This is a genomic window from Nocardia sp. NPDC003999 (genome assembly GCF_053604885.1).
Genome location: NZ_JBSGIB010000005.1, coordinates 1 through 55894 on the forward strand (window position 1 = coordinate 1; position 55894 = coordinate 55894).

Consider the following 55894-nt stretch of genomic DNA (forward strand, 5'->3'; position numbering starts at 1 on the left):
GATCTGACCTCGGCGTTGCTGGATGCGGAGATCGGCGGTGACCGGCTCACCGATGCGGAGATCATCGGTTTCCTGTTCTTGATGGTGGTGGCGGGTAACGAGACGACCACCAAGTTGCTGGGTAATGCGTTGTATTGGGGTGCGCGTTATCCGGGGCAGTACGCGAAGGTCGTCGCGGATTCGGGTTTGGTGTCGGACTGGGTGGAGGAGACCCTGCGTTATGACACCTCGAGTCAGATGATCGCTCGTACCGCGACCGAGGACCTCGCGTATCACGGTGGGGTGGTTCCGGCGGGGGCGAAGGTGTTGTTGCTGATCGGTTCGGCCAACCGGGATCCGGCGGTGTTCGAGGACGGTGACAGTTTCCGGATCGAGCGTGCCGACCGGTCCGGGCTGGTGAGTTTCGGTGCGGGTGTGCATTTCTGTTTGGGGGCGCACCTGGCCCGTGTGGAAGCGACGGTGGCGCTGACGGAGTTCGCGTCGCGTGTGCGGTCCTATGACGTCCTCGAATCCGGGATCGCGCGGGTTCATTCGTCCAATGTGCGTGGCTTCGCGCACCTACCCATCACCGTGGAGACCCGATGAGCCGTCCATCCGACCGGATCCGTATGCCGGGATCGCCGCGCAGGCCCGTGTGGAGCCGGTCATGAGAATCCGCGCCGATCTCGATCTGTGCCAAGGGCACGCGGTCTGCCAAGCCGAGGCTCCCGAGGTGTTCACGGTGCCCAGACGCGGGCAGGTCGAGATCCTGCACGACGTACCGGACGCCGAACTCCGGCCCGCCGTGGCGGACGCGATCCGTTATTGCCCCACTCGAGCCCTGTCGATCGCCGACGAAGGCGCGACCGACTCCTCTCCGAAAGGTACCGACTGATGCCAGCTTTCGACCGCGCCGAGCTCGACGAGATGATTCAGCGCTGGATCGTGGAGAACCAGCGCTGCGAGGAGAAGGGGGACTGGAAGCCCCTCGCGCAGATGTACACCGAGGACGCCACCTACGGCTGGAACTACGGACCCACCCAGGAATTCATGGCCGTCGGACGCGACGAGATCCGCGAGCTGGCCCTCGGCCAGGAGATGGCCGGCCTGGAGGGCTGGACCTACCCCTACCAGGAATTCGTGGTCGACGACCGCACCGGCACCGTCATCGGGTTCTGGAAGCAGATCAGCGAGGCGACACGTCCGGATGGGTGCAACTACTCGCCCGAGGGCATCGGCGGTAGCTGGTTCCGCTACGGCGGCGACTTCCAATGGTCCTGGCAGCGCGACTTCTTCGACTTCGGCAATGTCTCGGCGCTGTTCGTCGAGATGATCAACGACAAGGCGCTCACCCCGGGGATGCAGAAGCGCATCGAGCGCTCGGTTTCCGGCGCGCCGCTGCCCGGCTGGTATCGCGTCGGCGAATCGCCCGCCTCGCTGTGGTGACCGACATGGCCGGACCTCAGAGCCGATTCGCCGACCTGGACCGTGACACCCTGGCCGCTCTGCTGCCTGAACTGCTGCTGTGCGGGCACCTCATCGACCGCTCCGGCATGGCGCACTCGATCGCCGCGTTCGGCCGCGAGGGCATGACCGAGGTCGCCATCGAGGAGTGGCAGGTGGCCAGCCCGGTCTACACCCGGCGCATGCAGCGGGCGCTCGGCTTCGCGGGTGACGGCGTGGAGACCATCTTCAAGGGACTGCAACTGGACATCGGCGCTCCACCGCAGTTCATGGACTTCCGTTTCCGAGTCGACGACCACCACCACGGCGAGTTCTGGCTCGACCACTGCGGTGCGCTCGCCGACGTGGAACCGATGGGCGAGGACTTCGTCGTGTCGATGTGCCACGACATCGAGGACCCGACCTTCGACGCGACCGCGCTGGCCACCAATCCGCACGCCCAGGTCCGGCCGATCCACCGCCCGCCCCGCCGTCCGGCCGATCGCAAGCCGGTGTGCGCGTGGACGGTCGTGATCGACCCCGCGCACGTACCGCCGCCGGTGCCTGCCAACGCCGACCTGGTCGCCGGGTCGGTGGCGGCCGGACTGGATCTGGCCGCGATCGACCCCGCCGACGAAGGGCGGCCGGACTACTCCGGCCCCTTGCTCAGCGATGTGCGTTTCGCGGATTTCTCCCGCTCCGCGCTGGTTCGGCTCGCCGACGAGGTATGTCTGCAACATCACCTGCTCACCCTGGGTTTCCTGATCGCGGTGCGCGCTCGGGTGGACGCCGACGCGGCGCTGGAGATCGGACGTAAACAGTTCGCGGGCATCGCCGGGCTCACCAGTGAACGCCTGCGCGATTGTCTCGGTCTCGGTGACGACGCCGCCGCGCTGGCGACGGTGCTGCGGTTGCACCCCGCTCTGAATCCTCTGCCGTACACCGGAATCGAGATCGTGCCCGCCGGCGACACGGTCACGGTGACGTTCCCGGCCGCCAGTGGCGCGCACACCGACGGCACGTGGCCTTCGATGCTCGACCCCGAGCACCTGCAGCCGCTGAACGCCCTGGTCCGCGGCGTGAACCCGCGTTTCTCCGCCGAGGTCCTCACCGCGGGCGAGGACGGCTGGCATGCCGCGATCACGCTCGGCGACACACCGTTCCGGGAGGCGACGGAGGTGGCGCTGACCCGGTTCAGCACCGGCGCGGCCTTCACCTTCACCGACCGGGGGATACCCCTTCCGCTCACCGTCGTCTGACCGCACCACGCAGAGATGGAACGACATGGCCAACAACTTCGCCGACCTCTTCGAGCACTCCGTGGACGCCATGCCCGAGCGGGTGGCTCTCATCCAGTCCGGCCGTCGCGTGACCTACCGCGAACTCGACATCCGCGCCAATCGGCTCGCGCACCATCTGGCGAGCATCGGCGTGGGCGCGGGAACGCACGTGGGTTTCCAGATGCACAACAGCATCGAGACGATGGAGACGCTGATCGCGTGCTTCAAGCTCGCCGCCGTCCCGATCAACATCAATTACCGGTACGGCGTCGCCGAACTGGCCTACGTCTACGAGAACGCGGATCTCGAAGTGCTCGTGTACCACTCCTGTTACGGCGCCGCCGTCCGGGAGGCCGGGGAGCGAACGCCCGGTTTGCGGCACATGATTCGCGTCGCCGACGAATTCTCGCCGGACATCGACGATGTAGCGACGTCGTACGAGTCGGCCGTCGCCGCCGGAGCGACGGACCGTCCGGTGGTCGAACGCAGCGCCGACGACCTGTTCATGATGTACACCGGCGGGACGACCGGCATGCCGAAAGGCGTCATGTGGCGGCAGGAGGACATGTGGCGCGTCCTCGGCGGAGGCATCGACTTCTACACCGGTGAACCGGTCGCCGACGAGTTCCAGCAGTCCCGCACCGGCGCCCGGATCGATCCGAGTGCCTGGCTGGTGCTGCCGCCGCTGATCCACGCCGCCGCCATGATGCCCACCTTCACCGCGCTGTGGTCGGGCAACACCGTGATCTTCGAGTCCCGCTTCGACGCCGGACGCGTCTGGCGGACCGTCGCCGAGCAACGCCCGCAGGTCATGGTGATCACCGGCGACGCCATGGCCAGGCCGCTGATCGAGGCGTATCGGAGCGAACCGGTGGACGCCTCGTCGCTGCTGGCCATCGCCTCCGGCGCCGCGCTGCTGTCGCAACCGGTGAAGAACACGCTGCTGGAGATGTTCTCGTGGGCGGTGGTCTCGGACTCCATCGGATCATCGGAGACCGGATTCGGCGGTATCGGGTTCGCCCAGAAGGACGACGATCCGGCGCGCGGCCCCCGCGTGCGGACCGGCCGCGGTGCGGTGGTCGTGGACGACGACGGCCGCCCCGTCGCGCCCGGTTCGGAAGGCTGGCTGGCCAAGACCGGCAACGTGCCGATCGGTTACTACAAGGACCCGGACAAGACCGAGAAGCTGTTCAAGTCCGTCGACGGCGTGCGCATGGTCGTCACCGACGACCGGGCCCGCGCCGAGACCGACGGGTCGATCACGCTGATCGGCCGCGGCAACATGGTGATCAACACCGGCGGCGAGAAGGTGTTCGTCGAAGAGGTCGAAAGCGTGGTGAAGACCCACGCCGCGATCTTCGACGCGGTGGTGATCGGCGTGCCGCACGAGCGCTGGGGGCATCAGGTCGCCGCGGTGGTGTCGCTGTCCGGGCCGGTCGAATTCACCGAGCTGCACGCGCACGTGCGCAAATTCCTGGCCGGATACAAAGTGCCCAAACAGGTCTGGGTCGCCGACACCATCGTGCGCGCTCCGAGCGGCAAACCCGATTACCGGTGGGCCAAACAGTACGTGGCCGGGCGAGGGCCCGACCACAAGGCGGACTGACATGATCCGGGTGATCCAATGGGCGACCGGTGGGGTCGGGCGGGCCGCCATCGAGGGCATTCTCGACCATCCCGAGCTGGAACTGGCCGGAGCCTGGGTGCACAGCGCGGACAAGGACGGCATGGACCTGGGCGAGCTGGTCGGCCGCCCGCCGGTCGGGGTGCGCGCGACCACCGATGCCGACCGCTTGCTCGCCACGCAGGCCGACTGCGTGCTCTACAGCCCGTTCATGGCCGACGCCGCGACGGTGCGCGCGATCCTGCGGTCCGGCAAGAACGTCGTCACACCGCTGGGCTGGTTCCATCCGCGCCGCGCGGAGCGGGAACGGTACGACGAGCTGTGCCGAGCCGCCGGAGTCACGCTGCACGGGACCGGAATACATCCCGGCGGCATCACCGAGAAGATCCCGCTGGTGGTGTCGGCGCTCTCGGGGGCGATCACCGCGGTGCGCGCCGAAGAGTTCTCCGATATCCGCACCTATGGCGCGCCCGAAGTGGTCCGGGACTGGATGCTGTTCGGCGCCACGCCGGAGCAGGCCGCGACCAGCGTCATGGCGAACGTGCTCGCGGGCGGCTACAGCCAGTCGGTGTGGATGATCGCCGAAGCGCTGGGCATCGCGCTCGACGAGCGGTTGCGGGTGACGCACGACATGGCGGTGGCCACCGCGCCGATCGATTCGCCCATCGGCCCGATCGCGCCCGGGCGCGTCGCCGCGCAGCGCTTCCGCTGGGAAGGGACCGTTCGCGGTACTCCGGTGATCACGGCCGCGGTGAACTGGTTCATGGGCACCGAGAACCTCGACCCGCCTTGGACCTTCGGACCCATGGGAGAGCGATACGAGGTCGAGATCGTCGGCGATCCCGGCGCGACGGTGACCTTCACCGGTATGCACGCGCACAGCGCCGCCGCGGGTCTGGTGCGCAACCCCGGCATCGTCGCCACGGCCATGCACTGCGTGAACTCGATCCCCTACGTCGTCGTCGCCGAGCCGGGTGTGCGCACGTATCTCGAATTGCCGCTGGTCGCTGGTCGCGCCGCCGCATGGCTGCGCGATGGTGACGCGGCCCGCGCGTCGGCCGCCGAGGCCGATCCCGACGCCGCGCGGCGCACTTCGCCGCGCTGACCGGCTCGCACGTTTCATCTAGGAGGTAGCAATGGCAGCTCCGGCATTTCCGGTCGGATTCGATTTCACCGACCCGGCGCTGTGGGAGAACCGAAGTCCGGTAGAGGAATTCGCTCAGCTACGCCGGACCGCCCCGGTGTGGTGGAACGCGCAATCCGACGAGACGTCCGGTGGTTTCCACGACGGCGGCTACTGGGTGGTCAGCAAGCTCGCCGACATCAAGGAGATCTCCAAGCATCCGGAGCTGTTCTCCTCGGAGCGGAAAGGGGCCATCATCCGCCTGCCCGGCGACATCACGCCGGAACAGATGGCGCTCACCGGCGCTCTGCTGGTGAACATGGACCCGCCCAAGCACTCCAAGATCCGGCGGATCATATCCAAGGGCTTCACGCCGCGGGCGGTGGAGAACCTGCGCGCCGCGCTCACCGAGCGCGCCGAGCGGATCGTGCACGAGGCCAGGAAGTCCGGCGGCGGCGACTTCGTCGAGCAGGTCGCCTGTGAACTGCCGTTGCAGGCCATCGCCGAGCTGATCGGCGTGCCGCAGGAGGATCGGAAGAAGATCTTCGACTGGTCGAACCAGATGCTCAACTACGACGACCCCGAGTACGGCGATCCCGCGATGGCCTCGGCCGAAATCCTCGGTTACGCCTGGAATATGGCCGAGCAGCGCCGTGCCTGCCCGGTGGGCGACATCGTGAGCGAGCTGGTGCACGCCGACGTCGACGGCGAGGCGCTCGGCTCCGACGAGTTCGGTTTCTTCGTCATCCTGCTCGCCGTGGCAGGCAACGAGACCACCCGAAATGCCATCACGCACGGGATGAAGGCGTTCGTCGATCACCCGGAACAGTGGGAGACCTACCGGCAGCAGCGTCCACGTACCGCGCCCGACGAGATCGTGCGATGGGCCACTCCGGTGACCGCCTTCCAGCGCACCGCGACGGAGGACCTGGAACTCGGCGGGCAGCGGATCCGGCAGGGTCAACGGCTCGGATTGTTCTACAGCTCGGCGAATTTCGACGAGGAGGGCTTCGAGAATCCGTTCACGTTCGATGTCCTGCGCAATCCGAATCCGCACGTGGGTTTCGGCGGCACCGGCACGCACTACTGCGTCGGCGCGAACCTGGCCCGGCTGGAGATCGATCTGATGTTCAACGCCATCGCCGACGCGATGCCCGGCCTGCGGCAGGTGTCCGATCCGGTGCGGCTGCGGTCCGGGTGGATCAACGGCATCAAGAGCTGGCGGGTGCGCTACGAGTAGCTGCCGGACGCGGGCTCCCCGTCACGCGACGGGGAGCTCTCGCGTGCCCGGCCACGTCGTCAGCTGTCGTGGTCCTCGCGGCGCCTGCGGTAACGGACGGTGCAGGGCTGCGCGAGCTGCACGACCATCTTGGAGTGGTCGTTGCGGTAGCTGTCCGACGGCTGGACCATCTCGAACTCCCAGTCCCGCAACAGCAGCGAGAAGATCGCCTTCAGCTGCATCAACGCGAACGCCGCGCCGACGCAGCGGTGGCGGCCCGCGCCGAACGGAATCCAGGTCCAGCGATTGACGAGGTCGGCTTGGTTGGGATCGATATAACGGCCGGGATCGAAAGCGTCCGGGTCCGGGAAGTCCTCCGGGATCCGGTTCGAGATCGCGGGAGTGGCGGCGACGTGATCGCCGGGCTCGATCCGATGACCGCAGACGTCGAATTCGCCGCGCGCCACCCGCATCAGGATGATCAGCGGTGGATGCAGGCGCAGCGTCTCCTTGAGCACGGATTCCAGCATCGGGATCTGGCGCAGCGCGCCGAAACTGATGTCCGAGCCGTCGGCGTAGAGCTCGTCGAGTTCGGTGACGACCCGGTCGAGCATTTCGGGGTGGCGCAGCAGTTCGATGATCGTCCAGGCCGCCGTGCCGGAGGTGGTGTGATGGCCCGCGAACATCATGGAGATGAAGATGCCGGTGATCTCGCTGGCGCTGAAGCGCGGTTCGCCGTTGTCGCCCGGGATCGAGATGAGCACGTCGAGCATGTCCCGGTCGTCCTTGCCGGTCGGCGGGTCGGCGGCCCTGCGGTCCATGATCCCCTGGACCAGTTCGACCAGCTCGGCCCGCGCCTGATCGCGACGGCGGAAACTTTCGATCGGGGCGTAGGGGTCGACGTAGGCCAGTGCGTCGGTGCCGCGTTCCAGGTCGTGGTAGAGGTGCGCGAAGCGGTCGTCGAGGTCGTTGCGGAACTTCAGGCCGATCAGGCAGGCCGAGGAGGTGTAGATGGTCAGCTCGGCGAAGAAGTCGAGCAGGTCGATCTCGCCCTCGTCACCCCAGCGCGCCAGCATCCGCTGCACCTCACGGGCGATGGTGGCGGCGTGCCCGCGCATGTGTTCGGCGCGCAGCGCCTGGTTGTGCAGCATCTCCTTGCGGCGTTCCGGGCTGGCGTCGAAGACGACGCCCTCGCCGAAGATCGGCTTCATGAAGGGGTAGGCGGCGGCCTGGTCGAGGTCGTCGTCGCCGGAGCGGAAGAAGAACTCGTTGGCCTCCGCGCCCGACAGCAGGATGACCTGGCGCCCGGCCAGGTCGAACGAGCCGATGTCGCCGCACTCCGCGCGGACCCGGCGCATCAGCCCGATCGGGTCGACGCGGAACTCCTCCAGATGACCGTGCTCGTGGTCGCCTCCGGATACCCGACGTGGTTTCACCAGAGCCATTGGAAATCCTTCCCCAGATAAGTGTCCAAGTTTTATGATGGACACGTGTCTGGACAGTACTACGGTTAGCGAGCGTCCGGCAAGCCGCGGACCGCGACCGTAGTCGGATGCCAGGGCCGCGGGTGTGCCGCCGTCGCGCACAGCCCGTGACGAGAAGTGATCGGTGGTTTCGAATGAGTTTCGGCAGCCAAACCGTGCTGGTGACGTGGCGGTTACTGCGGTTGAAAGTCGCCGGAGCGGCGTTGCTCCTGCTCATCGTCGCGGTAGTCGCGGTCGCCGCGTCGATGTACGCCGGACGTTTCCGCTCGACGGTGGCCGTCACCGTCGAGACGCCCCGCTCCGGTCTGGTGCTCGACAGCGATGCCAAGGTGCGGATGCGTGGGGTGGAACTCGGCAAGGTGAGCGCCGTCGAGTTCCGCGGCGACCGGGCGCGTCTGCGCCTCGAGCTGGATCCCGAACTGCTGCGGCTGGTGCCCGCCAACGCGACGGTGGACATCCGCTCGACCACCGTATTCGGGGCCAAGTACGTGAATTTCGTGGTGCCGAGCGCTCCTTCGCCGACACCGCTGCGCCCCGGCTCGACGATCCGCGCCGAATCCGTCACCGTCGAATACAACACGCTGTTCCAGCGTCTGAGTGATGTGCTGGCGAAAGTCGAACCGGGCGAACTGAACGCCACCCTCGCCGCCTTGGACACGGCGTTGCAGGGGCGTGGCGACCGGCTGGGCGATCTGCTCGCTCGTTCGGACGACTACCTGCGGCAGATCAACCCGAGCCTGCCCGCGCTGCGGCGGGACCTGTCCGCTGCGGGCCAGGTCACCGGGCTCTACGCCGATACCGCCCCCGACCTGTTGCGCACGGCCGCCGACGCCACCACGATCAGCGGGACGCTCGCCCAGGGTGCGGAAGACCTGGACGCCGTGCTGCTCAACCTCGTCGGGTTGGCCGACACCACCCGGACGGCGCTGACCGAGAACGAGCAAGGACTCACCGCTGTGCTCGCGACCCTGCGGCCGACCAGCTCACTGCTCGATACCTACTCGCCCGTGGTGTATTGCGTAGTCGTCGGCATCGCGAAAGCCCTTCCCGCGGCCGAGGCCATCATCGGCGGATACAAACCCGGAGCCATCTTCAACGCCAGCTTCATGTACGGCGCTCAGCCCTACAAATATCCCGGCGACCTGCCGAAGGTGAACGCGACCGGCGGGCCGCGCTGTGCCGGGATCCTCGACCGGGTTCCCGACAGCCGCGCCGACTATGTGGTCACGGATACCAACGAAGGCGCGCCGTTCACTCCTTCCATGGCGGTCATACCGAACGCGCCCAAGGTCTTCCAGATCCTCTTCGCCGGTATGCCCGGAGTGCCACGCTAGTCGGCGGCGGCCGCTTCCGGTTCGGTGGTGGGTCCGCGCAGGACGGTGCGCGGGTCGCCGTGGTCGGTCACCCGGCCGTCCCGCAGCAGCAGGCAATAGTCGGCGCGCAGGGCGTCCTCGCGCCGGTGTGTGACGTGCACGACCGTCACGCCGTGGGCTCCGACGTGGCGGACGGCGTCGGAGATCTCCTGCTGCGCGGCCGAGTCCAGACCGGTGGTCGGTTCGTCGAGCAGCAGCAGGTCCGACTCCTGGGCGAGTGCCTGTGCGAGCATCGCCCGTTGGCGCTGGCCTCCGGAGAGGCTGTCGAGCCTGCGCTCGGCCAGGTCGGTGATCGCCATCCCGTCGAGGCACGCGCCGACGATGGCGCGATCTTCCCGGGTGAGACGCCGCCATGCGCCGCGCTGCGCCCAGCGTCCCATGGCGACCGTTTCGCGGACGGTGATCGGCAGATTGGGGGGAACGCCGCTGTGCTGCACGACGATTGCCGGTCGCCGGAGATGGTGGCGGCGCACGGTTCCGGCGGTGGGCGTGATGACGCCGGCCAGGACGCCGAGCAGGGTGGATTTGCCCGACCCGTTGGGTCCGACGAGTGCGGTCACCTGGCCGCCCGGGATGGTGGCGGTGAACTCGCGCAGGACCGGATGTCCCCGGTACCCGGCCGTCACCTCGGCGATATCGACAGCTGGCGGCATGTAACTCCCGTCCACTCATTGAAATGAAAACCGTTATCATTGTAGAGTGCTGCGTCATGGAGTGGTTGGCCCCGTTCGAGGTTTCATTTGTGCAGCGGGCGTTGTGGGGCGGACTGCTCGTGTCGTGTCTGTGCGCTCTGGCGGGGACGTGGGTGGTGTTGCGCGGCATGGCTTTTCTCAGCGACGCGATGGCGCACGGCATGCTGCCAGGCGTCGCGATCGCGGCATTGGTCGGCGGAAACCTGTTGCTGGGCGCGGCATTCAGCGCCGCGGCGATGGCCGTCGGCGTCTCGGTGCTCGGCCGTGGGACGCGATTCGCCGCGGACACCGGCATCGGACTGCTGTTCGTCGGGATGCTGTCGGCGGGCGTGATCATCGTGTCGCGTTCGCCCTCGTTCGCGGTCGACCTGACCGGCTTCCTCTTCGGTGACATACTCGCCGTCGGAGAACGTGACCTGTGGTACCTGGTGGCGGCCACGGTTCTCGCGGCGGTGATCTCGGTGCTGGGTTACCGGGCATTCGTCGCGCTGACCTTCGACCCGCGCAAGGCGCACACCCTCGGATTACGGCCTCGCCTGGCGAACGTGGCGTTGATCGCTCTGCTGACCCTGGCGATAGTCGCGTCGTTCCACATCGTCGGCACATTGCTGGTCTTCGGTCTGCTCATCGCGCCGCCCGCGGCGGCCGTCTACTGGGTGCATCGCATCCCGGCGATCATGCTCGCCGCCGCCGCGCTCGGGGCGGTGGCCACCTTCGCCGGGCTGCTGATCTCGTGGCACGCGCACACCGCCGCCGGGGCGACCATCGCGGCGACGGCCGTCGCGCTGTTCTTCGTCTCGGCGCTGTCGTCCTGGGTGCGTGATCGGATCCGGTCCTCGCGCGGGACGCCGAAACCACTGGCCGTGCTCCTGGTACTCGCCATGATGACGCCCTTGATCGGTTGCGGGACAGGCGATTCTACTGGCCCTCCGGAGACGCCGCCGCACGGTTATGTGGCGGGCGCGCAGGAGGCCGACGAGGCGCAGCCGCGTCTGGTCGTGGTCGACAGCGGGACCGGCGCGGTGCGGGTGGTCGATCTCGTCACCGCGGACGTCATCGATCTCGGCCGAGCGGAAGGCGTCGGCCGCGTGACCGCCGACGGGCGCTACGCCTTCTTGTCCGCCCGCGACGGGGTGCGGATCGTGGACGCGGGCGCATGGACGGTCGATCACGGCGATCACGTGCACTACTACCGGGCACCCGTCCGCGATCTGGGCGCCCTCGCCGGTGGCCCGGTGTCGGCCGCGTATGCCGACAGTGCGGTGACCGCACTGGTTTCCGACGCGGGTGGCACAGCGCTGCTGGATCGGTCCGCGCTGGGCGCGGGGTCGCGACAAGAGCGCGGCGTGATCGCCGACGGAGCCGCCGTGCCATACGCTGAGCACCTGCTGGTGGCCGTGCCCGCCCGGGACCGGATCGAGGTTCGTGCCCGAGACGGAGCGCCCGCCTCGGTCCTCGCCCAAGAGTGTCCGCGTCCGCATGGCTCGGCGGTGACCAGGCGTGGTGTCGTCTTCGGTTGCGCCGACGGCGCGTTGGTGGTGACGGCCCGGAACGCGGTGTTCAGCGGCGAGAAGATTCCCTATCCGCACGGCATCTCCGACGGCGACCGCGCGACCGCGTTCTTCCACCGCGCGGGCAGCGCGACGCTGGTGGCGAAGGCGGGCCTGCGCGGGGTGTGGGTGCTCGACGTCCGGCGCAAGTCCTGGACCGCGGTGGACACCGGTCCGGTGGTCGCGGCGAATACCGCGGGCGAGGGCGCGCCACTGCTGGTCCTCACCGCGGACGGCCTGCTGCACAGTTACGACGCCGTGTCCGGACGGGAGACCGCCGCGGCGCGACCGTTCACCGCGCCGGTACTCGACGGAGAACCCGCGCCGCTGATCCTCGTCGACGAGCACCGCGCCTACCTCAACGATCCCGCGGCGCGAGCGATCCACGAGATCGACTACGCCGACAACCTGCGTGCCGCACGAACCTTCGGCCTCGACATCGTGCCCACGGCGATGGTGGAGACCGGCCGATGAGACGTGCCGCTCACTGGTGCGCGCTGTTCGCCGTCGCCCTGCTCGCGCTCACCGCATGCTCGAATGCCGACGCCGATCGCGGCGGAGTCGTCGTCACCACCAACATCCTCGGCGATCTCACCCGCGCCATCGCGGGGGACGCGGTCGAGGTCACCGTGCTCATGCCGGCGAACGCGGACCCGCACTTCTTCGCCCTCTCCGCCCAGCAGGCGGCCCGGCTCGAACGCGCGAGCCTGATCGTCTACAACGGTCTCGGCCTCGAGGAGAGTGTGCTGCGCAACGTCGAGGCGGCCGAGAGATCCGGGGTGGCAGGGGTATCCGTCGGCGCGGCGATCGATCCGATCGACTACTCCACGGACGACGCGGACGGCAGGCCGGATCCCCACTTCTGGACCGATCCGCGCCGGGTGCGCAAGGCGGTGGAAGTCATCCGGGACCGGATCATCGAGCAGGTCGACGGCGACGACGCCGCGACCGTGCGCGCCGGAGCCGACCGCTATCTCGCCGAACTCGACCGGCTCGACCGCTGGATGACCGAGCAGTTCGCGACCATCCCCGCCGAGCGGCGGAAGCTGGTCACCAACCACCACGTCTTCGGTTACCTGGCACAGCGATTCGGCTTCGAGGTGGTCGGCGCCGTGATACCGGGCGGGACCACGCTCGCCGCACCGAGCCCGTCGGATCTCTCCGCCCTCGCCGGAGCGATCCGGGCCGCCGGGGTGGGCGCGATCTTCGCCGACCCCTCGCAGCCGGACCGTCTGGCCCGTGTGCTCGCCGAGCAAGCCGGTGTGCACGTGCAGGTGATCTCGCTGTATTCGGAGTCGCTCACCGAACCCGGCGGCGGCGCCGGCACCTACCTGGAAATGATGCGGGCCAACACCGAATCGATCGTCCGCGGGCTCGCCACCGCTTAGTACCCGAACACCAGAACGAAAGACGGAGTAGCTCATGCCCGTTCGGTCTCGAACCACCACATCGTCCGCCCTGATCGGTCTGCTGGCCTCGGTGCTCGCCGGCTGCGGGGCCGACACTTCCGCCGAACGCGACACCCCGCGGATCACCGATCCCGTCGCGATCACCTACGACGGCGGAATCCACGTGCTGGACGGAACCACTCTCGAAATCACGGGCACGGTTGAGCTCGACGGCTTCAACCGGCTCAACCCCGCGGGCGACGACCGTCATTTGATCGTCTCGACGAAAGACGGCTTCCGCGTCTTCGATGCCGCCACAGCCGGATTCACCGGCATCGAGTTCCCCGGCACGCATCCCGGCCACGTGGTCCGGCATGCCGGACGGACGGTGCTGTTCAGCGACGGCACCGGTGAAGTCGTCGCGTTCGACTCGGCCGATCTCGCAGACGGCGCGCCGCAGACCGCCACTTACCGCGCGGCCGCCCCGCACCACGGCGTCGCGATCGAACTCGCCAACGGCGAACTCGTCGTCACGCTCGGCACGGAGGAGAAGCGAACCGGGATCGTGGTGCTCGACAAGAACCGCACCGAGAAGGCGCGCAGCGAAGACTGCCTCGGCGTGCACGGTGAGGCGACCGCCGCGGGCGAGGCCGTGGTCCTCGGCTGTGAGAACGGCGTGCTCGTCTACCGCAACGGGGCGATCACCAAGGTCGCAGGCCCGACCGAGTACGGCCGGATCGGCAACCAGGCGGGCAGCGAGACCTCGCCCGTCGTCCTCGGCGACTACAAGCAGGACAAGGATGCCGAACTCGAACGCCCGCAGCGTGTCTCGTTGATCGACACGGTCACCGGCACGCTGCGGCTGGTCGATCTGGGCACCAGCTACACCTTCCGCTCGCTGGCCCGTGGCCCGCACGGCGAAGCCCTGGTCCTCGGCACCGACGGCCGCATCCACGTGATCGATCCCGTCGCGGGCGCTGTCGTGCGCACGATCCCCGTGACAGGTTCCTGGCAGGAACCGCTGGAATGGCAGAAGCCGCGACCCGCGCTGTTCGTCCGCGGCGACGTCGCCTACGTCTCGGACCCCGCCGCGAAGCAGGTCCACCGCGTCGACCTCGCCACCGGAGCGAAGACCGCGAGCGTCACGCTGCCGAGCACACCGAATGAAGTGAGCGGTGTGGTCGGGCACTGACGCCGGATTCTCCTCGATGGGGACGGAGGAAGATGGCCGCGCCGGACCACGCCCATCCGACGCCGCACTCTGCTGACCGCGGCGGCGCTCCGCGGATCTCGTGTCAGCGCCCACCGTCGCACCGGCCTTCCCGCCGGAGGTGATCGATGGGCCGCGTCTGCGCATACCCGCGCGGGACTATCTGCTGTTGCGGGGCCCGCTCGGCCAGGTAGGGCAGGGGGAGCCGCGGACCTGCTCCCGGGCTGGTCGCGGACGATCAACAGCCCGAATCTTATCTGGCCCGCGGACGGGGCGTGGTTCGTTGCGACCGAGATCGACCTGCCCTGGACCGGCATCGCGGGCAGCGCCGCGCTGATCGAGGCCCTGCGGGACGACGCGGAACTGGACGTCGAGGAGACCGTGCGTCGGGCGATCGGCCCTGCTGGCGGGAGGGCACCATGAACGCTCCGTAGCCGTCGAGGCGCGATCCCCGGCGCGACCGCCGCTACGGTGGGTTGGCATGGACACTGCTGCGCTCGCCGTGCCCGAGTCGGCGCGCGTTCCTCCGGTGTCGGCGCTGGGCCGCGTCCGGAGGATCGCGAAGGCACAACCGGTGGTCGTCGTGGCCGGATGCCTGGTCGTGGTGCAGCTGGCCGTCCGCTGGTGGGTGGCCGACAGCGGCTTCTTCTATTGGGACGATTTCATCCTGGTCGGCCGGGCGGCCCGCTACGGGCTGTGGTCCACCGATCTGCTGCTGTACGACCACGACGGGCACTTCATGCCGTTGGCCTTCGTCACGGCCTGGGCGGTGAACGCGGTCGCGCCGCTGGTCTGGGCGGGACCGGTGACGGTGCTGCTGCTCATGCAAGTGGGTGCGTCGGTAGCCGTGGTGCGCATGCTGCTGCTCATCGTGGGCCCCCGGTGGCCGCTCCTGATTCCGCTGGTCTTCTATCTGTTCTGCCCCCTGACGATCCCGGCTTTCGCTTGGTGGGCCGCCGCACTCAACGCACTGCCGCTGCAATTCGCCCTCGCCTGGGTGATCGGGGACGCGGTGTCGCTGGTGCGGAGCGGTCGCCGCCGATACGCGCTGTCCGGCGTCGCGGTGCTGGTGGTGGCGTTGCTGTTCTTCGAGAAGTCGGCGGTCGTGCCGTTCGTGGCGTTCGCCGTGACGGCGCTGGTCCGCCATGTCGACGGCGGCGAGTCCCCGATTCGTGTGGTGGCGCGACGGGGCGCGGCGCTGTGGATCGGATCGTCCGCGGTCCTGGGCTTCTGGACCATCGCCTATCTCGCGGTGGTCGCAGGGCCGGGACTGCCCGACGACTGGGACGAGTTGCGCGACCTGCTGCCCGGCGCGGCCTCCCTGGGGATCGTGCCCGCGCTGTCCGGCGGTCCGTGGGTGTGGGAGCGGTGGCTGCCGTCGACGCCGTGGGCGGATCCCCCCGGCTGGGCGGTGGTAGCGGCCTGGCTGACGCTGGGCGCGGTGGTGGCGCTGTCGATGCGCACCCGGCAGCGGATCGGGGCGGTGTGGCTGACGGCCGCCGTCTACGTCGTGATCGCTCAGCTGGCCGTCGCGTTGGCTCGTGGCGGACCGAACACCGCGGGGGAGTTGATGCAGTCGCTGCGCTACTTCGCCGACTCGGCGGTGATCGCGGCGGCCGCGGGCGCGCTCATGGTGCGGGCTCGCCCCCGGCCGTCCCGGAATCCGCGGCGCATCGAGCTTCCGGTCCGGCAGCTGACGGTCGCGGTGACAGCGGTGTTCGTCGCGAGCAGTCTCTGCTCCACCTGGACATTCGTGCGATCGTGGCGGGTCGGTCCGTCCGAAACGTATGTCACCAACGTGAAATCGGCACTGCGCGCATGGGACGGCGCGCCCCTGCTCGAGCAGGAGGTGCCGTGGAACGTGTTGAATCCGATGGCCTATCCGCAGAATCTGACCAGCAGCGTGCTGGCGTCCGTGGCCGCCCCCGGCACGTTCGCGGTCGCGACACCGCACTTGCGGATGATCACCGACGACGGTGCGATCGTCGACGCGGCGGTCTGGTGGAACCGGGCCATCCTCCCCGGACCGGAGCCCGGCTGTGGCTACCGCGTCGACGGAACAAGGCCGGTGTTCCCGCGTCTCGACGGCCCCCTGCTCGCGAACAAGTGGACCGCGCAAATCAATTACGTGGCCAGTCGTGATGGCCGGATCAGCGTCGCCCTGGAACACGGTGAAGCGGTGTCGGCGCCGGTCCGGAAGGGACTGAACACCGTGTTCGTCCGCCTCGTCGGCAGCGGCTCGGCACTGCGAATCTCCGCCGAGACACCGGGGCTGGACCTGTGCCTCGGCGTCGGCCCGGTCGGCGTCGCGTCGTACGACAACTGAACCTTTGACCTGACCGGATCGCGGACACCTCCGCCTTTCGATCCACTTCAGCGGCTCCGAAGCCGATCGTCTCCGCTGTCGGCGATGACTCGGCCGCCTTCCAAGCGGTTCGTCTCTGCGTAGGTACGCCTCGACAGTTGAATCTCTCCACGGTCCTGACCATTTCATCATTTACTCTTGACGAATATTTCGTCGTAGTTGATGATTTCATCGCATGCCGTCCGGCGGTGCGGAAAGCATCGGCGGACCGGTCCGTTTTCCCCGTCCGGACGAGTGAGGACTGCTATGACCGATTCCCGATTCCGCAGGAAGACGAGCAGGCGTCGCGCCTTTGGCGGCGTTGTCGCCGGAACGCTGGGCATCGCCGCTACGTCGGCTATCGCTCGAGCGACCCCGGCTCGTACCGGGCAACCTGCGCCGTCGGGTACCTACCGGATCGACCTGCACGCCCACTTCCTGCCACCGGACTACCGTGCGGCGCTGCTCGACCACGGTCACGTCACCATCGGCGGATACCCGACGCCGGATTGGTCCCCGGAACAGGCGCTGGCGTTCATGGACTACTACGGGATCCAGGCGCAGGCGCTGTCGGTGTCCGACCCCGGCGTGTCGTTCCTGCGTGGCAAGGAGGCGAACGACCTGGCCCGCTACTGCAACACGTATGCCGCAAGGCTGCTGCAAACGCATCCGAAGCGATTCGGCGCCTTCGCGGTGCTGCCGATGCCCGACGTCGCCGCCTCCGTCGCGGAAGCCGTCTACGCGCTGGATGAACTGCACCTCGACGGTGTGGTGTTGCTGTCCGCCTACGACGGCGTCTACCTCGGTGATCCGCGTTTCGAGCCATTGCTGATCGCGCTGAACCAACGCCGCGCCTATGTCTTCGTGCATCCGGCCGCCATCCCCGCCGAGGCCAAGCCGAAGCTGCCGCTGCCGGACTTCCTCGAAGAATTCACCTTCGACACCACGCGCGCGGCGACCTTGATGATGGCCACCGGCACGACGCAGCGCTACCCGAACATCCGCTTCCAGCTCGCGCACGCGGGTGGGACACTTCCGTTCCTGTCCCACCGCGTCAGCGTCGCGTCGCAAACGGTGCTCGGCGAACTGTGGCCCGACGATCTGCCCAGGCCGTCGGTACTCGACACGCAACGCCAGATCGCGAACTTCTACTACGACACCGCGCTCAGCGGATCGGCCGCGGCGATGGCGAGTGTGCTCGCCGTCGGGAAGCGCGAGCACGTCGTCTTCGGTTCCGACTGGCCCTTCAGCGCGCTCACCCTGCCGCAGACCGGCACGCACGATCCGGCCCCCGGACTCAGCGACATCTTCGACGCGGACCAGCGGATGGAGGTCGAGCGGATCAATCCGCTGCGGCAATTGCCCCGCTTGGCCGCGGCGATCGACGCGTGAGCGCCTGCCACTCGCGATCGACGGCGCGCAGGGTTTCCCGGCGAAACTCCGGACCACGATTTCGGAATGTCCGCGCGCACGGGTGAAGATAACCAGCAGTTCGCCGAATACGTCCGCGCCGCCGAGCAGTCTTTTGTCCGCCGCGAGAGGAGCCGGTTCCATGGCAGCGAAACCCATGCGGATCCGTACCTGGATCCGACCCCTTGTCGTCGTCACGCTGCTCATGGCGTTGCTATCGGTGATGTATCTCGGGTACGTCGTCAACCCCGAAAAGAATCTGCACGACTTGCCGCTCGCCGTCGTGAACCAGGATGCGGGCGACACACTCGCCGGGAAACCGGCCAACGTGGGTAACCAGATCACCGCGGCGCTCACCGCGAACATCCCGGCCGACAAGGTCGACCTGCGCGTCATCGGCATCACCGAAGCGCAATTGCTGATGCGCGACGGCAAGATCTACGGTGCGATCGTCATTCCGAGTGATTTCACCAAGCGGCTCGCGATCCTCGGCGCCTCCGGTGTGGTATCCGGAAAGGTCGACCGGCCGGTGATCACCGTGCAGACCAATCCGCGCACCGGCACCTACGCCACGCAGATCACGCTTCGTATCGCCGAACAGGCACTGGGCGCGGTCAACACCACGGTCGGACAGCAGCTCACCGCCGCGGTGGACGAACAACTGCGGTCCTCCGGCGGACCCGCGCCGCAGTTGGCCGGAGCCGGCCAGTTGCTGCTGGCCGAGCCGATCGACGTGGTGATCGCGCCGTATCGGCCACTGCCCGAAGGCACCGGCGGCGGGTTGTCGGCCTTCTTCTACACGCTGCTGATCCTGCTGGCCGGATTCACCGGCGCCATGATCATCCACACCATGGTGGACGCTTCGCTCGGATTCACGCCGACCGAGTACGGGCCGTGGTATGTGCACTATCCGCCCACTCCGATCTCCCGGCTGCGCACATTGCTGCTGAAATGGGGCGTGCTCGCCGTCGCCGCGCCGATCGTGTCCGGTGTGTTCCTCGGCGTCGGGACGGCTTTGGACATGCCCATCGACAAAGCCTTGCTGCTGTTCCTCTATTCCACGTTCGCCATCCTCGCCGTGGGCGTCACCGCGCTGTCGATACTCGCCGCCTTCGGCGCCGCGGGCATGCTCGTCAACCTGATCCTGTTCATCGTGCTGGGGTTGCCCTCGGCAGGCGGAACCGTGCCCATCGAGGCGACCCCTACGTACTTCGCCTGGCTGTCCACATTCGAGCCGATGCATCAGGTCTTCCTCGGCGTCCGCGCGATCCTGTACTTCGAGGCCAGAGCCGCGGCGGGCCTGGAACGCGGTGTCTGGATGGCGCTGCTCGGCCTGGTCATCGGCTTGTGCTCGGGTGCGGCGGTGACGGCGTTCTACGACCGGAAAGGATTGACGCGCACCGCGAATCGCGGCACCACATCCTAGGGCGGCCGGATCTTCTCCGGCGTTCGCTCAGTTCTGCGCGACGGCGGCCTCGGCCGCGGCCTGGGCGCGCGACAACGCTTCCGGCACCGGAATCCGGCCGAGATACATTTCGGCGAAAATCGGGTCGACGGCGCGGAGCGCGGCCGAGAAACCCGGTCCGCCACCAGAGGAGATGCGCGGGCCGCGGAGTACGTCGAAGAAGGGGGAGACCTCCACGCCCTTCCCTGCCCAGTAGTCGCGATAGCGCTGCTGTTCGGACACGACTGCCGGGATGGCGCCGCCGCCCTCGGCCAGGTGGCGGTTGCCCGCGCCGCTGCCGAGCCAGGCCAGCACCCGGCGCACCGCGTCGGGATGCCGGGTGGCCGCGTTACCCGCGACGCCGATCGCGTTGTTCGTGCTCACCCGTCCCGCCGGGCCCGCGGGCAGCAGCGCGACGCCCCACTCGAAGCGGGCCTGTTCGGAGATCTGCGCGAGATTGAATGTCCCGGACTGCAGCAGCGCCAATTTGCCCTGTAAGAAAGCGTTCTTCGCGAAGTCGGGATTGGTGTTGGTGTCCGCGGGCGATGGCGCGAGTCCGTCGGCGATCAACCGCACCAGATAGTCGAACGCCGCCACGCCCTGCGGGCTGTCGAAGACGAAATTGTCGTGGTCGTCTTGGAAGCGCGCTCCGTTCGAGCCCAGATAGGGCAGTTCGATGGACTGGAAGTCGTGACCCGCGCTGTACGCCCACGGCGTGACCGCCGCCAGTCTGCGCAGCAGTGGGCGCAGGGTGTCGTCGCCGCCGGGACTCCACCGCATCGCGGTCAGCTCGGCGGGATCGATATGCGCGGCCGCGAGCAGGTCGCGGTTGTAGTACACCGCGGTTCCGGCATCGACGAATTGCGGTACAGCCCAAAGCTTCCCGTCGCGCGTGTACTGCGCGACCGCCGAGGGGTCCCAGGCACTCGCGGCCTCGGGACCGAGCGTCGCCCCGATGTCGAGCAACCGCCCGGCATCGGCGTAGTCCTCGTACAGATTGGTCCAGAACAGATCGTCGGCGGTGCCACCGGCCACGTCCAAGCGGAGTTTCTGCCGATACGACGACCACGGCACCACCGTGATCCGTACTGCGAGGTCCGGATTCGCCCGCTCGAACTCCGCGAGCGACGCCTGGTAGGCGGGTACCAGACTCTCGTCCCAGATCCGCAACCCCACCACGGTGCGGCCGGACCCGTCGCCGTCACGGCCGAGCCACAGGGCCGCCGCGACCAGCAGTGCCGCGGCGAGTGCGAGGGCGAGCACCACGCGGGTCGATGTCCTCATTTCACCCCCGTCCACGCGATCGAGCGCAGCACCTGCCGCTGGCAGATCACGAACAGCACCACCAGCGGCGCGATGGCCAGCGTCGTGGCCGCCATCACCAGGGTCCACTGCGCGTTGTAGCGGGTCTGCAGATTCGCCGTCGCTACCGTCAGCACCTGCCACGAGCGGCCGCTGCTCGCGACCAGCGGCCACATGAAATTGTTCCACTGCGAGACGATCGTGATGAGCGTCAAGGTCGCCAGCACCGGCCTGCTCATCGGCACCATGACGTGCACGATGATGTCGAGGGTGTTCGCGCCGTCGAGCCGCGCCGCGCCGATCAGCTCCTGCGGAATCGCCCGAAAGTACTGACGCAGCAAAAAGACCGCGTACGGCGATCCGAACACGAACGGCAGCACCAGCGCCCAGAAGGTGTTCAGCAGGTCCAGGCGCGCGAACATCAGGTACAGCGGGATGAGAGTCACCATCGGCGGCACCATCATGGTGCCCAGATACACCCAGAAGAGCGCGTCGCGTCCCGGGAAATCGGTGCGGGCGAACGCGTATGCCGCCAGCACCGAAGTGATCAATTGGCCGCCGGTGATGAACACCGTCATCAACGCGGTCACCAGCACCGCACGCCCGAAGCCGTAGTCCAGTACGGTCCGGAAATTGTCGGCGGTGACCGGATGCGGCAGGGCCAGCGGCGACCCGGTCGCGAACTGGCCGGGTGTCTTCACGGCGGTGAGCGCGCTGAGCAGCAGGGGCGCCACGGTCGGCAACGCTCCGGCCGAGAGGATCGCGTAGGCGGCCGCCGAACGTAGGCGATCAGAGCTCATAGGTGGTCCGATCCCGGAAGTAGCGGTGCTGCGCCACGGTGATCGCGAACATGACCGCGAACACCACGAGCGCCATGACGGCGGCGCGGCCGGGCCGTGCGGCGTCGAATGCCTCGGTGAAGATCCGCATCGCGAGCACATCGGTGCGGTCGCCCGGTCCGCCCTTGGTCAACGCGTACACGGTGTCGAAGGTCTGGAAGGCGGTCAGTACGCCGGTGACCAATACGAAGAACATGGTGGGCCGCAGCAGTGGCAGGATCACCCAGCGGATCCGGCGCCAGCCGGTGGCCCCGTCCAGCGCACCGGCGTCGAGGATCTCGTCCGGGATTGCGCGGATTCCGGCCACGAAGAACAGCGCCACGTAACCGAAGTTCGCCCACACGCTCACCGCGGCCACCGACGGCAGCGCCAGCGCCGGATCCGAGAGCCATTCCACGCGCAGGCCGAGCGCGGCGTTGACGGCGCCACCGGTGGGAGCGAACATCCACTGCCACACCACACCCACCGCCACCGGCGCGCACATCCACGGCAGCGCGTACATGACCCGGAGACTCGTCGCGCCGCGCCGCCGGGCCAGCAATGCCGCGACCGCGAAACCCAGCACCGTCTGAGCGGGCACCACGATCGCGGTCAACACCAGCGTCACCAGCAGGGCGTGGCCGAACGCGGCGTCTCCCAGCACCGACCGCCAGTTGCGCAGTCCGACGAACTCCATCGGTCCCAACAGGTTCCAGCTGTGCAGACTGAGCCAGGCCACCACCAGAATCGGCAGCACCAGGAACGCGCCGACACCGATCAGGCTCGGCAGCAAGAGAACATAGCTCGTCATGCCGCGACGAGCCCCACGCCGATTCATGTGCTGCGACGTTACCGCCCCCGCCCGCCCCGGCACGGCGGGCGGGGGCGGGTTGTCAGTTGGTCGGGCCGCCCGCCACGTAGATCACCTGGCCGGAAACGAAACCGGCGCCCTCGCTCACCAGGAACGAGGCGGTGTGCGCGATGTCCTCGGGCGTGCCGACGCGCTGCACGGGAATCTGCGTGGCGGCGGCCTTCTGGAAGTCCTCGAAGGAGACGCCGACGCGCGCGGCGGTGGCGGCGGTCATGTCGGTGACGATGAACCCGGGAGCGATGGCGTTGGCCGTGACGCCGAACTTGCCCAGCTCGAACGCCAAGGTCTTGGTGAAGCCCTGCAAACCGGCCTTCGCCGCCGAATAGTTCACCTGGCCGCGATTGCCGAGCGCCGAAGTGCTGGACATGTTGACGACCCGTCCCCACTTCTGCTCGACCATGTGCTTCTGCACCGCGCGGGTGAGCAGGAAGGCGCCGCGCAGGTGCACGTTCAGCACCGCGTCCCAGTCGTCGACGCTCATCTTGAACAGCAGGTTGTCGCGCAGGATGCCCGCGTTGTTCACGACGACGGTCGGCGCCCCCAGCTCGTTCTCCAGCTGCGCGACGGCGGCGGCGACCGACTCCTCGTTCGACACGTCGGCGCCGAGCGCGACGGCTCGGCCGCCCGCCTCGGTGATCGCGCCGACCGTGTCGGCGCAGGCGGCCGCGTCGAGGTCGAGCACGCCGACCCGAAGCCCGTCCGCCGCCAAGCGCTTGGCGATCGCCGCGCCGATTCCTCGTGCGGCGCCGGACACTACTGCAACTCGCTCGCCCATGAGCGCGTCCCTTCGTCGATCGGATGTCGGATCGAATCAGTCTTACCGCACCGGTCCGCCGTGGCCGGGGGGCGGATCGGTCGCCGGATCGGCGCCGGGGAATTAACACCGACCTCGAGCGGAAGGCTTGCCCGGCTCTCGACCCGGATGCTTCGATCGGCACGTGACCGAGCAGAACGAGGTTCCCCGTATCGTCAGCGCCAGCCGTGAGATCAACGCGAATCCCGCGGAGATCTTCGAGCTCATCGCCGATCCCGCCGAGCAGCCGCGCTGGGACGGCAACGACAACCTGGCCGAGGCCGCGGCGGGGCAGCGGGTGCGAGAAGCCGGAGCGGTGTTCAGCACCACCCTGACCAACGGGGCTGTGCGCGACAACCACGTGGTGGAGTTCACCGAGGGCAGCCGCATCGCGTGGCATCCGTCGGAACCGGGCAAGCAGCCGCCCGGCCACCTCTGGCGCTGGGAACTGGAGCCGGTGGGTGAGGGCCGCACCCTGGTCACCCACACCTACGACTGGACGTCGCTCACCGACGAGAAGCGTCAGGTCCGGGCGCGCGCGACCACCGCGGACAAGCTGTCGGCCTCCCTCGACCGGCTCGCCGAACTGGCCGAGCAGCAAGCGGTTTCGTCGCAGCAGTAGGCGTCGTCGTCCGCTCGCCGAATATCCTGGCCTCGGAACACCCACGCCGGACCTCCGCGATGCGGCCCGGTCCAGTCGCGGCGGAGCCGTATCGAGTGTGTGCCTCAACGGTGGTGGGAGCACGCACGATGTGGTGGTTCACGGCTGAGACACGGCCGGACCGGTGACCCGGCGACACAGGCCGTCGCGGTAGTCGCCGGGCGCATCTCAGCGTGGTGCCTGCTCTCGGGACAGCAGCAAGCCGATGAGGCCGACTTCCTGTCCCTGGGTGCTGATCATGTCGCGGGCGATCTGTTCGACCATGCCGCCGTTCAGCCGGCGATCCGCCGCCTGCGCCATCTGGATGCCGCCGTAGTGGTGGCGCTGCATCAGGCGCAGGAAACCGGTCGCCGCCTCGGCGCCGCGCGCGGCGCCGAGCGCGTCGAGTTCGTCCTGGCTCGCCATGCCGGGCATCGTCGCGTGCCCGGCGGTCGCGTGGTGCTCGTGGTCGGCCTCCGCGTGCATCCACGCCATCGGGTGCGGATTGGTCACCGCGAGCCGGGCCATGCGCAGCCAGCCGAGCATCATGCCGATCTCGGTGCGCTGGGTGTCGGCGATCTGTTGTGCCAGCGCGCGCACCGCCGGGTCGGCCCCGCCGTCTAGTCGCTGGACCAGGAGCAGCGCCTGATTGTGGTGCGCGATCATGTCCTGGACGAAACCGGTTTCGGTGCTGTCCAGCAGCGGTGCGGCGGTGCTGTCCGCGCCGACCACCAACGGCCGCAGCGCAGCGCCCGCCACCAGCAGCAGCACCGCGAAGGCGGCGAGCGTGGCCGCCCCGAGCCACCGGCGGCGGATCATGATCCCGTGGTCGAACGCTGGTCGGCAGGCGGCGTGTACACGTTCCGGTCCACTTCCAGCGCCAAGAAGCCGTTGTCGGCGCAGGTGGTCCAGAGTTGGGTGCCCCGCCATTCCGGCGGCGAGAAGCACCAGTCCGTGGAGAGATCACCGAAGGCGAGCATGCCGCTTCGTTCGCTCGTCGCCTGCGTGAGATCGAACTGGCCTTGCAGCACCGCCTGCGCCACCGCGGGACCGGCCAGCACCGGAGGGCCGATGATCGACGCGAGCGCGTGCGGTGAATTCCAGAGCTCGGTGTTCCGGCCGGTGCGCGCGGGCGGGTTGTAGTAGGCGATCTCCCGGACGGCCGACGGATCCCGGACATCGAACACACGGATGCCAGAGGAGGTCCAGCTGCACGCCAGCGCCGTGGGATCGGCCGCCCGGTCCGCGGCGCAGTAATGCGTGTCGTAGGCGAACAGCGAGCCGCCCGCGGCGGAAGCCATTGCGGTGTCCTGATTCTCCGGCAGGTTGATCTCGAGTTTGATGGTCTCGACGATGCGCGGCCGGGTGGGCTCGGCGACATCGATGATCTTGACGCCGCCGGATCCGGCCTCGTTGGTGGCGAACACGTACGGCCTGCCGCCATAGGTCACGGGGATGTTGTGCTGGCTGGCCCAGCCGTCGGTCCAGGTGAGGTGCGACAGTTCGCGCACCTGCGGGCCGGGATCGCGGCGCTGCACCGCGCCGACGTCCAGAATCATCAGCCCGCCCATGTTGTTCGCCAGGTACATGAGGTTGCCGTCGGGGCTGAACCCGAATCCGTGCATGGACAGACCGGGCAGACCCTGCCACACCACGTGGGGAGCGGCGGGGTCGGTGAGGTCGACGGCACTGACCAGGCCGGGTGCGACGCCGGAACTCCAGTAGGTGTTGCCGTCGGGGGAGAACCCGCCCTCATGGGCCGTGATCGGCAACGGCATCGCCAGGTCGGTTCCCGGGCCGGGGTTGAGCAGGCGTGGATGCGCGCAGTCGGTGAGGTCGTAGACCGACAGCAGGCCCGCACCGGTCAAAGCGGGCACCCCGGTGCCGACGAGCAGTTTTCTCGTCTCGTTGACCTTCAGGCTCTCCCAGGTGCCTGCCAGCATGGCCGGTTCGGTGAGCGTGGCGGTGCGGACGGGGTTCGTAGGATCGGCGACGTCCACCACCTGGACGCCCTCTTCGGGCCCGAGCAGGTCGCCCGGGAAGAACGTGCCGATGTAGGCGCAGTGGTCGAAGGTCACCGAGTTGATGCCGCCGCCGCGGCCGCCATAGGCGCCGAGCCGGGTGACGTTGCAGCTGTAGCCCTGGCCGCTGCGGCCGCTGTCACGGTCGGCGGCGGGAACATCGCCTTGCAAACCTGTTTCGGGGGCCGAACCTGGATTGCAGACGGCGCGTGCGGCCGCGGTCGCGGCTATGGCGCCGACCTCGCGAACCTGCCCGGAGGGATCGGAATCGGTTTGGGCGGCGACGATGCCGAATGGCAGGAGAATCGCTGCGGCGCCGACGGTCACGAAGAAGCGCCGGCCCCAGCTGGTGATGGACGAAGTCATGGACGTACCGGCCCTCGGCGGTGAGGGCGCCTTTCCCGTGTGCTCGGTTACAAGTCCGGATGCGGTCTCGGACGGCTGTTGGTCGATCCCGAGCGCGTGCGGTGCGGCCGCCGCGGTGACGGCAGCGTCATCGTGTATCCGGACCACCCGATGCGGCATGGTGGCGTCGAACGAGTGTCGAATCCGGCCTGGCGCAACGGCGTCCCTACTCGCCGAGCCGGGCCGAGCCGACCCTCTCGCCATGCCGGACTGTGTTGTCCGGTTACTCGGTCAGTGTGCGTGAGATCGCCACGCCGCGTCAATACGGCGCGGCTGTATCCGGTCGGATTACGGCATCCGTGCCGGGCCCTCCGGCGTGCTGCGGGGCGGTCGGCGATGGTCCGGTAACCTTGCCCGAATGACCTCGCCACGCCGTGTGAACAGGGGGCCGAAGGCGGCGGCCGGCAATCGGGCGGCCTTGATCCAAGCGGCGCGGGAGGTTTTCGCGGACAGTGGCTTCGACGCGCCGTTCAGCTCCATCGCGCGGGCCGCCGGCGTGGGGCAGGGCGTGCTCTACCGACACTTCCCGACCAGGGAGAGCATCGCGCTCGCGGTGTTCGAGGAGAACATCGAGGGCATCGAGGCGCTGGCGGACGATCCCGCGGTCACCGTGGACGATCTGCTGGCGATCATGGTCGATCAGATCACCACCTCGGCGGCGTTCATCGCGATGATCCATCCCGCGAACACCGACGACATGCGCCTGTTCGAGGTGGCGCGACGGCTGATCACCCTCATCGCGGAGAAGCTGGAGGATCCGCGTCAGCGCGGCACGATCAGCGCCGACATCACCACCGCGGACGTGGTCCTGGCGCTGGCGATGCTGGCGGCCGTGCTGTCGAAGACCGATGCGCAGTCCAAGAAGGAGACCGCCCGGCAGGCATGGGCGTTGCTGGACCGCGCTCTGCGCGGCTGAAGGGGGGCGCGTCCGTCGCGTGTCACGCCGCGCGATCGATCGACGCCAGTGCGTCGGCGACGCGGTCGAGCGAACGGATCACGTGCAGGAGCCCGTTGGCGAATTCTCGTTGCGCGAAATCTATTCCGGCTTCCGCCGACCAGCGAGCGAGCAACCGGTGTACCGTGGCGTCGGCGCCGCGGGTGCGCGATCTCACCGCAGTGGCGTGTGCCTGTCGCTGTGCCGAATCACACACGGCGACAATGCCTTCGGCGGTATGTACGGCGGAGTCACCGATGATGTCCACCAGTTCGACGAGCTCGTCGGCGAGCCCGATCAGATCATGGATCTGGGCGATCTCGGCGGTGATCGCCATATGGTCGATGCAGCAGGACGGCGAGCCGGTGCAGGCGCCGGGGCAATGGGCGGGCCGGTGCGTCCAGGGGCATGAGGTCCGCCAGGCGATGCCGGATGCTGAACGGATCGGCCGGGGGAGCGCAGAATTCGGCGAGGACGATGGCGCCCGCGCGCAGATCGAAGGCGGTCGCGATGAGCGGGTTGTCCGGGTCGGCGCGTCTCGTCGACGTTCGCATGCGTCTCCTGGGATCGTCGCCGAGACGCCGACTTGCCCATGCCGCCCCCTCGGTCGCTGGTGGAATCATCGCGTGGCAGGCTCTCGATATAGCGATTGCTAAGAGATTGCCCACGATGGTATCCCGGACCTGTCGCAGATCCGGATAGGTTTGTCCGGTAGGTGATCAGTCTGAACCATGCGCGCGGTGTCGTCAAGCCGTCGACGTATCGTGTCTCATGGTGTGGCCAGTCGTGCGCTGAGTTCCGAATCTGAATTGATGTTCTGAAAATCGCTGGTGTGATGGGTTCTTCGGTGGTCGTGCGCGGTGTCGTCCGCGTTGGTCTCGCGGGGGGTGGATGGCGTGCGGCCGTTTGTGTCCGAATGTCGCGGACCGGGAGCGGGCTGGTGGCGGGATGGCGACTGCGCGGTGCGGTAGGTGAATCGGCGGGTTTGACCAGGTAATTGCTGCGTAGTGATGCAGGTCACAATTCGGCTCGTTCGAAGCGGCGTCATCAGGTCGCCGTCCGCCTTACTGTGTGTGCGGCAGAACCTTCCGGCGAGGGGCGCGGCGATCCACCTCCACCCGCCGTCTCCGCTCACCGGATCCTTCGCTGGTTCGGCACGCGGCCGCCCATCGGCCGCGCGACTCGCTGATCCGCTATGGCCGGCGCGATGGTGGTACCCCATCGGAGTCGGTGTCCGCGGCCGGACCTGTCGATATTTTCGTTGGTGATACCGGGATGGGAACCATGGCTGTACGATCGCGCTCCTTCACGCAATGGCGAGCCCAGGCTCGCGACTGCCCACATCGGTACCGCTTGGCGGTGGTCGCCCCGAATATCGCGGACGTCGTGCGCTGGACCGGCGGATGGCTGTTCGATCGAACCGTCGCGGGCTGGGAGGTCACGGTGCTGGTGACCGGTCAGGCGGATATCCGTCCGCTGCGCATCCTGGGGGCGACGGTGCTCGATCTCGAACAGTTCTCGGCCGCGCCGGTCCGCGAGACGTGGCCGCAGGCGGTCGCCGTCGCCGCCGAGACGTATCGGTCCGACAGCCGGGTTCGTGACGGCGTGCTCGACTGTCTCGACCGCGGGCTCACCGAGGTGACGATGTGGGGCGAGGGCCTTCCCGCGGAACTCGAGCATCGGGTCGGCTCGGTCCAGCACCGCGTCAGCTCGGCCGGGCGGGCCTTCAAAGCGTGCGCGCTACGGGCCGCGGGGGTCGCCACCGAGGTGGCCGGTCCCGTCGAGGTGTTCCGGACCGGGATGGCATCGCGCATGCACCCGGGATACGGCGTCGACCTCGTGCCGGCGGGGTAGCGTGCCCGCCGACGACTCGATTGCTCGGGACGCCGCTCGTGGCCGCCGTGGTCGAGCCCTCGGGGCCCGCGCGGATGGCGTCCGTTCGCCGGTACCGCGTGTGCGGTGACCTCAGATGCAGAAGCTGATGCTGGCCGGGCCCAGTGGGATATTGAGGCATACCGTGACCGAGCCGAGGGCGTCGTTCGTCGGTACGGGTGAAGCCGGTGCGGCGGAGGCTGCCGGGGCGAAAAGGGCCCCGATGGTCAGTGCGAGAGCGGCTGCGGCGATCGCTTGCGTGGCTTTGGTGATCATGGTGATTTCCTTGGCTGAGCGATAGGGCGATCCGAACCCGGCCCGGGAACGTCGATCCGAGTCCGGGGTGACTCTGATCAGATCATCCGCCGGTGCGGTGGTGTAGACAAGCCCTTCCTCCTGGGTGCCGTGCCCGCATTGGGAAGGTCGGATTTTGAAGTTAGCCTAACCTTATGAATACGACCGTGGTGGTGCGCGAGCCTGGCAAGCGGATCGTCGGATCACCGAAGCGATCCCGGAAACCGATACGGCGCAGGCTGATCTCGATCCATCGCTGGTCGGCGCTGATTCTCGGCTCGGTCCTGGTGATCCAGTCGACTTCGGGCGCGATCCTGCTCTACCACGCGGAATTGTTCCGAGCGCAACACGCTTCGTTCTATCGCCACACGGACGCGCCGGCGGTGGTCGACGCAGAACAGGCCGTCGCGATGGTGCGTGCCGCCGATCCCGGTTTCGACGTCGGCTGGGTCGGTGGAGACGGCGGCGTGATCGCGATCGGGAACACGAAGTACACCGCCGCCTACTCCGTCGATCCCGCTACCGGACGAATCAACGAGCAGGTGAACCTGACCGACGGCGTTCTCGGCTGGCTGACCAACCTGCACAACTGCGCGTTCGGTTGTGCGCGCTACTCCGGCGCGATCCCGATCCTGGAGAATCAGGCTCCGCTCCTCGGCATCAAATGGGGTGCGGTGATTCTCGGCGCGCTCGGCGTCCTGCTGGTATCGCTCGCGGTGTCCGGCGCGGTCATCTGGTGGCCGTCACTCGCACGGCTGCGCCACGGATTCCGGGTCCGGCTGCGGAAAGGCCGCTTCGCCCGGGACCGCGACCTGCACGACGTCATCGGTATTCTCGCGGTGCCGTTCCTGTTGCTGTGGGGCATCACCGGCACCACCATCGAATGGCCTGCCGTGCAACGGGCTTGGCTCGTGGCGACCGGCGGCACCACGACCCTAGAACGAACCGAGCGGTCTTTCGTGCCGCGGTCGAGCGATGCCCGACGGCCCCCGCTGTCCATCGGCGAGGCCACGGCGATCGCGGATCGGGCCGCGCCGGGCCGACTCGCCTACCTGTTGCTGCCCACGGACGCCGCCCCGTACTACCGCGCCGTCGTCGCCGGGGCCTACTCCCCGCGCGAGCACCGCCTCTTCTACAGCGGCGACGTCATGGTCTACGTGAACGCCCGTGACGATTCCGACATCAAGGTGGTCGACGCGAGTCACGACCGGCCGCTGGCGAACACCTTCTACGCCAAAGTCTTCGAGCCCGCCCACTTCGGCTGGCTGGTGAACGGCTGGTGGCGACTGATCTGGCTGGCATTCGGCCTGACACCGCTCGCGCTGGCGATCACGGGCCTGTCGACCTGGCTGTTCCGGCGCCGGACCCGGCGCCGCCGCGCTCACGCGACGACGTAGCCGCCGGCCCCGGTCACGACGGGAAGTGGATCACCTGGCGGGAGAAGAGCGCTTGGGGCTCGGCGATGTGATTCGCCGCCGCGACGACTCCCACTCTGGTGTCCAGATCCGCAGGACCGTAGTGGTCCTCGCACATCGAGCGCAGCGTGTCGCCCGCGACGCCGCGGCGGCGGTTCAGGCCGGGCACGACGAGCACGTGGCCGGGAGCCGGCTGGCTGCCCGAGGGCAAGTGGTTGGCCAGTTCGATCATCACGCCGAGATTCGGGTCGCCGTACCAGCGCTCGGCGAGTATCGAGAGGGTTTCGCTTTCGGTCACCGTGTGGTGACCGACATCGGCGAGCTCCGGAATGTGCAGCCACGCGCCGGGCTGGATGGCACGTTGCGCCACGCCGTTGACGACTTCCCAGATCAGCTGGACTCCGGTGTCCTCGGTTCCGTAGTAGCGCTGGGTGATCTGCTTCCGCGCCGCGGTGGAGTCGGGCGTGGTGAGGAGGTGGCGCCGCGTGATGTAGGGGATCAGGAGCTGTTGTCCGACATCGATCGAATTCGGATCGGCGAGATGGTTCTGGCGCGCGATCGCCGGGAACAGGCTGCCGTCTCCGTACTCCCGATGGGCGATCGCGGAGAGGGTGTCGCCGGGTTGGACTTCGTACTTCTTCATCTCTTCGGCCTTTCTGCACTGCTGACAGTCGGCGCCGCGGACACCGATTCCTGCTTGTCTCGCACGCGCACCTGCCGTCCACGAACGGTTGGGGCGCTACCGAATGCTCGTCGCGATCGGCCGCGCGATCGTGCGTAGGCGACTACTCGTTTCCGGCGGCGCTCGCCGCGACTCCGCCGGGGCGGCGTCCCGATTACCCGGTTGGTCTCGCCGGATACGCAGGTGGCGCCCGGCCGGTCTGGCCGGGTCGGATGCCGCGACCAGCTTCCCGGGGCGGCTTGGAGAAGCCGTTTCCGGGCAGTTCTTTTCGATCGTGTGAAGAAGCTCCGAGGCTGATTCGAGCACTGGGGCAGGGGTAGCACGAAGACGTGGCGCCAAGAGCCACAGTCGGTTTCATCCGCTACCGAAAGGAGCAAGTGATGGCAGACCAGAAGAACCCGGGCCAGTTCGGCAACCGTTCCGACACCGAGGAGCAGGCGCGTCGCGGCGGCCAGGCCAGCACCGGCAGCTTCGGCGAGCGTAACTCGGCCGATCCGAGTGCGGCCGGACGCAAGGGCGCCGAAGCGCAGCCCAACGAAGCCAAGGTGCGCGGCGGACAGCACAGCCACGCCGGTCGCTGACGTCGACCGAACACGGGCCGGGCGGTACAACCGCCCGGCCCGTTTCGTTGTGCGGCGGTCATGATCCAGCGGTGACACGGCAGCGAGAAGACTGGGTGACCAACTGTCTATGTGACTAGTTATTTGCGACTGGTTCAGGTGGTGATAAGTGGAGAGAACCTGATGGCACGCCGGATGCCGTTCTATCGGTGAGTCGCTGGTCAAGTGTTCAAATTCGGCGAATATGCAGATCATCTGCGATTCAGCGCCGAGCTGCGCGCGTGTCGGTCATGGTGCGATTGGTGCCGGCAAGTTACGGAAAGCCGGGACAGCAAGCGCCAGTGCTTGCTAAGTTAATGACTGTTCTTATCGATGCGACGGCGATGTACGAGTGCTGCCGATCTTTCGTCGCATCATCACGGCGGCGCTCGGCTCAATGAGGAGTGGCGCAGACATGGATGGACTCAGCAGGCGCAACGCGTTGAAAGCCGGTGGGGTGTTGGGCGCGCTCGGCGCGCTGGCCATGGCGACCCCCGCGCGCGCGGAGCCGTGGACGTGGTCCCCGCAGGGTTCGGTGGCCGGCTCCGGTGAAGGGGCCGATCCGCTCACCGTCTGGGATCCCGAGGCGGATCAGTTGGTCGCCTCTCTGATCGACCGGGGGGAGGTGCCGAGGGTCAACGAGTTGTTGCGCACCTGGACCGCGAACGGGCAGCCTTTGCCGGACGGATTGCCGCCGGATCTGCGCGACTTCATGGAATACGCACGTCAGCTGCCGCCCTGGGCTGATCGCGGAAAGCTGGCCACCGCCGTCGAGTTCAACAAGAAGCGCGGGCTGTATCTCGGCGTGCTCTACGGGCTGGCCAGCGGCATGATGAGCACGGTCATTCCCAAGGAGGCGCGCGCGGTCTACTACTCCAAGGGCGGTCACGACCTGAAGGACCGCATCTTGAAGACCGCCAAGCTCGGTTACGACATCGGGACCGCGAATGCCTACGCGCCCGCTGGTGAGATGGTCGTGACCTGCGTGAAGACCCGGCTGGTTCATGCCGCTGTGCGTCACCTGCTGCCGCAGTCCCCGCACTGGGTGTACTCCGCCGAGGAGGACATCCCGATCAGCCAGAACGATCTGATGGTCACCTGGCACAGCCTGCCCACCACCGTGATGAAGCATCTGACCGCGTGGCAGGTGCCGATGCCCGTCGCGGAGTCGGAGGCGTTCCTGCATTCGTGGCAGGTGGGCGCGCACATGCTCGGCATCCGTGACGAATACATTCCGAACTCCTGGGCGGAGGCCGACTCGCAGGCCGCGCAGGTGCTGGATCCGATCCTGGCGCCGACCCCGGAGGGCGCCAAGCTGGCCGACCGGCTGCTGCGCCTCGGGGCGAACCTCGACTTCGCCGTCCTCACCAAACCGGTGCTCGGCGCCTTCACCCGCTTCCTGCTCGGCGACAAGATCGCCGACGGGCTGGCCATCGCCAGGGAGCCGGTCTGGGACCCGCTGCTGCGGGTGAGCTGGGGGCCTTTCATCGCCGTGCGTGAAGGTCTGCTGCCCGTGGTGCCGCTCGCGCCGGATGCCTACTGGCTGTTCGACGAATTCCTCCGCAGGGCGGCGCTGCTCTATCTGGCGGAACTGCGGATGCCGATCAGTATCGAGATCCCCACCATGAACCGGGACATGAGCCAGCCGCCGCGCTGAGCCTTCCGGACGCCGATGCGCTCTCGAAGCCTTCTGGAGTGCATCGGCGATAGCTGGTAAGTTACTGATTGTTCTTTGCGGTAGATCGCCGAGATGAACCGTCACCTCGTCATAAGTGCGCTGGTGGGTGCGCGATCGAAGGGTTGATCTCGGACTAAGTTACGAGGAGTTCTGGAACGTGAGCCATAGGACGCTCGGCCCTCCACATGGCTCGACCGCGCTGCGACCGATGTCTGGAGGTGGCGCGGAGCCTGCCGTACCGACAACACACCGGACAGTGCGGTGGACATGACGAACCCGCAGCATATCCGGCACATCCACATCGAATCCGGCGCCCTTGTCCTGGACTACCGAGCGTGCGCGGAACAGGCCCGGAGTCTGGCCGGCGACTTGGCGCACAGTCATCCGGACCTGATCGTCACGATCGATGACGATGTCCACGTCGAGTTGCCCGAGCTGCCCTGCGGCGGTCTGTGGCGGTGATCGGCGCCCGGCTCGAGTAGATTGACGATGATCTGACCCACGACGAGGGAGCGTCGGACCATGACAGCGATTCGCCATGAGATCGTGATCGACGCTTCGCCGCGCCACATCTGGGATGTCGTGCGTGATGTCGGCGCCGTGCATCGACGCCTGCTGCCCGGCCGGGTCGTCGACACCCGCCTGGAGGGAGCGCGGCGTTCGCTGACTTTCCCGGACGGGCATGTGATCCGTGAACTGATCGTCTCCATCGATGACGAGGCCCGCCGCTTGGCGTACTCCGTCGTCGAAGGGGCCAGGCCCGCGCTGGACTATCACCACGCTTCGTTCGAGGTTCGCGCCGAGGGGGAGCGTGGCCGACTGATCTGGATCACCGACGTCTTGCCGGAGTCGGCCGCGCCGGAAGTGCGGATTCGTACCGAATACGGCCTCGCGGAGATGAAGCAGGCCATCGAGGCCGCGGCGGCCGAGTCGTAGCGGGATCGGGAGGTGTCGGACATGTGGCAAGGCACCGCGACGCTGTACCCGGGCAGATTGTTGTACACGGGGCGGCTCGGGAACGCGCACCGCCACCATCATGCCGCCGCGCAATTGATCTTCAGTGCCAACGGCTCCGTCGGTCTGCGGGACGACGCCGGCCGCCACTGGGCCGGGCGAGCGGCGCTGATCCCTCCCGGTGTACCGCACGAAACTACCGGCACGGCAACGGGATTGCTCGTCTTCGCCGACGCGCAGTCGCCCCTCGGGCGCGCGCTGACCGATTGTGTGCGGCGCACCGGGAGCGCCGTCGACTCGGTCACCGCGTGGTCGCGGGCCGCGCTGCCACTGCTCGACCTCGACGACGGCGAGCGGGATCCCCAGCAACTGGCGCACGCCGCACTGACGGCCTTGATCGGCGATCCCGCTCCCACCGGCGCTGCCCGGCACCCGGCGCTGCGTGGCGCGCTGGAGCTGCTGCCGGACCTACTCGACGGCCCGCTGCGTCTGGCCGAGCTCGCCGCCGCGGTCGGACTGTCGGCGAGTCGACTCGGTCATCTGTTCCGTGCCGAGCTCGGGCTGGCGTTCCCGCCGTATGTGCGGTGGGCGCGCCTGCGACAAGCGATGGACCACGCCCGTCGCGGCGGCACGCTCACCGAGGCCGCGCACGCCGCGGGTTTCGCCGACAGCGCGCATCTCACCCGAGTCTGTCGCGAGATGTTCGGGCTCACCCCCTCCGAACTCGCCGGTGCGGTCACCATGGTGCGGCCGTAGCGAATCCGTTCAAGCGCCGTGGGGACCGCGGCCCCCACGCTGAACGGCATGCACACCTTGGTTCGCTACGGCTACGTGCCGTTCATGCTCTTGGCGGTCAACGGCGCCGCGCTCGCCGTCATCGCCACCGGCGCCGGCAAATTATGGCTGTTGCCGCTGCTGGTACTCGCGATCGCCGCATCGTTCGCCGCCGAACGGATCCTGCCCTACCACGACGACTGGAACCGCGCCCACGACGACGGTCGGCGCGACACCGCGCACGCCGTGGTCAACGAACTGCTCACCCTCGGCGGCGTGGCCGCACTGCCGCTGATGGCCGCGCTGATCCCTTCCGCCGATGTCTGGCCGCACCGGTGGCCCTTCCCGATTCAGGTGCTGGTCGCGGTTCTCCTCGCAGATCTCGGCATCACGCTGACCCACTTGGCCAGCCACAAGATTCCCGCGCTGTGGCGGCTGCACGCCGTGCACCACAGCGTCGAACGCGCCTACGGTTTCAACGGCCTGATGAAACATCCTCTGCACCAGACCCTGGAGACCGTCGCCGGTGTCACCCCGCTCGTACTGCTGGGCCTGCCCACCTCGGTAGCTTCGGCCCTCGCGTTCACCGTCGCGGTGCAACTCCTACTGCAACATTCGAACGTCGACTACCGCGTAGGCCCCCTGCGTACCGTGCTCGCGCTCAACCAGGCACACCGGTTCCACCACTTGAAATGGGCGGGCATCGGCGACGTCAACTTCGGACTGTTCACCTTGTTCTGGGATCACCTGTTGCGCACCTACTCCTACGACCCGAACCGCCGCTTCACCAGCGACGACCTCGGGATGGCCGCCAAGCCCGACTACCCCAGCGGCTATCTCGCCCAACTCGTCGAACCCTTCCGGCCCAGCGGCGCTTGCGGGGCCACGAAACCCGCTCAGCGCTCATTGCCCGCGCGCAGCCAGGCGATGTAGTCGGCGGTCGCGCGTTCGGTGTCGTAGTCGGGCCGGTAGCCGGTGTCCTGCTGGATACGGGTGATATCGAGGTAGTTGCGTTGTCCGGACCCACCGGTGGGGAGGTCGATCCCGGCGTCCGGGACGACCTTCTCGATCGCGGCGATGACTTCGGCGTTGGTCGTCGCGCGGCCGGAAGCGACGTTGTAGGTGCGGTGATTGAGCCGGTCTGCCAGTTGCAGGAGTGCGATGGCCCGGCCGCAGTCCTTCACGTAGCACAGGTCGATCGCGTCTTCCGCGTAAGCGGGGAAGCGCAGCGACGACAGGTCCGGCGCGGTGCCGCGGGTGGCGGCATGGACGAGCTGAGGGGCCGGGAAGAACGGGTCCGCGGGTCGGCCGCGCGGGCCCCAGATGGCGGAGATTCGGTAATTGACGATCTCGATGCCGGTCGCCCCGGTCAAATGGTCGGCGAGCAGCTCACCGATCTTCTTGAAGCTCGGTATCGGATGGGGTGCGGTCAGCGGAACGGGCATGTCTTCCCGCAGTGGACCCGCACCGGTCAGGCCGGCGTAGACGCCGATCGTGCTCGCGACGCCGACCCGCGGCACGCCCCAGGCCTCGGCGGCTTCGATCACATTGAACAGACTGCCGATCGCCTTCCGCGCGCCATCGATGGGCTCGTCGGAGCCGGGTGGCCAGGGCATCGAACCCGCGAGATGCACGATGCCGGTGATCTTGTGGCGCGTGCCCACGTCGAGCAACGCCGTCAGATCGGTGATGTCGGCCCGCTCCACCGCCACCTGCGCACCGGCGAACTCGGCCGGTACCTCGCCGGTTCGACGCTGGACCAGCACGCAGCCCTCGCCCAGGTCGAGCAGGGCCCGCACCGTGTGGGAGCCGATGAACCCGAGACCTCCGGTGACCAAGATCATCACATGAGCCTTTCTGTCGTCTAGCTGATTATCAGTACTACTGACGATCAGGCTAGCGATAGAATCTGCGGGTGTCTAGGACGGATGGGCCGGGCCCCGAATTGACCAGCCGGTTGGGCTACCTGCTCAAGCACGCGCAGTTGCGGATGGCCGAGCTGAACACGAAAGCGTTGGCGCCGTACGGCATCGACGGGCGCGAGCTCGGCGTGCTGTTCGTCCTCGCGGGCCGTGAACCCACGTCCCAACAGCAGGCGGCGCAGCGGCTGGGCATCGACCGCACCACGATGGTCGCGATGCTGGACACTCTGGAAGGCAAGGGCCTGGTGGCACGTCAGCCGGACGCGAACGACCGGCGTCGCAACGTGGTCGCACTGACCGATGCCGGACAGGACACTCTTCGCCGGGCCACCGAGGCGAGCGATGCCGCCGAGCGTGAGTTCCTGGCGCAGCTCAGTCCGCAGGCCGCGCAGCAACTGCGGAACTCGTTGCAAACCATCGTGACCCATCCCGAGCAAGAGCAGTCCTGACGCTCTGGACCGTGTGGGCGCAGAACCGGAGCCGTCGGCAGCCGATAGGTGAATAGCGCCGTTCATACTCGGCTTCCGGCCTACGCGAATCCGCGTAGGCGATCGTGATCGGCTGCGTCGGTCGTCGTAGTCGATCGCGCATCCGGTCCGGAGCGCGAGCGCTCGCGGATGCCGTACGCTCACGGCATGGTTCAGCAGGCGGTGGCACGACGGCTGTCCGCCTGGTTCTCGCGTCGGCCCGCCTGGTTCCCGGATGTCCTGCTGGCGCTGTTCGTCACCGTGATCCAGGTGCAGAGTGCCGCGATACCGGTGCCGCTCGAGCCGGCCTACACGCCGGTGTCGGGTTTCGGATATGTCCTGCTGATCGTCAGCGGCCTGGCGGTCGCCGCCCGCCGCAGGCAGCCGGTCGCGGTGTTCGGCGTGACGGCGCTGGCCAGTCTGATCTATTTCGGTCTCGGCTTCCCCGACCGGCTTTCCTATCTCGGACTCTTCGTCGCCCTGTACACCCTGGCCGCCTACGGCGACGGGCGGCGGACGCTGATGATCGCCGGTGCGGGCATCGCGGTCCTCGCCGTCGGCTGGCTGATCGCCGCGGCGGATATCAAGCCGCTGGTAGCCATCGGCTGGGTGTTCTTCCGGATCGGCGCGTCGGTGATCAGCACGATCCTCGGTGAGTCCGTGCGATCCCGCCGGGTCATCGCCGCCGATGCGCAAGAACGAGCGGAACTGGCCGAACGGTCCCGCGACGAGGAAGCCAGAGCGCGGGTCGACGCCGAACGCCTGCGGATCGCCCGCGAAGTCCACGACACGGTCGCCCACGCGATCGCCATCATCAATGTGCAATCCGGGGTCACCGCACACGTGCTCGACAAGCGACCGGAACAGGCCCGGGAAGCCCTGCGCACCATCGAGCAGACCAGTTCGCGGGCACTGCGCGAGATGCGCGCGATCCTCGGTGTACTGCGTGACGGCGACGAGCGCGAACCCTACCCGGGGCTCGGCCAGATCGACGAACTCGTCGGCAAGGCCCGCGATGCCGGGCTCGACATCGCTTTCGCGCAGACTCCCCCGGTCACTCCGCTCCCGAGCGCGGTGGGCAGCGCCGCCTATCGCATCGTGCAGGAATCGATCACCAACGTGATCCGGCACGTCGGTCCGACCAGGGTGACCGTGGCGCTCGAACCCGGCATCGACGCCTTGCGGATACGGGTCACCGACGAGGGTCGTCGCGCCGCCGCACCGGTCCGCACGGATAGCAGCACCACGACCGGACGCGGCATCGTCGGGATGCGCGAACGCTGCCGACTGCTCGGCGGTGAACTCGACGCGACGCCGCGTCCCGGCGGCGGGTTCGAGGTCACCGCCCGCCTACCCTTGACCCCGGTCGGATCGCGCTCGTGAACGCCACACCACCCATCAAAGTCGTGCTCGCCGACGACGAACGCCTGGTCCGTTCCGGCTTCAAGGTTCTGCTCGACCTGGAAGACGACATCACGGTGGTCGGTGAAGCCACCAACGGCGCGGAAGCCGTCGAACTCGCTCGCGCCACCCGCCCCGACGTGGTCCTGATGGACATCCGCATGCCACGACTGGACGGGATACGCGCCACCGCCCAGATCGCAGCGGCCGCCGGGATGGAGCGGGTCAAGGTGCTCATCCTCACCACCTACGACACCGACGAGAACGTATTCGACGCCTTGCAGGCGGGCGCGAGCGGGTTCCTGCTCAAGGACGCGGGCCCGGCCGAACTGCTGCACGCCATCCGAGTGATCGCCGCTGGTGACGCACTGCTCGCACCTCGGATCACCCGGCGGCTCATCGGTCAGTTCACCGCGCAGCGCCGGGCAGCCAAGTCCGCCGAGGACCGGCTCGCCGTGCTGACCGACCGTGAGCGCGAAGTCCTGGCGCTGGTGGGACAGGGCATGAGCAACGACGAGATCGGCGCCGCGCTGTTCCTCAGTCCCGCGACCGCACGCACCCATGTGAGCCGCGCGATGGTGAAACTGGGTGCGCGCGACCGAGCGCAGCTCGTCGTGATCGCCTACCAGACCGGGCTGACCGGCTTCACCTCGTAGCGATCAGCGGGTTGACCTCGCTGCCGAGGCGTTCGCGGCCTGGGACTCGAATCACGTTGACTCACAATGCCATAGCACTGGCGAGTACGGCCGCGCGTTCGGCTACGACGACCTGCGCAGCCGATCGCCGTCGGCGTACGCGCGTTCACGTAGACGGCGACTCCCATCGGCGGAAGCCCAGCAGGTGCCGAGGGCGCGACCATCGACGGCATGATCTTGGACCCCGAACTCGAAGCCTCAGTCGCGTTCTTCCCCCCGGCCGACCTGAGCGACCCGCGCGCCGCCCGGGAGCGCCTCGCCGAGTTGGTCGCCGCCCTTCCGGTACCGGACATCGCGGGCATGTCGATCGAAAATCGCACGGTGCCGGGCGATTTCGACGTGCCGATACGAATCTATCGGCCGGACCGGGCGCAGGGCGCTGCCCTCATCTGGCTGCGCGGCGGCGGATTCGTCATGGGCGATCTGGACACCGAACATCCGTGGGCCGGCCTGCTGGCGGACAACTCCGGTGTGACAGTGATCTCGGTCGGCTACCGCTCGGCCCCCGAACATCCGTTCCCCGCCGCGCACGACGACGTCTACGCGGTGCTGATCTGGACGGCCGAGCACGCGGTCGAGCTCGGCATCGACCCGGCGCGGATCGCGATCGGCGGCCACAGCGCCGGGGCGGGAATCGCGACCGCGGTCGCGTTGCGGGCCCGCGACGAGCAAGGGCCGCCGATCCGCTTCCAACTGCTCAACCAACCCGTCCTCGATGACCGCCAGCTGGCCTGGTCGGCGCGCACTTTCACCGATACGCCGTTCGTGACCCGGGCGAAAGTGGCCCAGATGTGGCAGCACTATCTGGGTTCCGCGCCCGCGACGCCGTACGCCGCTCCGGCGCGGGCGACGGATCTGTCCGGTATGCCTCCCGCCTACATCGCCACCGCCGAGTACTGCCCGAACCGCGACGAGGACATCGAGTACGCGCTGCGTCTGTTGCAAGCGGGCGTGCCGGTCGAGCTGCACCAATGGCCCGGCACGTTCCACGGGTCGCAGGCGATCCTGTCCGCGGATGTGTCCCAGCGCCAGAGCGCCGAATTCGCCGCCGCGCTGCGTCGCGCGCTGCACCCCGCGACCGGCTCGCAAAGCGCGTAGCCGCAAAGGGATTGCGAAGAGGGGAGAACGATGACCACCATCGACCTCGCCGAGGCGAGGAAGCAGTCCACACCGCCCCCGTCGGATGCCGATTCCCCGGCGGGAGGAAATGTGACGGGGTTGCTGCGCCCGTACCTGGGCGGTTTCGCCGTCGTCGTCGTCCTGCAGATCATCGGTGCCGTCGCCGGTCTGGCGCCGCTGCTCGCGGTCGTCGAATTGGGTCGAACGCTGTTGTCGCCGGGCCCGATCGATCACGGCCATGTCCGGATGATCGTGATCGCGGGGGCGGCCGGGTTGTTCGTCCGGCTGGTGTTCACGGCCGCGTCGTCCGGCATCGGGCACCTGCTCGACAGCCGGGTGCAACTGTCGCTGCGCCGAAAACTGGCCGCGCGACTGGGGCGGGTGCCGATCGGCTGGTTCTCCCGGCGCGGCTCCGGCGAGTTGTCGAAGATCGTGGGCAAGGACGTCGGCACCGTGCATCCACTCATCGCCCACACCCCCGGCGAGCTCGTCGCCGCGTTCGTCGTGCCGCTGGTGTCGTTGACCTACCTGTTCACCGTCGACTGGCGGCTCACGTTGATCACGCTGATACCGGTCACGCTGGCCGTGGCGCTGGTCCCCTTGATGATGACCCCGGCCCGGCTGCGTGCGCAGCAGGAGTTCGACGCGGGGATGGCGCGGATCGCGAGTGCCACCGTCGAGTTCGTACAGGGCATCTCGGTGGTCAAGGCGTTCGGCGCGGGCGAGCGCGCGCACCGCAGATTCCGCACGGCCGCGGACGATTTCACCGACTCCTTCCTTCGCATGGTGCGGGGTCTAGCCGGACTCGGCGCGGCGATGCAGGTGGTGTTGTCGCCGCCGTTCGTGCTGCTGGTCGTGCTGACCGGTGGTGCGGTCCTGATCACCGGCGGCGCCATGGCCCCGGCTGACCTGCTGCCCTTCCTGCTGCTCGGACTTGGTCTGACCGCACCGGTGGCGGCGCTCGGCCACGGCTTCGACGACTTGCGGGCGGCCCGGCGCGCGGTCGACCGGATCCGGGAGGTCCTCGCGGTGCCGTCGCTGCCGGAACCTTCGCGCCCGCTCGCGCCGCAGGGGCACCGGGTGGAACTGCGGGAGGTGCGATTCGGCTACGACGCCGAGCACGAGGTGCTGCGCGGCATCGACCTGGTCCTGGAGCCGGGGACGGTCACCGCGATCGTCGGGCCGTCGGGCAGCGGAAAATCCACGCTGGTTCAGCTCCTTCCTCGATTCTTCGACCCCACACACGGTTCGGTGCTGCTCGGCGGGGTCGACCTGCGCGAGCTCGGCAGCCGGGCGCTCTATCGGATGGTCTCCTTCGTCTTCCAGGACGTGCGGTTGCTGCGCGCGTCGGTCGCGGACAACATCGCACTGGCGCTACCGCACGCCGACCGCGACGACGTGGTGCGCGCCGCCCGGTTGGCGAACATTCACGATCGGATTCTCGAGCTGCCGCGCGGCTACGACACGGTGCTCGGTGCGGAGGCCGAGCTGTCGGGCGGTGAAGCGCAACGGATCTCGATCGCCCGGGCACTGCTCGCCGATACTCCCGTACTGGTGCTCGACGAGGCCACCGCCTTCGCCGACCCGCACACCGAGCAGGCGGTGCGCCGAGCCCTGGCGACACTGGAAGGCGATCGGACAATCCTGGTCATCGCTCACCGGCTGGAGACCATCGCCGACGCGGACACCGTCGTGCTGCTGGAGAACGGGTCGATCACCGAGCGTGGCAAGCCCGGCGAATTGCTGTCCCGCAACGGGAAATTCGCCGAATTCTGGCGATCGCACCGGTCCACGCTCACCGAAGAGGTCGAAACCCTCGGTGGCATGCTCCGGCGTGAGCTCGGGCCATGGAGCAGGCAGCGGAGCGTGCCTGCACGCCCGCTCGCCGACGAGACATCGCGAGGAGAGGAGCGCCGATGATCCGAATGCTGCTGCGCGTGCTGGGCGACGAGTACGCCCAGCCCGTACGACGCACCGTGGCCCTGATGACGGCGACCTCGGTAGCGGAAGGTTTGTCCTACGCACTTCTGGTTCCGGTGCTGCGAGCGCTGTTCGGGAGCACGCCCACGGACGCCTGGCCGTGGCTGCTCGCGTTCGGGGCGGCGATCGCGTGCTACGCGGCGCTGCGCTATCGCAGCGATCTGTCCGGCTTCCTCGTGGGCACCACGCTGCTGCGCGGTGTCTACCACCGTTTCGGCGATCGCCTGGCCCGGCTACCGCTCGGCTGGTTCACCGCCGGTCGCGTCGGAGAGGTGTCGGTGCTCGCCAGCGAGGGTGTGCTGCAGGCGATGAGCGTGATCGCGCATCTGCTGGCGCCGACGATCGCCGCCGCTGTGACTCCGCTGACGATCGTCGCCGTGCTGCTCGCCTTCGACTGGCACATGGGGCTGGCCGCGCTGGCCGCGGTGCCGATCGTGGCGGCGATCCAGATCTGGACGGGACGTTCGATGGCCGCCGCCGACGCCGAACGCGTCGAACGCACCAAGGAGGCAACCGGGCGAGTCGTCGAGTATCTCCAGGCACAGCCGGTGCTGCGAGCCGGTGGCCGAACGGCCGAGCGATTCCGGCTGCTCGACGACGCGCTGTCGGGATTGGAGCGGGCGTCCCGCCGTGCCGTGCTGTCGGCGCTGCCAGGGATCGTGGGGCTGACGCTCACGGTCCAGGCGATGTTCACCGTGCTGCTGGCCCTTGGCGCCTACCTCGCGCTCGGCGGGAACGTCGGCGCGGCGGAGATGGTGGCGATGCTGGTGTTGGTGGCCCGCTGCGCGGATCCGCTGCTGTCGCTCTCGGAGATCGGCGGCAAACTCCGCAGCGCGCGTACCGTGCTGGGCGGGCTCGACACCGTGTTGCGCACCGAGCCGCTGCCGGAACCTCGCGAACCGATCCGGCCGGTGGGCAACGACCTGGCGTTCGAGTCCGTCGCCTTCCGGCACGGCGGTCGTACCGTGATCGACGACGTGTCGCTGTCGGTACCCGAGGGACAGCGGGTCGCCATCGTCGGACCGTCGGGTGCGGGCAAGAGCACACTGCTGCAACTGCTCGCACGGTTCTACGACGTGGACGACGGCGCCCTGCGCGTCGGCGGCGTGGACGTGCGCGCGATCAGCACCGAAGTATTGATGGAACGGATCGCCGTCGTCTTCCAGAACGTCTATCTGTTCGACGGCACGATCGAGGAGAACGTGCGTCTGGGCCGTCCCGATGCCACCGAATCCGAGGTGCGCGCGGCGGCGACCGCGGCGGGGTTGGACGAAGTCATCGATCGGCTGCCCGGCGGATGGGCGACGAACGTCGGCGAGGGCGGCGCACTGTTGTCGGGCGGTGAGCGCCAACGCGTCTCGATCGCGCGAGCCCTGCTGAAGAACGCGCCGATCGTCCTGCTGGACGAGGTGACCTCCGCGCTGGACCCGGTGAACGAGGCCGCCGTCCACGAGGGCATCGAACGCCTGATGGCGGGCCGGACGGTGGTGATGGTCGCGCACCGGCTGCGGACCGTCCGGCGGGCCGATCACATCGTCTTCCTGGACGACGGCCGGATCGTGGAGGAGGGCAGCCACGACGAGCTGCTGCGTCTCGGTGGCCGCTACGCCGACTTCTGGGAGTTGTCCATGGCGACCGTGGCAACCGAATGAGCCGCGATGTCGATCACGGGGTGCTCTCGTGCTTCTCGAGCCAATCCCGGTAGTGCGTTGCGGCCAGACGGGCGTCCGGGCCCGCCGTGAGAACGTCGCCGGGAACGTCCGCGAACATGCCCGCGGTGTCGTCGGTGACGACGGTGCGGCTGTCGCGCCGAGCGGCCAGGGTGAGCCTGCCGAGGTCGTCGAGGCGGAAGACCTCCGGACCGGCGACATTGCGGACCCCGCCCAGCGGAGCGCCGGTGGCGACCTCGACGACCGCGTCGACCACGTCCGCGGCGGCCATCGGCTGGATCGGGGTGGCGGGCAGGCGGACGGTGTCGTCGTCGGAGGTCCAGGACAGCACCGCGTCCATGAACTCGAAGAACTGGGTGGCGCGCACGATGGAGTACGGCGTTGGGCCCAGCCGCAGCAGGTCTTCCTGCAAGCTCTTGGCCCGGTAGTAGTCCAGGCCGGGCACCTGGTCGACGCCCACGATGGACAGCACGACCTGATGCCCGACACCGGCTTTCTCCCCGGCGTCCAGCAGGTTGCGCATGGAGATGCGGAAGAAATCCACCGACGCCTCGTCGAAGGTCGGCGAGTTCGCAAGGTCGATGACGACCTGGGCCCCCGCCAGCGCCCGGTCCAGGCCCTCTCCGGTGATCACGTCGACACCGGTGGACATCGACGCGGGCACGGCCTCGTGCCCGGCCGCGGCCAGCTTCCGCACCACTCGAGAGCCGATCCGCCCGGTACCGCCGATGACTGTCAGTTTCATGGTTCTCGCCTTTCCCGGCGTGCCACCGGGCGAGCCCGCGATTCATGGAACCGTTATCGGTTCGTTCCGGTCTCGGTACCACGACGCCCGATCTCGCCACGGCATCGGTCGTCGGTCCCGGTGTCGATCGCTCGGGACAGGTGGCCGTCGTACACCGTTCTCCCGCAACACCGTTTCGTCGCACTGATGTAAGAGCGGCGACAGCCCCTGTAGGGGTGTTGGTGGGGCAGGTCGTGCAGGCTCGGTTTCCGGAGAAGACCGGAGAGGTGACCGGGGGCGAGATGACCGAACGGTGCACCGGTGGCGCTGTCCACGCGCAGCGGCGCGACGACGGACGGCGGATCGGATCGCGGTTGACCGCCACGGCGGTCGTGCTGAATATCGCCCAGCTCTTCGGGCTCCCGCTGCTGATTCCCGGCGACCCAGCATGGGGCTGGGCCCTGCTGCCGTTGCTACTGCTGACGACGACATTCTGGTCGGTGATCCACGAGGCCGTGCACGGCAATCTGCACCACTCGCGGTCTCGCAACGACCGGTACGGCCGCGTCCTCGCCGTGCTGTACGGGTCGCCGTTCGCGCTGCTCAAAGCCGGTCACCTGCTGCACCACCGCTACAACCGGACTCGGGAGCGGGCCGAAATCTACGACCCGGCGAGTTCCACCTGGGCGAAGGTCGCGCCCGGGTACTACCTGCGGCTGTTCGGCGGGCTGTATCTGCTCGAGGTGGCGGCGATCATGCTGGCGGCGTTGCCCGTCGCGGCGGTGCACGGGCTCGCCCGGGCGGTGGACGGGCCGGACACGGTGGCGGGGCCGCTACTCGAACGCCTCGCGCGACCCGAGGTGTTCCGGCAGTTCCGCGTCGACGCGGCCGTCGTCGTAGGGCTGCACGGTGCGGCGTTCGCCGCCTACGGTCCGCACTGGTGGATGTTGCTCGCGGCGCTGGCCGGGCGCGGCGTGATCGTCTCGCTGTCGGACAACGCCTATCACTACGGCACCGATCTCGACGAGCCGCTCGAGGCGCTGAACCTGAAACTGCCCGCGCCACTGGAAGTACTGGCGCTGAGCTTCAACCTGCACGGCGTGCATCACCTGCGCCCCGGCCTGCGCTGGTACGAACTCCGGCCCGCCTTCGACGCCGAGGGCGGCCGACACGACATAGGCTGGTTCCGCGCGGTGGCCCGCCAGATACGCGGCCCCCTCCGGCTCACCGATCGGTGACTGCCGCCCGCCGCGGACGCGCCCCCGCCGCGATCACTCCTCGGTTTCCATGTGCGAATCCATCCGCGAGAGGATCTCCTCGATCCGGTCGCGCACCATGTGCCGCTCACCCGCCCAGCTGTCCGCCCGACGCGTGGTCGATATCGGTCAGCGAGTCGGCGGCCTCGCGCTGCCCTCCGGCATTGATTACACCGCAGTGAGTCGAGCCTTCATCAAAGGCCAAGCGAATTCTGATCGCGCGCAGCATGAATCGATCGATGGACATCGAAAAATTGTTTTCGGCAACTCCGTTCGTTCCCGTGCGACTACGACGCCGAACCGTTCCCCCGACAACCACCTCTTCCCACCCGAGATCTATCGAGCGGACCTCGAAGTCTTTCCGTGAGACCGGCTGTCGCTGTGGCTGGCCGCCCGTATCGGGCATGCCGATCGGCAATCGCGGCCCGCCGACACGGCGGCCAGGGCCGAGCCGGGCGTGGGTGGTGGAGGACGGTGTGCCCGCGCTGCCGTTGCTGCCGGCGCGCTGGGCGGTGCTGTCCGCGGCATTCGTGGCAGTGGGCTCTCCGTGGGTCCGAGAGTCTTACCAGCGCTCGGGTTGTTCGAGGGAGCCGAGCGCAGCGGCTCCTCGCTCCGGATCGTGCCCGGCGACGGGGCCGTGCTCTCCGGTGGCGTGTGGAACGATCCCGTCCTCGACGCCGTCTACAACGCCGGGGCGCCGATGCCGGATCCTCTCCTTCGTCAGCGGCACAGCGCCGTCTCGCGCTCCATGCGGGACAGCTTCTCGGGATTGCGCACGGCGTAGAGGCCGGTGACGAGGCCGTCGTCGATGCGAAGCGCCAAGACGGTGTCGATCTCGCCGTCACGCCGCAAGATCAGCGCCGGATATCCGTTGACCTGCGCGGGCTGCCTCGACACCGCGGCGAGCCTGCCCAGCCCGGCCGCCAGTATCCTGGCCACGCTGTCGGCTCCGAGGACGGGCGCGAGGGTGGCCTGCACGACGCCGCCGCCGTCACCGAGCAGGACGACGTCCGGCGCGAGGATGTCGAGCAGATGCTGCAGATCGCCCGTTTCGGTCGCTCGCTGGAACGCCTCGAGGGCGCTACGGGTCTCGGCGGGCGAAACGACTCCGCGCGGTCGGCGTGCCGCGACGTGCGCACGGGCCCGGTACGCGAGCTGGCGGACCGCGCCGGGGCTCTTGTCGACGGCTTCGGCGATCTCGTCGTAGCTCAGATCGAATACCTCGCGCAGTACGAAGACCGCTCGCTCGATCGGCGTCAACGTCTCCAGCACGAGCAGCATGGCCATCGACACGCTGTCGGCGAGCTCGACGTCCTCGGCCACGTCGGGCGCGGTGAGCAGCGGCTCGGGCAACCACGGGCCGACGTAGGACTCCTTGCGCCGCCCCAGTGTCCGCAACCGGTCGAGCGACTGGCGGGTGACGATCCGCACCAGGTACGCGCGCTGATCCTGGACGGTGCCGAGGTCGACGCCCGCCCACCGCAGCCAGGTCTCCTGCAGCACGTCCTCGGCGTCGGCGGCCGAGCCGAGCATCTCGTAGGCGACGGTGAACAGCAGATTCCGGTGGGTGACGAACGCCGCGGTAGCCGGGGCGGGGTGGTGATCGCCCGGCGTCTTCTGCGATGTGTCGGCCATGAAGTGGCTCCTGTTCCCTCTCGGCTGTGTCACCCATCAGACGCCTGTCCCTGCCGTCTTGTAACACCGATACGCAGTGGCGCAGGTCACTTCGGTGCGCTGTTACGAGGCTCGGGCAGCCGACGTCTGGTGTTCGTTCAGTGCACAGCACACGACATCACGAGTGAGGACCACGTCATGGGACCCCGTATCAATCTCAACGACAGCGAGATCGGCGCCAAGATCGGCAAGCGGTTCGCGAACACCAGCCTGGCGATCCTGCAGTCGACGGTGCCGAAGGCCACGATGGAGCTGATGGAGCTGCGCGCAAGCCAGATCAACGGCTGCGGTTGGTGCACCGACGTGCACACCAAGGACCTGGCGGCCGCCGGTGAAGCCGCGGTCCGCATCAACCTGGTCGCCGCCTGGCGTGAGTCCAGCGTGTTCACCGAGGCCGAACGGGCCGCGCTGGCGCTGGCCGAGGAGGGTACCCGGCTCGCCGACGCCTACCGAGGCGTCTCCGACGAGACCTGGGCCGAGGTGCGCGAGCACTACGACGACGACCAGATCGCCGCGCTGGTCTACCTGGTCGCCATGATCAACGCTTCCAACCGGCTCGGCGTGATCACGCGCATGCCGGGAGGTTCCTATCAGCCCGGCATGTTCGACGCCATCACGAACTGATCGGCGGGTGCGATCCGAGCCTCCGGCAGGAGTCACCGGAGTGGCGGTCCCCATCCGGCCTCGCGCGTGGTGACCGCCACCGCGCTCGATCAGGGCCATGTCGAGATCTCATCGTTGCCAGGCGAATTCGCTACTCGGCCATGGTCCACGACGACGACCGATCGGCATCGCCGCTCACTTCGGACGGCGGGTCCGGCGCAGCGCTGATCGTTCGGCAGGTGGTCAGCCACGGTCGTGCAGGGCGTGCGCCAGGCTGCGCAGGGCGGGGACCGCGGCCAGCAATCTGCCGACCTCGGTCTCGTCGACGGTGGCCAGCGCGTCGAGAACCAGGCGGGTGCGCGCCGCGTCGATGCGAGCGGCATTCTCGATCGCCTTGCGGGTGGGCAGGATCCGGCTGCTGCGGCGGTCGGCGGGGTCGGTCTCGCGTTCGATCAGTCCCAGTTCGGTCAGGTGGCGCAGCACGGTGCTGACGTTGCTGGGTCGCATGCCGGTCACCACGGCCAGGTGCCCGGGAACGGTACCCGGCTCGTGCACGATCACCCGGAGTACTTCGGCCTGTGCCTGGGTGAGCGGCTCCATCCGGGTCAAGCGCTCGGCCGCGCGATGTACGGCGCGCGAGAGCTCTCGCAGTGCGGCGTCGAGCTCGCGCAGATCGGATTCACGGCCCATACCCTCCATGATAAATTACTTATGCATAAATAAGTATCTGGAGGTGTCGTCGTGCTGAAATCGACCGCATCGGGGGTCTCGGGACCGCTGCTGGTGGTGCTGGGGCTGCTGTCGGCGGTGGCGCCGTTCGCGACCGACATGTATCTGCCGTCGTTCACCGGGTTGGCCGCCGACCTGCACACCGGCGCGTCGAGCGTGCAACTGACACTGACGACCTTCCTGATCGGGTTGGCGCTGGGGCAGCTCGTCATCGGGCCGCTGTCCGACCGGTTCGGGCGGCGGCGGCCGCTGTTGCTGGCCACGGCGACCGCGACCGTCATGACGGTGCTGTGCGCGCTGGCGCCGAACATCTGGCTGCTGGTCGTGCTGCGCTTCGCACAAGGGTTTTCGGGCGCGGCCGGGATCGTGATCGGCCGCGCAGTGGCGGCCGACCGCGTGAGCGGCGCGGCGGCCGCGCGGATCTTCACGCTGTTCGCCAGCATCGGAGGCATCGCGCCGGTGGTCGCGCCCCTGCTGGGCGGTGCGCTGGTTCCGGTCGGCTGGCGCAGCGAGTTCTGGGTCCTGAGCGCGATCTTCCTGGCGATGTTCTGCGGCGCCCTGCTCGTGGTGCCGGAATCGCTGCCCGCCGACCACCGCCACGTCGGCGGGCTCGCCACCACCGGCCGCGTGGTGCGGACCCTGGTGGCCGATCGCGGCTACCTCGGGTACACCCTCGTGTTCGCGCTCGGCTTCGCCGGGTTGATGGGCTATATCTCGGCGTCCCCGTTCGTGATCGAGAACGTGCTCGGGCTGTCGACCGCCGAGTACACGGTGGTCTTCGCCGTCAACGCGCTGGGCATGATGGCCGTCGGCGTGCTCAGCTCGCGGCTGACCAAGCGTTTCCGCCCGCAGTCGATCCTGTCGGCCGGGCAGGGCGTGATCCTGGTCCTGTGCGTCGCGCTGCTGGTTCTGTTCGCCGCGGGCGCCTCGGCGGCGCTGATCCTGCCGGTGCTGTTCGTCCTGGTCAGCTCGTTCACGACGATTCTCGGCACGGCGAGCGCGCTGGCCGTCGGCCGGGCCCCGCATGCCGCGGGCAGCGCCTCGGCCTTGTTGGGCGCGCTCCAGTTCCTGCTCGGCGCCCTGGTGTCCCCGCTGGTCGGGCTCGGCGGCACCGCGACCGGAATCCCGATGGCGGTCACCATCGTGATCAGCGCCGTGCTCGCGCTCGCCGCCCGGCTACTCGTCCGTGGCTCGGGTCCGGTCATGGCGGTGCGACGCGAAACCGACACCGTCGCCGTATGATCCGCCGCTCCCAGAGGAGCGGGCGCGGCAGCTTCGGCTTCAGTCGTTCTCGGGAGCGGCGATCGTGAGGACCGCGTCGGCGATATGCGGGTTGCGTTCGAGTTCGCGCTCGAGCGCGCGCAGCGTGAGGGCGATGCTCGACTCGGCCGGGTCGCCGACCAGGTCGACGCTCGCGACGAGGAAGACCTGCCGAGGGCCGACGTATTCCAGGCGCACGAAGCGCACCGAGGCCACTTCGGGCATCTCCTCGATGCGGGCCGCCGCGGCGGCGCGGAGTTCGGGCGAGGCGGGCTCACCGGTCAGGAAGCGCCGGTTACGGTCGATGAGCACTACGGCGATCACCCCGAGCAGCACGCCGACGAGCACCGATCCGAGTGCGTCCCAGGCCGCCACGCCGGTGAGCTGGTGCAGCCCCATTCCCGCGAAGGCGATGACGATGCCGATCAGTGCGGCGCTGTCCTCCGCGAAAACCGCGCGCAAAGTCGGATCGGAGGTCTTCAGTACGTACTCGAGGATGTCTTGATCGAAGCTCTCCGCCTCGCCGCCGAGTTGCCGCGTGGCCTGTAGCCACGAGGTTCCCTCCAAGACGAAGGCGATTCCGAGCACGAGGTAGGCGATCGCGTAATCCTGTCCACCTCGACCTTCGTGCAGCAGTTCGGTGATCCCGTGCCACACCGACACCGCGGCGCCCGCGACGAACAGTCCCACCGCCGCCAGCAACGACCAGACATATGCCTCGCGTCCGTACCCGAGGGGTCGTTTCGCGTCCGCGGTGCGAGCGCTTCGACGGTTGGCTACGAGCAGGAAGATCTGGTTGCCGGTGTCCGCCCAGGAATGTGCGGCTTCGGCGACCATGGACGCCGAGCCGGACAGCGTCGCGGCGACCGTTTTGGCCACCGCCACCGCGACGTTCGCGCCGAAGGCGACGATCACCGTGCGAGTGCTCTCCCCACCGGCGGTGGGTGCGGATCTCTCGTCGTGGAAAGCGTTCGCTCGCTCCATCTACGCCAGTGTGGCACGACCCCGCCGACTCTGTTTGCCGCACCATGCGTGGGGTATGCGCGGGTCGTGATCAGGCACGACCGCATAGCCGAACCCTGGGGCCACCGGACGCCGTACGAACCGGGAAAGCCGTGGCCCGCCCGCGTGGACATGCATCTGGCGGACGGAGTCCGGGAGCAGGACGTCGACGAGTGGGTACAGTCGGCGTCGATCCTGCACAGCAACGGTGATGCGCTGGACATCGCCGTCAAGGACGGCGGCATCGTCGGGGTCCGTGGACGCGCGGGAGACCGGGTCAATCACGGTCGGCTCGGCCCGAAAGACCTGTTCGGATGGCAGGCGAACGCGTCACCCGACCGGCTGACCAGGCCGCTGATCCGTGTCGGCGGGCGCTTGGTCGAGACCGACTGGGACACGGCGATGAACCGCGTCGTCCGGCGCAGCAAGGAGCTGCTCGCCGAGCAGGGGCCCAGTGCGCTGGGTTTCTACACCAGCGGGCAGCTGTTCCTGGAGGAGTACTACACCCTCGGTGTGATCGCGCACGGGGCGATCGGCACCAACCATCTCGACGGCAACACGCGGTTGTGCACCGCCACCGCGGCCCAGGCACTCAAAGAGTCGTTCGCCAGTGACGGCCAGCCCGGCAGCTACACCGATGTCGACCACGCCGACGTCATCGCGTTGTTCGGACACAACGTCGCCGAAACCCAGACCGTCCTGTGGACGCGCATGCTCGACCGCCTGGCCGGAGCGCAACCCCCGGCGTTGCTGTGCGTCGATCCGCGCCCGACACCCGTAGCCAAGGCCGCGACCGTGCATCTGGCTCCGCTGCCGGGAACGAATGTCGCGCTGATGAACGGATTGCTGCGCGAGATCATCGAGCACGACTGGATCGACCGCGACTACATCGACGCCCACGCCGTCGGATTCGACGAATTGGCCTCGGCGGTGGCCGACTACACCCCGGAGCGGGTGGCCGAGATCTGCGGCGTCGCCGCCGCGGACGTGCGCAGGGCGGCCGAGTTGCTGGGCACCGCGCGACGACTGCTGTCGACCGTGTTGCAGGGCTTCTACCAATCCCACCAGGCGACGGCGGCTGCGGTGCAGGTCAACAACATTCACATCCTGCGCGGGATGCTCGGCAAGCCGGGGTGCGGGATATTGCAGATGAACGGCCAACCCACCGCCGAGAACACCCGGGAGTGCGGGGCGGACGGCGACTTGGCCGGTTTCCGCAATTGGGCCAACGACGAGCACGTCGCCGAATTGGCGAAGTTGTGGAATATCGAGACGCACCGGATTCCGCACTACGCGCCCCCGACGCACGCGATGCAGATCTTCCGCTACGCGGAGCAGGGCACGATTCGAATGCTGTGGATCAGCGCCACCAATCCGGCGGTGTCACTGCCGCAATTGGGTCGCATCCGGTCCATTCTCGCTCAGGAGAGACTGTTTCTGGTGGTGCAGGATCTGTTCCGCACCGAAACCGCCGAACTCGCCGACGTCGTCCTTCCCGCGGCGACCTGGGGCGAGAAGACCGGGACCTTCACCAATGCCGATCGGACCGTGCACATCTCCGACAAAGCGATCGACCCACCCGGTCAGGCGCGAGCGGACCTGGACATCTTCCTCGACTACGCCCGGCGCATGGACTTCCGGGACAAAGACGGCGACCCATTGCCGCCGTGGCGCGACCCGGAATCGGCGTTCGAGGCTTGGAAGAAGTGCAGTGCCGGGCGGCCTTGTGACTACACCGGGATCACCTACGAACGCCTGCGTGGCGGCAGCGGCATCCAATGGCCCTGCAACGACGAGCATCCCGACGGGGCCGAGCGACTGTATGAAAACGGCGAGTTCTTCGCTTCCCCGCAGTACTGCGAAAGCTACGGCAAGGACCTGGTCACGGGAACGCCGGTGGAACCGACCGAGTATCGCGCACTCAATCCCGATGGCAAGGCGATCATCAAGGCCGCCCGCTATGTGCCGCCGCACGAGCAGCCCGGCGACGACTATCCCTTCGCCCTGATCACCGGCCGCACCCTCTACCACTTCCACACTCGCACCAAGACGGCGCGTGCGCCGCAGTTGCAGGCGGCCGCCCCGCAGGTGTGGGTGGAACTGTCTACCGAGGACGCGACGAAACTCGGCGTGGCCGAAGGCGATATGGTGCGGATCTCCTCGCCACGCGGCGCGATCCGGGCACGGGCGCGAATCACCGGCATTCGCACCGGCGTGCTGTTCGTGCCGTTCCACTACGGCTACTGGGATGATCCCGCAGGTGCGCACGAGCACGAGCGGGCAGCCAACGAAATGACCATCACCGACTGGGATCCCGCCTCCAAACAGCCGATCTTCAAGACCGCCGCCGCCGAGCTCGAACGGCTCGCGGGCGCCGACGGGCATCCGGCGCCTGCCCCCACCACCACCGCGTCCGCGCCGATCACGTCCGGGATCGCCGCCACCGTGGGCGGGACCGCGGCACTCGACGACGAAGAACTGCTCGAGGTCCCGAACCGATGAAACTCCGCATCGCGCTGCGCGAATTGCACCGATCCGAGCGCAAACTCGCCCGGGAGTTGTCCGCGATCTCCGCACGCCACGTCACCGAACACGAAATCCGGCACGTGGCGTTGGACATTCGGCGCTGGTCCCTCGACCACATCGCCGACCTTGCCGACGCGAGCCGCCGATACGGGCTGAAGCTGCGCCCCGAGCCCCGCACCGACGCCCTCGGCGCGGGTCTGCAAGAACGTCTGAGCGCCCGGTTGGGCCGTCGGCCGGAACCGGCCCTGCTTCTGCTCGCCGATCTGCGCCGCGTCGCGGCGGGCGTGTCCCTCGACTGGGAACTGCTGGCCCAAGGAGCCCAAGCGGCACAGGACCTCGAATTGGTCGACCTCTGTCAGCGCTGCCACCCGCAAACGCTGCGGCAACTGCGCTGGGCGAACGGGATGCTGAAGACACTGTCGCCGCAGGCATTAGTGAGCTGACGACCGCACGGCCGCTCATCTGTCACCAGTCCACGGGAGCTTCCAACGCCGTGAAGCCACCGCGCTGCGGTTTTGGTTGTGCTATCAACTTTGGTTCCCCATCGGCGTTCTCGCACTTACAATGGGCCAACACATAACGGCACGTTATATAGGTGCACGGTGGTGAGACTGGGTCGGCGGTTCCTCCCACCTCGACGATGGGATTCGACATGGTCGGGAGTTCAGCAGAACCGTCGGACTGGTCCGTCGAGCGCAAGGGCGCCGAATGGGTCGCGGACGAGGAACGTCGAGGCAAGCCACGCGCCTTGTTCTGGCCGTGGGCGGGCACCAGCTGCAATGTGGTCCTGGTGTCGTTCGGTCCGTACGTCACCGCGCTCGGCCTGGACTGGCATGTGGCGGCGCTGGCCGCGGCGGTGGGCGCGGTGCTCTCCTTCCTGCTGCTCGGCTTGGTGTCGCTGGCCGGGCAGCAAGGGGGAGCAGCGACCATGGTGGCCGGCCGCGCCGCGTTCGGGTTCCACGGCAACAAGATTCCGGCACTGCTGAGCTACCTGGCGTTGGTCGGATGGGAGACCTTCTCGGCGGTACTGGCGACCCTCGCGGCCCGCACGGTGGCACACCGGCTCGACCCGGATATGGACACCGCACCGCTCATGGTCGTCACTCTCGTCACTGTCATCGTGGTGACCACGGTGATCGGAATCTACGGCTGTCACGTGATCCTGCGGATCCAGAAGTGGTTCGCCCTCGCATTCACCGCGCTGTCGGTGGTCTATGTAGTGCTGACGCTGCCCAGGATCTCGTTCGCGAC

At 68.3% G+C, this 55894-nt stretch carries 54 protein-coding genes (1 of these 54 cut by a window edge); 36 read left to right on the plus strand and 18 right to left on the minus strand.

What is annotated here, in order from left to right:
• The 7 genes from ACWESM_RS12885 to ACWESM_RS12915 all read left to right on the plus strand — a co-directional run.
• A partial coding sequence (locus ACWESM_RS12885) for a cytochrome P450 (protein ID WP_452491799.1) occupies positions 1–585 on the plus strand: 585 nt, incomplete at its 5' end.
• Positions 586–646: 61 nt separating this feature from the next.
• Complete coding sequence (locus ACWESM_RS12890) at positions 647–874, plus strand: ferredoxin (RefSeq protein WP_355080160.1); 228 nt, start codon at positions 647–649, stop codon at positions 872–874.
• A complete protein-coding gene (locus ACWESM_RS12895) occupies positions 874–1425 on the plus strand; it encodes a nuclear transport factor 2 family protein (protein WP_452491801.1) in 552 nt (183 codons plus the stop codon). Before ACWESM_RS12890 ends, ACWESM_RS12895 begins: the two co-directional genes overlap by 1 nt.
• Before the next feature lie 5 nt (positions 1426–1430).
• Positions 1431–2681 carry a hypothetical protein gene (locus tag ACWESM_RS12900; RefSeq protein WP_356965575.1) on the plus strand — a complete coding sequence of 417 codons (1251 nt, stop codon included), beginning with the start codon at positions 1431–1433 and terminating at the stop codon, positions 2679–2681.
• 25 nt (positions 2682–2706) lie between these two features.
• Positions 2707–4308 carry an acyl-CoA synthetase gene (locus ACWESM_RS12905; protein WP_452491803.1) on the plus strand — a complete coding sequence of 534 codons (1602 nt, stop codon included), beginning with the start codon at positions 2707–2709 and terminating at the stop codon, positions 4306–4308.
• A 1-nt stretch (position 4309) separates the two neighbouring features.
• Positions 4310–5431, plus strand: a complete 1122-nt coding sequence (locus ACWESM_RS12910) for an NAD(P)H-dependent amine dehydrogenase family protein (protein ID WP_452491805.1) — start codon at positions 4310–4312, stop codon at positions 5429–5431.
• A gap of 31 nt (positions 5432–5462) precedes the next feature.
• Positions 5463–6689 carry a cytochrome P450 gene (locus ACWESM_RS12915; protein WP_364436350.1) on the plus strand — a complete coding sequence of 409 codons (1227 nt, stop codon included), beginning with the start codon at positions 5463–5465 and terminating at the stop codon, positions 6687–6689.
• Between the two features lie 59 nt (positions 6690–6748).
• Here the strand turns inward: ACWESM_RS12915 and ACWESM_RS12920 are convergent, their stop codons facing one another.
• Positions 6749–8113 carry a cytochrome P450 gene (locus tag ACWESM_RS12920; protein WP_452491807.1) on the minus strand — a complete coding sequence of 455 codons (1365 nt, stop codon included), beginning with the start codon at positions 8111–8113 and terminating at the stop codon, positions 6749–6751.
• A gap of 173 nt (positions 8114–8286) precedes the next feature.
• Here ACWESM_RS12920 and ACWESM_RS12925 point away from each other — a divergent pair, with 173 nt between their 5' ends.
• Positions 8287–9486 (plus strand): MCE family protein, encoded by a 1200-nt coding sequence (locus ACWESM_RS12925; RefSeq protein WP_452491809.1) that lies wholly within the window; start codon positions 8287–8289, stop codon positions 9484–9486.
• On the opposite strand, the gene aztA is transcribed toward ACWESM_RS12925, so the two are convergent.
• Positions 9483–10178: a zinc ABC transporter ATP-binding protein AztA gene (aztA, locus tag ACWESM_RS12930; protein ID WP_452491811.1), complete on the minus strand. Its 696-nt coding sequence runs from the start codon at positions 10176–10178 to the stop codon at positions 9483–9485. The two genes, ACWESM_RS12925 and aztA, sit on opposite strands and share 4 nt — an antisense overlap.
• Before the next feature lie 56 nt (positions 10179–10234).
• On the opposite strand from aztA, the gene aztB reads away from it, so the two are divergent.
• The 6 genes from aztB to ACWESM_RS12960 all read left to right on the plus strand — a co-directional run bounded on the left by aztB (position 10235) and on the right by ACWESM_RS12960 (position 19545).
• Positions 10235–12241, plus strand: coding sequence for a zinc ABC transporter permease AztB (gene aztB / locus ACWESM_RS12935; protein WP_452491813.1), 2007 nt, complete (start codon positions 10235–10237; stop codon positions 12239–12241).
• Positions 12238–13155 (plus strand): zinc ABC transporter substrate-binding protein AztC, encoded by a 918-nt coding sequence (aztC, locus tag ACWESM_RS12940; protein ID WP_452491815.1) that lies wholly within the window; start codon positions 12238–12240, stop codon positions 13153–13155. Before aztB ends, aztC begins: the two co-directional genes overlap by 4 nt.
• 34 nt (positions 13156–13189) lie before the next feature.
• Positions 13190–14347 (plus strand): zinc metallochaperone AztD, encoded by a 1158-nt coding sequence (gene aztD, locus ACWESM_RS12945; protein ID WP_452491817.1) that lies wholly within the window; start codon positions 13190–13192, stop codon positions 14345–14347.
• 499 nt (positions 14348–14846) lie between these two features.
• On the plus strand, positions 14847–16691 hold the full coding sequence (locus ACWESM_RS12950) for a hypothetical protein (RefSeq protein WP_452491819.1): 1845 nt from the start codon (positions 14847–14849) through the stop codon (positions 16689–16691).
• Positions 16692–16976: 285 nt separating this feature from the next.
• Positions 16977–18101, plus strand: coding sequence for an amidohydrolase family protein (locus ACWESM_RS12955; RefSeq protein ID WP_364436376.1), 1125 nt, complete (start codon positions 16977–16979; stop codon positions 18099–18101).
• Between the two features lie 160 nt (positions 18102–18261).
• On the plus strand, positions 18262–19545 hold the full coding sequence (locus ACWESM_RS12960) for a YhgE/Pip domain-containing protein (protein WP_452491821.1): 1284 nt from the start codon (positions 18262–18264) through the stop codon (positions 19543–19545).
• 27 nt (positions 19546–19572) lie between these two features.
• On the opposite strand, the gene ACWESM_RS12965 is transcribed toward ACWESM_RS12960, so the two are convergent.
• Genes ACWESM_RS12965 through fabG form a run of 4 tightly spaced genes read right to left on the minus strand, consistent with a single transcriptional unit; the run spans position 19573 to position 23329 of the window.
• Positions 19573–20847 (minus strand): ABC transporter substrate-binding protein, encoded by a 1275-nt coding sequence (locus ACWESM_RS12965; RefSeq protein WP_452491823.1) that lies wholly within the window; start codon positions 20845–20847, stop codon positions 19573–19575.
• The gene (locus ACWESM_RS12970) at positions 20844–21665 is read right to left on the minus strand and encodes a carbohydrate ABC transporter permease (protein WP_452491825.1); all 822 of its coding nucleotides are present in this window, start codon (positions 21663–21665) and stop codon (positions 20844–20846) included. The genes ACWESM_RS12965 and ACWESM_RS12970 overlap by 4 nt, the downstream gene beginning before the upstream one ends.
• A complete protein-coding gene (locus ACWESM_RS12975; RefSeq protein WP_452491827.1) occupies positions 21655–22521 on the minus strand; it encodes a carbohydrate ABC transporter permease in 867 nt (288 codons plus the stop codon). Before ACWESM_RS12975 ends, ACWESM_RS12970 begins: the two co-directional genes overlap by 11 nt.
• 55 nt (positions 22522–22576) lie before the next feature.
• Positions 22577–23329 carry a 3-oxoacyl-ACP reductase FabG gene (fabG, locus tag ACWESM_RS12980; protein ID WP_355080129.1) on the minus strand — a complete coding sequence of 251 codons (753 nt, stop codon included), beginning with the start codon at positions 23327–23329 and terminating at the stop codon, positions 22577–22579.
• Between the two features lie 163 nt (positions 23330–23492).
• Here fabG and ACWESM_RS12985 point away from each other — a divergent pair, with 163 nt between their 5' ends.
• Entirely contained in the window at positions 23493–23969 is a 477-nt protein-coding gene (locus ACWESM_RS12985) for an SRPBCC family protein (RefSeq protein ID WP_364436392.1), read from the plus strand.
• Between the two features lie 207 nt (positions 23970–24176).
• Here the strand turns inward: ACWESM_RS12985 and ACWESM_RS12990 are convergent, their stop codons facing one another.
• Complete coding sequence (locus ACWESM_RS12990; RefSeq protein WP_397281668.1) at positions 24177–24806, minus strand: DUF305 domain-containing protein; 630 nt, start codon at positions 24804–24806, stop codon at positions 24177–24179.
• The gene (locus ACWESM_RS12995; protein ID WP_452491830.1) at positions 24803–26374 is read right to left on the minus strand and encodes an LVIVD repeat-containing protein; all 1572 of its coding nucleotides are present in this window, start codon (positions 26372–26374) and stop codon (positions 24803–24805) included. Before ACWESM_RS12995 ends, ACWESM_RS12990 begins: the two co-directional genes overlap by 4 nt.
• 397 nt (positions 26375–26771) lie before the next feature.
• Between ACWESM_RS12995 and ACWESM_RS13000 the strand changes: the two genes are divergently transcribed.
• Positions 26772–27329, plus strand: a complete 558-nt coding sequence (locus ACWESM_RS13000; RefSeq protein WP_355080122.1) for a TetR/AcrR family transcriptional regulator — start codon at positions 26772–26774, stop codon at positions 27327–27329.
• A 22-nt stretch (positions 27330–27351) separates the two neighbouring features.
• Here the strand turns inward: ACWESM_RS13000 and ACWESM_RS13005 are convergent, their stop codons facing one another.
• Entirely contained in the window at positions 27352–27684 is a 333-nt protein-coding gene (locus ACWESM_RS13005) for a hypothetical protein (protein ID WP_452491832.1), read from the minus strand.
• Positions 27650–27901 (minus strand): hypothetical protein, encoded by a 252-nt coding sequence (locus tag ACWESM_RS13010; protein ID WP_452491833.1) that lies wholly within the window; start codon positions 27899–27901, stop codon positions 27650–27652. Before ACWESM_RS13010 ends, ACWESM_RS13005 begins: the two co-directional genes overlap by 35 nt.
• A gap of 730 nt (positions 27902–28631) precedes the next feature.
• On the opposite strand from ACWESM_RS13010, the gene ACWESM_RS13015 reads away from it, so the two are divergent.
• Entirely contained in the window at positions 28632–29201 is a 570-nt protein-coding gene (locus tag ACWESM_RS13015; RefSeq protein ID WP_364436401.1) for a hypothetical protein, read from the plus strand.
• A 111-nt stretch (positions 29202–29312) separates the two neighbouring features.
• Here the strand turns inward: ACWESM_RS13015 and ACWESM_RS13020 are convergent, their stop codons facing one another.
• Positions 29313–29495 carry a hypothetical protein gene (locus ACWESM_RS13020; protein ID WP_355080119.1) on the minus strand — a complete coding sequence of 61 codons (183 nt, stop codon included), beginning with the start codon at positions 29493–29495 and terminating at the stop codon, positions 29313–29315.
• 173 nt (positions 29496–29668) lie between these two features.
• Between ACWESM_RS13020 and ACWESM_RS13025 the strand changes: the two genes are divergently transcribed.
• Positions 29669–30910 carry a PepSY-associated TM helix domain-containing protein gene (locus tag ACWESM_RS13025; RefSeq protein WP_452491835.1) on the plus strand — a complete coding sequence of 414 codons (1242 nt, stop codon included), beginning with the start codon at positions 29669–29671 and terminating at the stop codon, positions 30908–30910.
• A gap of 13 nt (positions 30911–30923) precedes the next feature.
• Here ACWESM_RS13025 and ACWESM_RS13030 read toward each other — a convergent pair whose 3' ends face one another.
• Entirely contained in the window at positions 30924–31571 is a 648-nt protein-coding gene (locus ACWESM_RS13030) for a LysM peptidoglycan-binding domain-containing protein (RefSeq protein ID WP_364436407.1), read from the minus strand.
• Between the two features lie 419 nt (positions 31572–31990).
• On the opposite strand from ACWESM_RS13030, the gene ACWESM_RS13035 reads away from it, so the two are divergent.
• The 6 genes from ACWESM_RS13035 to ACWESM_RS13060 all read left to right on the plus strand — a co-directional run bounded on the left by ACWESM_RS13035 (position 31991) and on the right by ACWESM_RS13060 (position 36548).
• Positions 31991–32191, plus strand: coding sequence for a hypothetical protein (locus tag ACWESM_RS13035; protein ID WP_355080113.1), 201 nt, complete (start codon positions 31991–31993; stop codon positions 32189–32191).
• Positions 32192–32624: 433 nt separating this feature from the next.
• The gene (locus tag ACWESM_RS13040) at positions 32625–33866 is read left to right on the plus strand and encodes an oxygenase MpaB family protein (RefSeq protein ID WP_364436411.1); all 1242 of its coding nucleotides are present in this window, start codon (positions 32625–32627) and stop codon (positions 33864–33866) included.
• 288 nt (positions 33867–34154) lie between these two features.
• Positions 34155–34349 carry a hypothetical protein gene (locus ACWESM_RS13045; RefSeq protein ID WP_452491837.1) on the plus strand — a complete coding sequence of 65 codons (195 nt, stop codon included), beginning with the start codon at positions 34155–34157 and terminating at the stop codon, positions 34347–34349.
• Between the two features lie 60 nt (positions 34350–34409).
• Positions 34410–34823: an SRPBCC family protein gene (locus ACWESM_RS13050; protein ID WP_356965550.1), complete on the plus strand. Its 414-nt coding sequence runs from the start codon at positions 34410–34412 to the stop codon at positions 34821–34823.
• A 21-nt stretch (positions 34824–34844) separates the two neighbouring features.
• Positions 34845–35597, plus strand: a complete 753-nt coding sequence (locus tag ACWESM_RS13055) for a helix-turn-helix transcriptional regulator (protein ID WP_364436416.1) — start codon at positions 34845–34847, stop codon at positions 35595–35597.
• 48 nt (positions 35598–35645) lie between these two features.
• Positions 35646–36548 (plus strand): sterol desaturase family protein, encoded by a 903-nt coding sequence (locus tag ACWESM_RS13060; protein ID WP_452491839.1) that lies wholly within the window; start codon positions 35646–35648, stop codon positions 36546–36548.
• On the opposite strand, the gene ACWESM_RS13065 is transcribed toward ACWESM_RS13060, so the two are convergent.
• Complete coding sequence (locus ACWESM_RS13065) at positions 36512–37459, minus strand: NAD-dependent epimerase/dehydratase family protein (protein WP_356965547.1); 948 nt, start codon at positions 37457–37459, stop codon at positions 36512–36514. The two genes, ACWESM_RS13060 and ACWESM_RS13065, sit on opposite strands and share 37 nt — an antisense overlap.
• Positions 37460–37530: 71 nt before the next feature.
• Between ACWESM_RS13065 and ACWESM_RS13070 the strand changes: the two genes are divergently transcribed.
• The 6 genes from ACWESM_RS13070 to ACWESM_RS13095 all read left to right on the plus strand — a co-directional run bounded on the left by ACWESM_RS13070 (position 37531) and on the right by ACWESM_RS13095 (position 44851).
• Positions 37531–37986 carry a MarR family winged helix-turn-helix transcriptional regulator gene (locus tag ACWESM_RS13070; protein ID WP_364436423.1) on the plus strand — a complete coding sequence of 152 codons (456 nt, stop codon included), beginning with the start codon at positions 37531–37533 and terminating at the stop codon, positions 37984–37986.
• Positions 37987–38172: 186 nt separating this feature from the next.
• Positions 38173–39387, plus strand: a complete 1215-nt coding sequence (locus ACWESM_RS13075; protein WP_364436426.1) for a sensor histidine kinase — start codon at positions 38173–38175, stop codon at positions 39385–39387.
• Complete coding sequence (locus ACWESM_RS13080) at positions 39384–40061, plus strand: response regulator transcription factor (RefSeq protein ID WP_355080095.1); 678 nt, start codon at positions 39384–39386, stop codon at positions 40059–40061. The genes ACWESM_RS13075 and ACWESM_RS13080 overlap by 4 nt, the downstream gene beginning before the upstream one ends.
• 210 nt (positions 40062–40271) lie before the next feature.
• Positions 40272–41198 carry an alpha/beta hydrolase gene (locus ACWESM_RS13085; RefSeq protein ID WP_412808065.1) on the plus strand — a complete coding sequence of 309 codons (927 nt, stop codon included), beginning with the start codon at positions 40272–40274 and terminating at the stop codon, positions 41196–41198.
• Between the two features lie 30 nt (positions 41199–41228).
• The gene (locus ACWESM_RS13090) at positions 41229–43139 is read left to right on the plus strand and encodes an ABC transporter ATP-binding protein (RefSeq protein WP_452491842.1); all 1911 of its coding nucleotides are present in this window, start codon (positions 41229–41231) and stop codon (positions 43137–43139) included.
• On the plus strand, positions 43136–44851 hold the full coding sequence (locus ACWESM_RS13095) for an ABC transporter ATP-binding protein (protein ID WP_452491843.1): 1716 nt from the start codon (positions 43136–43138) through the stop codon (positions 44849–44851). Before ACWESM_RS13090 ends, ACWESM_RS13095 begins: the two co-directional genes overlap by 4 nt.
• Before the next feature lie 13 nt (positions 44852–44864).
• On the opposite strand, the gene ACWESM_RS13100 is transcribed toward ACWESM_RS13095, so the two are convergent.
• Positions 44865–45614 (minus strand): SDR family oxidoreductase, encoded by a 750-nt coding sequence (locus tag ACWESM_RS13100; protein WP_355080088.1) that lies wholly within the window; start codon positions 45612–45614, stop codon positions 44865–44867.
• A gap of 221 nt (positions 45615–45835) precedes the next feature.
• On the opposite strand from ACWESM_RS13100, the gene ACWESM_RS13105 reads away from it, so the two are divergent.
• The gene (locus ACWESM_RS13105) at positions 45836–46831 is read left to right on the plus strand and encodes a fatty acid desaturase family protein (RefSeq protein ID WP_452491846.1); all 996 of its coding nucleotides are present in this window, start codon (positions 45836–45838) and stop codon (positions 46829–46831) included.
• 106 nt (positions 46832–46937) lie between these two features.
• On the opposite strand, the gene ACWESM_RS13110 is transcribed toward ACWESM_RS13105, so the two are convergent.
• Complete coding sequence (locus ACWESM_RS13110) at positions 46938–47096, minus strand: hypothetical protein (protein ID WP_452491848.1); 159 nt, start codon at positions 47094–47096, stop codon at positions 46938–46940.
• A gap of 473 nt (positions 47097–47569) precedes the next feature.
• Entirely contained in the window at positions 47570–48484 is a 915-nt protein-coding gene (locus tag ACWESM_RS13115; RefSeq protein ID WP_355080084.1) for an RNA polymerase sigma-70 factor, read from the minus strand.
• Between the two features lie 177 nt (positions 48485–48661).
• On the opposite strand from ACWESM_RS13115, the gene ACWESM_RS13120 reads away from it, so the two are divergent.
• Positions 48662–49147, plus strand: coding sequence for a carboxymuconolactone decarboxylase family protein (locus ACWESM_RS13120; RefSeq protein ID WP_364436447.1), 486 nt, complete (start codon positions 48662–48664; stop codon positions 49145–49147).
• Positions 49148–49369: 222 nt separating this feature from the next.
• Here the strand turns inward: ACWESM_RS13120 and ACWESM_RS13125 are convergent, their stop codons facing one another.
• Positions 49370–49816 (minus strand): MarR family winged helix-turn-helix transcriptional regulator, encoded by a 447-nt coding sequence (locus ACWESM_RS13125; RefSeq protein WP_364436449.1) that lies wholly within the window; start codon positions 49814–49816, stop codon positions 49370–49372.
• A 51-nt stretch (positions 49817–49867) separates the two neighbouring features.
• Between ACWESM_RS13125 and ACWESM_RS13130 the strand changes: the two genes are divergently transcribed.
• A complete protein-coding gene (locus tag ACWESM_RS13130; RefSeq protein ID WP_364436452.1) occupies positions 49868–51097 on the plus strand; it encodes a multidrug effflux MFS transporter in 1230 nt (409 codons plus the stop codon).
• 39 nt (positions 51098–51136) lie between these two features.
• Here ACWESM_RS13130 and ACWESM_RS13135 read toward each other — a convergent pair whose 3' ends face one another.
• Positions 51137–52099 carry a cation diffusion facilitator family transporter gene (locus ACWESM_RS13135; protein WP_452491850.1) on the minus strand — a complete coding sequence of 321 codons (963 nt, stop codon included), beginning with the start codon at positions 52097–52099 and terminating at the stop codon, positions 51137–51139.
• Between the two features lie 69 nt (positions 52100–52168).
• On the opposite strand from ACWESM_RS13135, the gene ACWESM_RS13140 reads away from it, so the two are divergent.
• The 3 genes from ACWESM_RS13140 to ACWESM_RS13150 all read left to right on the plus strand — a co-directional run.
• Positions 52169–54619 carry a molybdopterin oxidoreductase family protein gene (locus ACWESM_RS13140; RefSeq protein ID WP_452492174.1) on the plus strand — a complete coding sequence of 817 codons (2451 nt, stop codon included), beginning with the start codon at positions 52169–52171 and terminating at the stop codon, positions 54617–54619.
• Positions 54616–55086, plus strand: coding sequence for a hypothetical protein (locus tag ACWESM_RS13145; protein ID WP_452491851.1), 471 nt, complete (start codon positions 54616–54618; stop codon positions 55084–55086). Before ACWESM_RS13140 ends, ACWESM_RS13145 begins: the two co-directional genes overlap by 4 nt.
• A 209-nt stretch (positions 55087–55295) precedes the next feature.
• A protein-coding gene (locus tag ACWESM_RS13150; RefSeq protein ID WP_452491853.1) for a purine-cytosine permease family protein crosses the window boundary here: on the plus strand, positions 55296–55894 show its 5' portion. Its footprint extends 886 nt past the window's final position; 599 of the gene's 1485 nt are visible here — the first part of the coding sequence; its start codon is at positions 55296–55298; its stop codon lies beyond the right edge, outside the window.

Bases quoted from the DNA above. Each gene is read 5' to 3' on its own strand.
- ACWESM_RS12890 (WP_355080160.1), top strand. From the start codon at position 647: ATGAGAATCCGCGCCGATCTCGATCTGTGCCAAGGGCACGCGGTCTGC.
- ACWESM_RS12895 (WP_452491801.1), top strand. From the start codon at position 874: ATGCCAGCTTTCGACCGCGCCGAGCTCGACGAGATGATTCAGCGCTGG.
- ACWESM_RS12900 (WP_356965575.1), top strand. From the start codon at position 1,431: ATGGCCGGACCTCAGAGCCGATTCGCCGACCTGGACCGTGACACCCTG.
- ACWESM_RS12905 (WP_452491803.1), top strand. From the start codon at position 2,707: ATGGCCAACAACTTCGCCGACCTCTTCGAGCACTCCGTGGACGCCATG.
- ACWESM_RS12910 (WP_452491805.1), top strand. From the start codon at position 4,310: ATGATCCGGGTGATCCAATGGGCGACCGGTGGGGTCGGGCGGGCCGCC.
- ACWESM_RS12915 (WP_364436350.1), top strand. From the start codon at position 5,463: ATGGCAGCTCCGGCATTTCCGGTCGGATTCGATTTCACCGACCCGGCG.
- ACWESM_RS12920 (WP_452491807.1), bottom strand. From the start codon at position 8,113: ATGGCTCTGGTGAAACCACGTCGGGTATCCGGAGGCGACCACGAGCAC.
- ACWESM_RS12925 (WP_452491809.1), top strand. From the start codon at position 8,287: ATGAGTTTCGGCAGCCAAACCGTGCTGGTGACGTGGCGGTTACTGCGG.
- aztA (WP_452491811.1), bottom strand. From the start codon at position 10,178: ATGCCGCCAGCTGTCGATATCGCCGAGGTGACGGCCGGGTACCGGGGA.
- aztB (WP_452491813.1), top strand. From the start codon at position 10,235: ATGGAGTGGTTGGCCCCGTTCGAGGTTTCATTTGTGCAGCGGGCGTTG.
- aztC (WP_452491815.1), top strand. From the start codon at position 12,238: ATGAGACGTGCCGCTCACTGGTGCGCGCTGTTCGCCGTCGCCCTGCTC.
- aztD (WP_452491817.1), top strand. From the start codon at position 13,190: ATGCCCGTTCGGTCTCGAACCACCACATCGTCCGCCCTGATCGGTCTG.
- ACWESM_RS12950 (WP_452491819.1), top strand. From the start codon at position 14,847: ATGGACACTGCTGCGCTCGCCGTGCCCGAGTCGGCGCGCGTTCCTCCG.
- ACWESM_RS12955 (WP_364436376.1), top strand. From the start codon at position 16,977: ATGACCGATTCCCGATTCCGCAGGAAGACGAGCAGGCGTCGCGCCTTT.
- ACWESM_RS12960 (WP_452491821.1), top strand. From the start codon at position 18,262: ATGGCAGCGAAACCCATGCGGATCCGTACCTGGATCCGACCCCTTGTC.
- ACWESM_RS12965 (WP_452491823.1), bottom strand. From the start codon at position 20,847: ATGAGGACATCGACCCGCGTGGTGCTCGCCCTCGCACTCGCCGCGGCA.
- ACWESM_RS12970 (WP_452491825.1), bottom strand. From the start codon at position 21,665: ATGAGCTCTGATCGCCTACGTTCGGCGGCCGCCTACGCGATCCTCTCG.
- ACWESM_RS12975 (WP_452491827.1), bottom strand. From the start codon at position 22,521: ATGAATCGGCGTGGGGCTCGTCGCGGCATGACGAGCTATGTTCTCTTG.
- fabG (WP_355080129.1), bottom strand. From the start codon at position 23,329: ATGGGCGAGCGAGTTGCAGTAGTGTCCGGCGCCGCACGAGGAATCGGC.
- ACWESM_RS12990 (WP_397281668.1), bottom strand. From the start codon at position 24,806: ATGATCCGCCGCCGGTGGCTCGGGGCGGCCACGCTCGCCGCCTTCGCG.
- ACWESM_RS12995 (WP_452491830.1), bottom strand. From the start codon at position 26,374: ATGACTTCGTCCATCACCAGCTGGGGCCGGCGCTTCTTCGTGACCGTC.
- ACWESM_RS13000 (WP_355080122.1), top strand. From the start codon at position 26,772: ATGACCTCGCCACGCCGTGTGAACAGGGGGCCGAAGGCGGCGGCCGGC.
- ACWESM_RS13005 (WP_452491832.1), bottom strand. From the start codon at position 27,684: ATGGCGATCACCGCCGAGATCGCCCAGATCCATGATCTGATCGGGCTC.
- ACWESM_RS13010 (WP_452491833.1), bottom strand. From the start codon at position 27,901: ATGCGAACGTCGACGAGACGCGCCGACCCGGACAACCCGCTCATCGCG.
- ACWESM_RS13015 (WP_364436401.1), top strand. From the start codon at position 28,632: ATGGCTGTACGATCGCGCTCCTTCACGCAATGGCGAGCCCAGGCTCGC.
- ACWESM_RS13020 (WP_355080119.1), bottom strand. From the start codon at position 29,495: ATGATCACCAAAGCCACGCAAGCGATCGCCGCAGCCGCTCTCGCACTG.
- ACWESM_RS13025 (WP_452491835.1), top strand. From the start codon at position 29,669: ATGAATACGACCGTGGTGGTGCGCGAGCCTGGCAAGCGGATCGTCGGA.
- ACWESM_RS13030 (WP_364436407.1), bottom strand. From the start codon at position 31,571: ATGAAGAAGTACGAAGTCCAACCCGGCGACACCCTCTCCGCGATCGCC.
- ACWESM_RS13035 (WP_355080113.1), top strand. From the start codon at position 31,991: ATGGCAGACCAGAAGAACCCGGGCCAGTTCGGCAACCGTTCCGACACC.
- ACWESM_RS13040 (WP_364436411.1), top strand. From the start codon at position 32,625: ATGGATGGACTCAGCAGGCGCAACGCGTTGAAAGCCGGTGGGGTGTTG.
- ACWESM_RS13045 (WP_452491837.1), top strand. From the start codon at position 34,155: ATGACGAACCCGCAGCATATCCGGCACATCCACATCGAATCCGGCGCC.
- ACWESM_RS13050 (WP_356965550.1), top strand. From the start codon at position 34,410: ATGACAGCGATTCGCCATGAGATCGTGATCGACGCTTCGCCGCGCCAC.
- ACWESM_RS13055 (WP_364436416.1), top strand. From the start codon at position 34,845: ATGTGGCAAGGCACCGCGACGCTGTACCCGGGCAGATTGTTGTACACG.
- ACWESM_RS13060 (WP_452491839.1), top strand. From the start codon at position 35,646: ATGCACACCTTGGTTCGCTACGGCTACGTGCCGTTCATGCTCTTGGCG.
- ACWESM_RS13065 (WP_356965547.1), bottom strand. From the start codon at position 37,459: ATGATCTTGGTCACCGGAGGTCTCGGGTTCATCGGCTCCCACACGGTG.
- ACWESM_RS13075 (WP_364436426.1), top strand. From the start codon at position 38,173: ATGGTTCAGCAGGCGGTGGCACGACGGCTGTCCGCCTGGTTCTCGCGT.
- ACWESM_RS13085 (WP_412808065.1), top strand. From the start codon at position 40,272: ATGATCTTGGACCCCGAACTCGAAGCCTCAGTCGCGTTCTTCCCCCCG.
- ACWESM_RS13090 (WP_452491842.1), top strand. From the start codon at position 41,229: ATGACCACCATCGACCTCGCCGAGGCGAGGAAGCAGTCCACACCGCCC.
- ACWESM_RS13095 (WP_452491843.1), top strand. From the start codon at position 43,136: ATGATCCGAATGCTGCTGCGCGTGCTGGGCGACGAGTACGCCCAGCCC.
- ACWESM_RS13100 (WP_355080088.1), bottom strand. From the start codon at position 45,614: ATGAAACTGACAGTCATCGGCGGTACCGGGCGGATCGGCTCTCGAGTG.
- ACWESM_RS13110 (WP_452491848.1), bottom strand. From the start codon at position 47,096: ATGTCCATCGATCGATTCATGCTGCGCGCGATCAGAATTCGCTTGGCC.
- ACWESM_RS13115 (WP_355080084.1), bottom strand. From the start codon at position 48,484: ATGGCCGACACATCGCAGAAGACGCCGGGCGATCACCACCCCGCCCCG.
- ACWESM_RS13120 (WP_364436447.1), top strand. From the start codon at position 48,662: ATGGGACCCCGTATCAATCTCAACGACAGCGAGATCGGCGCCAAGATC.
- ACWESM_RS13125 (WP_364436449.1), bottom strand. From the start codon at position 49,816: ATGGGCCGTGAATCCGATCTGCGCGAGCTCGACGCCGCACTGCGAGAG.
- ACWESM_RS13135 (WP_452491850.1), bottom strand. From the start codon at position 52,099: ATGGAGCGAGCGAACGCTTTCCACGACGAGAGATCCGCACCCACCGCC.
- ACWESM_RS13145 (WP_452491851.1), top strand. From the start codon at position 54,616: ATGAAACTCCGCATCGCGCTGCGCGAATTGCACCGATCCGAGCGCAAA.